37 protein-coding genes (1 of these 37 running past the window's edge) are annotated in these 42,061 nt (G+C 68.9%); 19 read left to right on the plus strand and 18 right to left on the minus strand.

The window, feature by feature from the left end:
• Nucleotides 1-445, minus strand: the 5' portion of a protein-coding gene (locus AB1L88_RS12625) for an FKBP-type peptidyl-prolyl cis-trans isomerase (RefSeq protein ID WP_367097020.1). It extends 227 nt beyond the left edge of the window; 445 of the gene's 672 nt are visible here — the first part of the coding sequence; its start codon is at nt 443-445; its stop codon lies beyond the left edge, outside the window.
• A gap of 328 nt (nt 446-773) precedes the next feature.
• Here AB1L88_RS12625 and AB1L88_RS12630 point away from each other — a divergent pair, with 328 nt between their 5' ends.
• A complete protein-coding gene (locus AB1L88_RS12630) occupies nt 774-1,721 on the plus strand; it encodes a GGDEF domain-containing protein (protein ID WP_367097021.1) in 948 nt (315 codons plus the stop codon).
• An 8-nt stretch (nt 1,722-1,729) separates the two neighbouring features.
• Here the strand turns inward: AB1L88_RS12630 and AB1L88_RS12635 are convergent, their stop codons facing one another.
• The gene (locus AB1L88_RS12635; RefSeq protein ID WP_367097022.1) at nt 1,730-3,469 is read right to left on the minus strand and encodes a hypothetical protein; all 1,740 of its coding nucleotides are present in this window, start codon (nt 3,467-3,469) and stop codon (nt 1,730-1,732) included.
• A gap of 356 nt (nt 3,470-3,825) precedes the next feature.
• On the opposite strand from AB1L88_RS12635, the gene cyaB reads away from it, so the two are divergent.
• Nucleotides 3,826-4,395, plus strand: coding sequence for a class IV adenylate cyclase (gene cyaB / locus AB1L88_RS12640; RefSeq protein ID WP_367097023.1), 570 nt, complete (start codon nt 3,826-3,828; stop codon nt 4,393-4,395).
• Here the strand turns inward: cyaB and AB1L88_RS12645 are convergent, their stop codons facing one another.
• Nucleotides 4,396-4,974 (minus strand): sulfur transferase domain-containing protein, encoded by a 579-nt coding sequence (locus tag AB1L88_RS12645; RefSeq protein ID WP_367097024.1) that lies wholly within the window; start codon nt 4,972-4,974, stop codon nt 4,396-4,398.
• A gap of 42 nt (nt 4,975-5,016) precedes the next feature.
• Nucleotides 5,017-5,610, minus strand: a complete 594-nt coding sequence (locus tag AB1L88_RS12650; protein WP_367097025.1) for a pyridoxamine 5'-phosphate oxidase family protein — start codon at nt 5,608-5,610, stop codon at nt 5,017-5,019.
• Nucleotides 5,611-5,822: 212 nt separating this feature from the next.
• Here AB1L88_RS12650 and AB1L88_RS12655 point away from each other — a divergent pair, with 212 nt between their 5' ends.
• The 6 genes from AB1L88_RS12655 to AB1L88_RS12680 all read left to right on the plus strand — a co-directional run bounded on the left by AB1L88_RS12655 (nt 5,823) and on the right by AB1L88_RS12680 (nt 11,591).
• The gene (locus tag AB1L88_RS12655) at nt 5,823-7,925 is read left to right on the plus strand and encodes a molybdopterin oxidoreductase family protein (RefSeq protein WP_367097026.1); all 2,103 of its coding nucleotides are present in this window, start codon (nt 5,823-5,825) and stop codon (nt 7,923-7,925) included.
• A 75-nt stretch (nt 7,926-8,000) separates the two neighbouring features.
• Complete coding sequence (locus AB1L88_RS12660) at nt 8,001-8,585, plus strand: hypothetical protein (protein ID WP_367097027.1); 585 nt, start codon at nt 8,001-8,003, stop codon at nt 8,583-8,585.
• A 56-nt stretch (nt 8,586-8,641) separates the two neighbouring features.
• Nucleotides 8,642-8,917, plus strand: a complete 276-nt coding sequence (locus tag AB1L88_RS12665) for a hypothetical protein (RefSeq protein ID WP_367097028.1) — start codon at nt 8,642-8,644, stop codon at nt 8,915-8,917.
• A 94-nt stretch (nt 8,918-9,011) separates the two neighbouring features.
• Nucleotides 9,012-9,275, plus strand: coding sequence for a glutaredoxin family protein (locus tag AB1L88_RS12670; protein ID WP_367097029.1), 264 nt, complete (start codon nt 9,012-9,014; stop codon nt 9,273-9,275).
• 4 nt (nt 9,276-9,279) lie between these two features.
• The gene (locus tag AB1L88_RS12675) at nt 9,280-10,005 is read left to right on the plus strand and encodes a TIGR04282 family arsenosugar biosynthesis glycosyltransferase (protein ID WP_367097030.1); all 726 of its coding nucleotides are present in this window, start codon (nt 9,280-9,282) and stop codon (nt 10,003-10,005) included.
• A gap of 53 nt (nt 10,006-10,058) precedes the next feature.
• On the plus strand, nt 10,059-11,591 hold the full coding sequence (locus AB1L88_RS12680; protein WP_367097031.1) for a hypothetical protein: 1,533 nt from the start codon (nt 10,059-10,061) through the stop codon (nt 11,589-11,591).
• A 49-nt stretch (nt 11,592-11,640) separates the two neighbouring features.
• On the opposite strand, the gene AB1L88_RS12685 is transcribed toward AB1L88_RS12680, so the two are convergent.
• Together AB1L88_RS12685 and AB1L88_RS12690 are read right to left on the minus strand one after the other, a co-directional pair.
• Nucleotides 11,641-12,132 (minus strand): DinB family protein, encoded by a 492-nt coding sequence (locus AB1L88_RS12685; RefSeq protein ID WP_367097032.1) that lies wholly within the window; start codon nt 12,130-12,132, stop codon nt 11,641-11,643.
• A 55-nt stretch (nt 12,133-12,187) separates the two neighbouring features.
• Nucleotides 12,188-13,420 (minus strand): hypothetical protein, encoded by a 1,233-nt coding sequence (locus tag AB1L88_RS12690; RefSeq protein WP_367097033.1) that lies wholly within the window; start codon nt 13,418-13,420, stop codon nt 12,188-12,190.
• A gap of 156 nt (nt 13,421-13,576) precedes the next feature.
• On the opposite strand from AB1L88_RS12690, the gene AB1L88_RS12695 reads away from it, so the two are divergent.
• From AB1L88_RS12695 to AB1L88_RS12720, 6 genes are all read left to right on the plus strand, one after another.
• Nucleotides 13,577-14,131 (plus strand): cob(I)yrinic acid a,c-diamide adenosyltransferase, encoded by a 555-nt coding sequence (locus AB1L88_RS12695; RefSeq protein ID WP_367097034.1) that lies wholly within the window; start codon nt 13,577-13,579, stop codon nt 14,129-14,131.
• Nucleotides 14,128-14,904 (plus strand): SDR family oxidoreductase, encoded by a 777-nt coding sequence (locus AB1L88_RS12700; RefSeq protein WP_367097035.1) that lies wholly within the window; start codon nt 14,128-14,130, stop codon nt 14,902-14,904. The genes AB1L88_RS12695 and AB1L88_RS12700 overlap by 4 nt, the downstream gene beginning before the upstream one ends.
• 162 nt (nt 14,905-15,066) lie before the next feature.
• Complete coding sequence (locus tag AB1L88_RS12705) at nt 15,067-16,329, plus strand: PAS domain-containing protein (protein ID WP_367097036.1); 1,263 nt, start codon at nt 15,067-15,069, stop codon at nt 16,327-16,329.
• A gap of 6 nt (nt 16,330-16,335) precedes the next feature.
• On the plus strand, nt 16,336-16,656 hold the full coding sequence (locus AB1L88_RS12710) for a circadian clock KaiB family protein (protein ID WP_367097037.1): 321 nt from the start codon (nt 16,336-16,338) through the stop codon (nt 16,654-16,656).
• 7 nt (nt 16,657-16,663) lie between these two features.
• The gene (gene kaiC / locus AB1L88_RS12715) at nt 16,664-18,187 is read left to right on the plus strand and encodes a circadian clock protein KaiC (protein WP_367097038.1); all 1,524 of its coding nucleotides are present in this window, start codon (nt 16,664-16,666) and stop codon (nt 18,185-18,187) included.
• A 36-nt stretch (nt 18,188-18,223) separates the two neighbouring features.
• Nucleotides 18,224-20,254 (plus strand): ATP-binding protein, encoded by a 2,031-nt coding sequence (locus tag AB1L88_RS12720; RefSeq protein ID WP_367097039.1) that lies wholly within the window; start codon nt 18,224-18,226, stop codon nt 20,252-20,254.
• A 194-nt stretch (nt 20,255-20,448) separates the two neighbouring features.
• On the opposite strand, the gene AB1L88_RS12725 is transcribed toward AB1L88_RS12720, so the two are convergent.
• The 4 genes from AB1L88_RS12725 to AB1L88_RS12740 form a co-directional block, all read right to left on the minus strand.
• Nucleotides 20,449-22,449: an ATP-binding protein gene (locus AB1L88_RS12725; RefSeq protein WP_367097040.1), complete on the minus strand. Its 2,001-nt coding sequence runs from the start codon at nt 22,447-22,449 to the stop codon at nt 20,449-20,451.
• 570 nt (nt 22,450-23,019) lie between these two features.
• Nucleotides 23,020-23,493, minus strand: coding sequence for a CbiX/SirB N-terminal domain-containing protein (locus AB1L88_RS12730; protein ID WP_367097041.1), 474 nt, complete (start codon nt 23,491-23,493; stop codon nt 23,020-23,022).
• 375 nt (nt 23,494-23,868) lie between these two features.
• Nucleotides 23,869-24,966, minus strand: a complete 1,098-nt coding sequence (locus AB1L88_RS12735) for a hypothetical protein (protein WP_367097042.1) — start codon at nt 24,964-24,966, stop codon at nt 23,869-23,871.
• A 160-nt stretch (nt 24,967-25,126) separates the two neighbouring features.
• Nucleotides 25,127-26,089: a cation diffusion facilitator family transporter gene (locus AB1L88_RS12740; protein ID WP_367097043.1), complete on the minus strand. Its 963-nt coding sequence runs from the start codon at nt 26,087-26,089 to the stop codon at nt 25,127-25,129.
• Between the two features lie 201 nt (nt 26,090-26,290).
• On the opposite strand from AB1L88_RS12740, the gene AB1L88_RS12745 reads away from it, so the two are divergent.
• Both AB1L88_RS12745 and AB1L88_RS12750 read left to right on the plus strand, forming a co-directional pair.
• Nucleotides 26,291-27,679, plus strand: a complete 1,389-nt coding sequence (locus AB1L88_RS12745) for an MFS transporter (protein ID WP_367097044.1) — start codon at nt 26,291-26,293, stop codon at nt 27,677-27,679.
• Between the two features lie 215 nt (nt 27,680-27,894).
• The gene (locus AB1L88_RS12750; RefSeq protein WP_367097045.1) at nt 27,895-28,305 is read left to right on the plus strand and encodes a nuclear transport factor 2 family protein; all 411 of its coding nucleotides are present in this window, start codon (nt 27,895-27,897) and stop codon (nt 28,303-28,305) included.
• Nucleotides 28,306-28,354: 49 nt separating this feature from the next.
• Here AB1L88_RS12750 and AB1L88_RS12755 read toward each other — a convergent pair whose 3' ends face one another.
• Complete coding sequence (locus AB1L88_RS12755) at nt 28,355-29,017, minus strand: BON domain-containing protein (RefSeq protein WP_367097046.1); 663 nt, start codon at nt 29,015-29,017, stop codon at nt 28,355-28,357.
• A 974-nt stretch (nt 29,018-29,991) separates the two neighbouring features.
• On the opposite strand from AB1L88_RS12755, the gene AB1L88_RS12760 reads away from it, so the two are divergent.
• On the plus strand, nt 29,992-32,592 hold the full coding sequence (locus AB1L88_RS12760) for a bifunctional YncE family protein/alkaline phosphatase family protein (protein WP_367097047.1): 2,601 nt from the start codon (nt 29,992-29,994) through the stop codon (nt 32,590-32,592).
• 83 nt (nt 32,593-32,675) lie between these two features.
• Here the strand turns inward: AB1L88_RS12760 and AB1L88_RS12765 are convergent, their stop codons facing one another.
• On the minus strand, nt 32,676-33,125 hold the full coding sequence (locus AB1L88_RS12765) for a hypothetical protein (RefSeq protein WP_367097048.1): 450 nt from the start codon (nt 33,123-33,125) through the stop codon (nt 32,676-32,678).
• A gap of 475 nt (nt 33,126-33,600) precedes the next feature.
• Between AB1L88_RS12765 and AB1L88_RS12770 the strand changes: the two genes are divergently transcribed.
• Nucleotides 33,601-34,629 carry an NAD-dependent epimerase/dehydratase family protein gene (locus AB1L88_RS12770; protein ID WP_367097049.1) on the plus strand — a complete coding sequence of 343 codons (1,029 nt, stop codon included), beginning with the start codon at nt 33,601-33,603 and terminating at the stop codon, nt 34,627-34,629.
• 290 nt (nt 34,630-34,919) lie between these two features.
• Here AB1L88_RS12770 and AB1L88_RS12775 read toward each other — a convergent pair whose 3' ends face one another.
• The 3 genes from AB1L88_RS12775 to AB1L88_RS12785 all read right to left on the minus strand — a co-directional run bounded on the left by AB1L88_RS12775 (nt 34,920) and on the right by AB1L88_RS12785 (nt 35,925).
• Nucleotides 34,920-35,291 (minus strand): type II toxin-antitoxin system VapC family toxin, encoded by a 372-nt coding sequence (locus AB1L88_RS12775; protein ID WP_367097050.1) that lies wholly within the window; start codon nt 35,289-35,291, stop codon nt 34,920-34,922.
• Nucleotides 35,281-35,556 carry a hypothetical protein gene (locus tag AB1L88_RS12780; protein WP_367097051.1) on the minus strand — a complete coding sequence of 92 codons (276 nt, stop codon included), beginning with the start codon at nt 35,554-35,556 and terminating at the stop codon, nt 35,281-35,283. Before AB1L88_RS12780 ends, AB1L88_RS12775 begins: the two co-directional genes overlap by 11 nt.
• A 66-nt stretch (nt 35,557-35,622) precedes the next feature.
• The gene (locus AB1L88_RS12785) at nt 35,623-35,925 is read right to left on the minus strand and encodes a DUF4926 domain-containing protein (RefSeq protein ID WP_367097052.1); all 303 of its coding nucleotides are present in this window, start codon (nt 35,923-35,925) and stop codon (nt 35,623-35,625) included.
• Nucleotides 35,926-36,306: 381 nt separating this feature from the next.
• On the opposite strand from AB1L88_RS12785, the gene AB1L88_RS12790 reads away from it, so the two are divergent.
• Nucleotides 36,307-36,579, plus strand: coding sequence for a DUF1653 domain-containing protein (locus AB1L88_RS12790; protein WP_367097053.1), 273 nt, complete (start codon nt 36,307-36,309; stop codon nt 36,577-36,579).
• Here the strand turns inward: AB1L88_RS12790 and dcd are convergent.
• The 3 genes from dcd to rplU all read right to left on the minus strand — a co-directional run bounded on the left by dcd (nt 36,558) and on the right by rplU (nt 41,784).
• Entirely contained in the window at nt 36,558-37,556 is a 999-nt protein-coding gene (gene dcd, locus AB1L88_RS12795) for a dCTP deaminase (protein ID WP_367097054.1), read from the minus strand. The two genes, AB1L88_RS12790 and dcd, sit on opposite strands and share 22 nt — an antisense overlap.
• A gap of 277 nt (nt 37,557-37,833) precedes the next feature.
• Nucleotides 37,834-40,989 (minus strand): vitamin B12-dependent ribonucleotide reductase, encoded by a 3,156-nt coding sequence (locus AB1L88_RS12800; protein WP_367097055.1) that lies wholly within the window; start codon nt 40,987-40,989, stop codon nt 37,834-37,836.
• A 477-nt stretch (nt 40,990-41,466) separates the two neighbouring features.
• Entirely contained in the window at nt 41,467-41,784 is a 318-nt protein-coding gene (rplU, locus tag AB1L88_RS12805; protein ID WP_367097056.1) for a 50S ribosomal protein L21, read from the minus strand.
• Between the last annotated feature and the right edge of the window lie 277 nt (nt 41,785-42,061).

Consider the following 42,061-nt stretch of genomic DNA (forward strand, 5'->3'; position numbering starts at 1 on the left):
CGTAGGCGAGATTCGCCGGGACGGCCAGGCGGCGGACTTCGCCGAGTTTCATGCCGGCGACCCCTTCGTTGAACCCCTGGACCGCCCGCGAGTCGCCGATGGTGTGGGTCCAGGGGGTCTCGCGGTCCCGGCTGCTGTCGATCGGCTCGCCCCCTTCGATGGTCGCGACGTAGTGGAGCACGACCCGATCCCCCGGCCTGGCCTGCGGCCCCTCGCCGGCCCGGATCGTCTCGTAGGCCAGGCCCGAGGCGGTGACGACCTCCTCCCCCTCCGCGGTCGGCTCGTTGAGGGAGGGGGACGGGCCGGCGGCCGGGCCCGGGTCGAGGGCCGAGGCGTCTCCGATCGCCCCCGGTTGTGCGACGGTGGGCACGGGATCGCCGGACCCGCCGCACCCGACCAGGGCGAGGCTCAGGCCGAAGGCCGCAGGACGGACAAAATGTCGCATCGGTCGTTGACTCCTGCACGAGCCGAGTCGGCCCGGCTCGCCTCGATCGGGTTCCTGATCAGGCAAGGCGACCCGGCCGCTCGGCGGCGATCGGATCGATTTCGGGGTGATTCTAATGCGCCTGGACGTGTCGTTCGAGGGGTGACCCGCCCCGGCCGGTTTGCCGATGTCGTGTCTCCCCATCGGCGTCGGGCCCGGAGGCCCGGCCCCCGCATTCACGCAATCGGGATCTTTGTCGGCCGGAGATGCGAATCGTGTTCTAGACTTTTCTCAAATCGAAGTGAGACGCGTTTGCAAGGGTTGGGCAACTTCGAGGAGTGGTCGTGCCATGCCGGTTGAGGAGATCAGCGGGGCGATTTCCGCCAATGAGGTCGTCCGGCCGTTCGGCTCGAAGTTCTTCGAACGGCTGCTGGATCGGCTCTACGACGGCGTCTACTTCGTGGATCGGAACCGGACCATCCTCTACTGGAACCAGGCTGCCGAACGGCTCAGCGGATACACGAGCAGCGAGGTGGTCGGGCACCCCTGCCAGGACAATATTCTTTGCCATACCGACTGCCAGGGGACCTTCCTCTGCAAAACGGGGTGCCCCCTGCTTCGGGCCATTCACGAGGACGAACCGACCTCGGCCCGCGTGTTCCTGAAGCATCGCAAGGGGCACCGGGTGGCCGTCGATGTGTCGGTGATGCCGATTTACGACGACGACGGCGAGAACGTGGGGGCCGTCGAGATCTTTCGGGATGCCAGCCCGGTCGTCGCGCTCGAATCGGCCTATCGGCAGATGCGGGAGCTGGCCGAGAAGGACCCATTGACCGGCGCGATCAACCGACGCCAGGCGATGGAGATGCTCGATCAGCAGATCGCGCTCCGGCGCGAGTCGGGCATCCCGTTCGCGCTGATCATGACCGACATCGACCACTTCAAGCGGGTGAACGACGGCTTCGGCCACGCCGGGGGCGACGCGGCCCTGAAGGCCTTCGAGGCCTGCCTGGAGGCCAAGAGCCGGGCGAGCGACATCGTCGCCCGGATCGGGGGCGAGGAGTTCCTGATCATCCTGCCGGACCTCGACCTCGAACACGCGCATCGCATTGCCGAGCGCCTGCGCAAGCGTGTGTCCAGGATCACGTTTGCGGGGCAAGACGCGCTGCAACTGACGGCCAGCTTCGGGGTGGTCGAGGCCGAACCCGGGGAATCGCTCGACCACCTGCTGGCCCGGGTAGACGCGGCCCTCTACCGGGCGAAACGCCTGGGGCGCGACCGGGTTGAGCGGGGATGACCGGCCGGTCACGACCCGTCGAGCCCCGTCGGCGGCTCGGGCGCCCGGCGCGATGCGCCGGGCCAGAGGGTGACGCCGGCCTTGGCCAGGCTGATCAGGGCCGCGACCGCGAACGAGAGCAGGCCGAGCGCGATCTGGTCGAGGCCCGGGACCAGGCGACGCAAGGTCCGGTACGACCACGCCCCGTAGACGCACACCCAGCCCCCGATCAACAAGGCCGCCGCGACGAGGAACGCCCGGCCGCCGCCCCCCCTGGCATACGCGACGGCCAGGGCGGCCAGGGTCGGCAGGTAGGCGGCATCGGCCATCGGCCCGAGTCGGAGGAACACTTCGGCGAACGCCCCGATCATCCAGCAGACGCCGAGGATCAGGAACCCCCCGACCGCCAGCTCGCGCAGGACGTCGCCCAGCGGCCCCTCCCGCAGGCCGAAGCCGAGCATCACGACGAGCGCCAGGTGGGCGACGACGATCCAGGGGATCGTCTCGCCCGTCGATTCGGGCAGGATCGCCGTGAGGCTCGCGATCAGGAAGGCGCAGGACAGCAGGCCCCGCCCCTCGTTCCGCCGCCGGATCGCCGCAACCGCCTGGACGATCGCCGCCAGGAGCAACGGCCACGGGTTCGCGAACGAGAGGCCGCCCGGGTCGAGGGTCGTCGGCCGGACCACCGCCAGGGCGGCCAGGGCCAGGCAAAAGCCGTCGATCCCGCCGGGCACCCGACGATGGATCGCCCAGAGATAAAGCGGCAGGGCGAGCACGAGCGTCAGGAAGGCCGGGGTTGCGCCGAAGGCGGCTCGAAACTGGGAGAGGAAGGCGTGATAGACCGGGTCGGGCCGGTCGTGGCCGATCATCGCCAGGCCGAGCAGGCCGATCGGCGCGAGCAGGGCCAGGGTCGTGACCACCCGCCCGGCCGTCTGATCCCGCGCCGATCGCCCCAGCTCCAGCAGCAGGAAGGCCCCGGGCAGGAGCAAGGGCACGAGAAAATACGGGCCGAAGATCGTCTGGTCCTTCATCACGAAATGGAAGGAGACGCAGAGCGAGTACGACCGCGCGCAGGCCGCCCCGCCGAGCAATCCGAACAGGACCCACGGGAACAAGGGCCAGCGCCAGGGGCTGCCGTTCTTCTCGGCATACGACGGCCCGCGGCGGATCGCCGGCAGCAGGGTCAGGCTCAGGAGGCCCGCCGTCGGCGCGAAGCCGAACAGGGCCCACATCAAGGCCGGGTCGTCGGGCCGATCGACGAGGGGCGCCAGGCCGATCGGGTAGAGGAAGAAGAGGGCCAGGATCGCCTGATAGGGCACCCGGAACCCGGTGCGAAGGTCCAGGCCGAGGCCTCGCAAGACCCCCTCGCTCACGAGCAGCGCGAACCCGAGGCCGACGAGGTAGAGACCGCGCCCCATGGCCGGGTCGCCCGCCAGGGTCTCGTCGAACGCGACCGAGATGGCCAGGAACATCAGGACGACCAGCAGGAGGACCGTCCGGACGTCGTCCCAGACCTTCCCCCGGCGGACCAGCACCACCGCCGTCGCGGCGAGCAGGAGGGTGTACGCCGCCAGGCCGAGCATCAGGGCCCCCGTCTCCACCGCCGGCCCCCTCGCGTCGAACGAGGCCCGCAGGCCGAGGAAGACCAGGCCGGCGCTGATGACATAGAACGGATTGCTCGTGTAGACCCACCGCATCAGGCCGGTGGGGTCGAGCCCTCGGCGCACCGGCAGGGGTGCCCCGGTCGGGGGGATCGCGTCGTGATTCATCAGAAGACCTCGATCGGTTCGAAAATCGACGGGACGACGGCCCGATCGGTGTGTTCGATCGCCCGCGATCGGCCCCGACAGAAGATCAAGGACCGATCGCGAGACAGATGTCAGAGGTGTATCGTCATCCTAGGCGCCGGTCTGACAAATGTCGAGCCCCTGAGCCGCTACGATTTTTCGGCATGTGGGATCCGGGAACGAGCCGGCGAGGTTGGAGGGAACCGATCTCACGGTCTGCCCTGGAAGGGGGGAGTTGGTTGACCGCATGACTTGGGGGCGGATAGGCTGCCGCTGTTGGGGCGAGATCCGCGATTCCGGAGAGAAAGGCCCCGATCCCCGAGTCGGAGTGCGTTGGGATGAGCCCGTTCGAAGTGGAGATGAAGTTCCGGGACGCCAATCACGAGGACCTGTTGCGCCGGCTCGGCGACCTCGGCGCGGTGGCTCGCGAGGAAGTGGAGCAGGAGGACATTTACATGTCTCATCCGGCCCGCGACTTCCGGGAGACGGACGAGGCGATGCGTCTTCGCCGCGACGGGGGCGAGAACCGCGTGACGTACAAGGGCCCGAAGCTGGCCGGCCCCACCAAGACCCGCGAGGAGGTGGAACTGACCTTCGAGCCCGGTCCCGACGCCTTGCTGAAGATGGAGCGCCTGTTCGTCAACCTCGGCTTCCGGCCGGTGGCGACGGTCCGCAAGCGCCGGCTCGCCTATGACCTCCAGTTCGAAGGCCGATGGGTCCAGGTCGGCCTCGACTCGGTCGACGGGCTGGGGGTGTATGCCGAGGTCGAGGCGATTGCCAACGGTCCGGCCGACTTGCCCGAGGCGCAGCGGGTCGTGCTCGAACTGGCCCAGCGGCTCGGCCTCGGGTCCGATCAGGTCGAGACGCGATCGTATCTGCGGATGGTCCTGGAACGGCGCGGGGCGTGATTACGGGGTTCCCGGCTCGTCTGCCCCGAGAAACTGCTCGACCCGAGCCGGCCCCCCCGTGGTGATCTGGGTGAAGGCATCGACCTGATCGCGGGAGAGGCCCCGGTCCTTGACCAGGTGCGCCGCCCAGAGCCGAGAGGCCCGGATGGCGTGTGAGCAATGGATCAGCGCCTTCCCCTCGTGCGAGGCCAGCGCCTCCCGCAACTGCTCGACCGCCTCGAGCCGGGGGGCGTAGGGGGGCCGGCCGATCGGGATGGTGACATAATCAAGCCCGAGCGACTTGATCAGGGCCGGTTCGTCGAAGGGGACCGAGTCCATCTCCTCGGGCGGCCGCAGGTTGATGACGACCGTCACGCCGTCCTCGGCCAGCCGGGAGAGGGTCTCCGGGTCGGGCTGGGCGGCCAGGTAAATCGGGCCGGAACGGTAGAGTCCGCCGATGGCCTCGCCCCCTTCGACCGGCTCGGGCGTCTCGATCGGGGCCGAGGCCAGCGACGTCTCGGGCTTCGGTTTCGGGTCGTCCTCCTGCCCGGGAACGATCGCAAGGGCCAGGGACGCGAGGACGAGGGACGTGAGCGTCATGACGATGGGTCTCCTGCGAGTCGAACCGCCCGGGGCGAGGGGTCAGGGATTGACGGCCAGCGAGGCCCACTCGATCGGCTCGTCGGCCCCTCCCAGGCGCTGATACTGCACGCGGCTGTGCGGTTCGGCGCGCAGGTCGAGGTGATCGACCCGCTCCGGATCGAGCAGCAGGAGGGCGAACGACGGGGGGGGCTCGTGGGGGTCGGGCGTGCCGACCTTGAATCGGCGGAGGTCGGCCCGGGGGGCGCCCGGCTCGGGCCAGAGCAGGCTGATGCGGGTGGCCGGCGGCAAGGCCGTCCAGACCTCGGACCGCTCGGCGACCAGGGGCGGGTCGGCCTCGTCCGGTCCGATGAGGCGGAGGTGGCCGGCCAGGCGGAATTGCTCGCGGGTCTCGGTGAACATCCAGCACGCCTCGGCCCGGGAGTCCCGGTCGATCTGGGCCACCTTCGCGCTGCGCAGGTCGGTCGTGAAGCGGAGGATCGGGCCGTCGCCGAGGAACCCTCGGAAGACGACCGTGCGGACGCTCGGCCAGCCGTCGGCCGCGACGGTCGCCAGCTGGAGCCATCGCGAGGGGGGGGCCCCGTGATGGACCGTCAAGGCGCGTTCGATCGCGATTCGCCAGGGAATTTCAGTCATGCCCACATTGTGAGCCGTCGACGATCGGCAAGCAACCCATCGGGGCCGAAAGAACCGGGCGCCGATCGCCTGGATTCGGCCGCAATCGGAGAAACAGCCTGGCGACCGGGATCGACCGCGCCTCGCCAAAGGCACGAGGTTCATCCTAGAATCGGAAAGGAGTCTCGACCGCCACGCAAAAGGGCCGATTGCCCGCCGGAGCCCGACCCGCCGTGTCCAATCCTGTCGAAACCGTCGTCAAGAACGTCTGCCCGCTCGACTGCCCCGACACGTGCAGCATGGTCGTGACCGTGCGCGACGGGGTCGCCGTGGACCTGCGCGGCGACCGCGACCACCCCTTCACGCGCGGGTTCCTCTGCCAGAAGATGGCCAGGTACCTCGACCGCGTGGGCAGCCCCGATCGCCTGATGCACCCGATGCGTCGCGTCGGCCCGAAGGGGCCCGGCCGGGGGCGATTCGAGCGCATCACCTGGGACGAGGCGCTCGACCTGATCGCCGATCGTTTCCGGACGATCGCCGCGTCGGCCCAGGGTCCCCAGGCAATCCTGCCGTACAGCTATTACGGGACGATGGGGAAGTTGCAGGCCGAGAGCCTCGACCGCCGCTTCTTCCACCTGCTCGGCGCCTCGAAGCTCGACCGGACCATCTGCGCCTCGGCCGGGGGGGTCGGTTACGAGTACACGATGGGGCTCGGCCGATTGGGGGCCGACCCGATGGCCGTCCCCGAGTGCCGATTGATCCTCAACTGGGGGTCGAACACGGCGAACACGAACAGTCATCTTTGGAGCCTGATGATCGAGGCCCGCAAGCGCACGAATGCGACGATCGTCACCATCGACCCCTACGCCAGCTCCACCGCCCGCCGGTCCGACTGGCACATCCAGCCCCGTCCCGGCACCGATGCCGCCCTGGCGCTGGGTTTGATGCACGTGATCTGGCGTGAACACCTGCACGATCAGGATTACCTGGATCGGGGCACGATTGGAGCGGAACAGCTTCGCGACCGCGTGTTGAGGGAGTATCCGCCCGATCGGGTTGCGGCGATCACCGGCGTCCCGGTTGATCAGATCGAAGCCCTGGCGCGGCGTTATGCGACCGAGCACCCGAGCCTGATCCGCGTCAACTACGGCCTCCAGCGCCACGGCGGCGGCGGGATGGCCGTGCGGACGATCACCTGCCTGCCGGCGATCGTCGGCGCCTGGCGGCACCGGGGGGGCGGGGCCTTGCTCTCGACGAGCGGGACCTACGGGCTGAACTCGCTCGCGCTGACCCGCCCAGATCTTTCGCCGCCCGGCACGCGATCGGTCAACATGAATCGACTGGCCGAGGCATTGGCGGGGGAACTCCCCGGCCCTCCGGTGAAGGCGCTTTATGTGTACAACTGCAATCCGGCGGCGGTGGCGCCCGATCAGAAGAAGGTGATTGACGGCCTGCTCCGCGACGATCTATTCACGGTCGTCCACGAGCTGTTCCCGACCGACACGGTCGATTACGCCGATGTCGTGCTCCCGGCCACCTCGCAGCTCGAGCACGAGGACATTCACACGTCGTACGGCCATCACTTCGTGATGCACAACCCCCGGGCGATCGCGCCTCGCGGGGAGTGCCGATCGAACGCCGACGTCTTCCGGGGCCTGGCCGACCGGCTCGGGTTCGATCCCGCCCTGTTTCCCGACGACGATACCTTGATGAGACAGGCGCTGGATGGCGGCCCGGCGCTGGAAGGGATCGCACTGGAACGCTTGAAAACCCTGGGATCGGTTCGCTTGAACATCCCCGAGGACTATCGGCCGTTCGCCGACGGCCGCTTCCCGACCCCTTCGGGCAAGTGCGAGCTGTATTCCGAGCGGATGAAGGCCGACGGCTTCGACCCCCTGCCCTCGTACATCCCCCCGCTCGAGGATCCGCAGACGAGGCCCGAGCTGGCGGCACGCTACCCGATCCAGCTGGTCAGCCCCCCTCGCCCGCAGTTCCTGAACTCGACCTTCGCCAACTCCGGCTCGCACCTGCGAGCGGCCGGCGACCCGACGATCGAACTGTCGGCTGAAGACGCCGCCGCGCGCGGCCTCTCCTCGGGAGACTGGGCCGAAGTCTACAACGCCCGCGGCCGATTCCTCGCCCGTGTCGCCCTGACCGACGCCGTCCGCCCCGGCACGGCCGCGAGCCTCGGGATCTACTGGTCGAAGCATTCCCCGGGCGATTCGGGGGTCAACGCCACCACCTCCTCGGCCCTGTCCGACATGGGGGGCGGGGCGACCTTTTTCGATAACCTGGTCGAGGTCCGCAAGCTCGAGATCGTCCCTCATTCAATTTGACCGACTTTCACACGCTTCGAACAAGGAACGGTGAATCCAAATCCCATTACTTGATTGACTTTCTCGGGCGACTCCATGGCAACGAAACTCGGCCCCGAGATTGACGAAGTGCGTTCCCGTTTCCAGAGCAATCTGGATCGGGTTCGAAGTCTTGTCCAGGTGTACGAACAACTTGGGACAGGGGTGCCGGGTCGCCGGTCTGTTCGGGATACAGATGTGTTGCGTTCCGCTGTCGTCCTGCTCCATGCGACTCTGGAAGATCTCCTGCGCAGCCTTGCAGAACGTCTCTTGCCAATGGCAAGCGAGGATCGGTTGTCGCCCTTGAAGATCCCCTTCAGTCTCGGCGATGATGACAAGAGGGAAAAAATCTCTTTGGCCCAGCTTGCGAAATTCCGGGGGGCGACGGTCGATGACCTGATCACGCAGATGATCGGCCACTGGCTAGAACGATCGAATTATAATAATCTGGGCGACATCAAAAGCCTCCTGGCAGCCCTCGAAATCCCACTCGAATTGATCAAGCCCTACGACACTCGCCTGACAGGAGCGATGAAACGTCGCCACCTCATCGTTCATCGAGCAGATCGCAATGAAATGACCGGATCCGGCCATCATCCGACCGTTACCATCTCCAAGCCGCTGGTCGACACCTGGACCTAGGCGGTCGAAGGATTTGGCGACGACCTGTTCAGCGCGATTGAGACAAGGAAAACCTCATGAAACTTCACGATCATCTCATCGAAATTCTGAAAGAATTCAAGAAGACCCCATCAGATCATGTCATGGTTTCTCCCTCTGGAGGAGGTCGAGTCCTCGTTGTCGTCGTCTCTTCGATGTTCAAGGATCTCCCGGATGAAGAACGACAAGACCGTGTTTGGAGAAGGTTGATCGATCACCTGGACGACGAGGAACAGGCCAGGGTCGAGTTCGTGTTCACCCGCACCCCGGAAGAGGCGAGAGACATCCGAGACGCAGTCCACAATGAACGTTAATTCATCGCGGCCCTCTCGCTGGTTCCGAACCCTCAAGGAACACATCCAGTCGAGTCTCGGTCGTACCCTCCATCCTCGGGCCGATCACCTGCGCGTGACGATCTACTCCCGGGCCGAGTGCTCGTGCTGCGAGGCGGCGAAGGCGGTGATCGAGCCGAGGCGCAGGCGGCACGGGTTCCGCGTCGAGGAGGTCGACATCGACACCGACCCGGCGCTGGTCGAGGCGCACGGGGCGTCGGTGCCGGTCGTGGCGGTCGACGGGAAGGTGAGGTTCCGGGGGAAGGTGGAGCCGGTCCTCTTGGATCGGCTGCTCCGGGCCGAGGCAGAACGCAAGTCCCATCAAGAACGAACGAGGTGAGATCGTGTCGTGGCCGATGCCCGAAGGGGCGGTATTGGGGATCTTCGGCAAGCAACCGGAGCCGGGCAAGGTCAAGACGCGGCTGGCGGCCGAGTTCGGCGACGACTTCGCCGCCGAGGCGCACGAGGCGATGCTGCTCGACACGCTCGAAGCCTGGGGGACGGATCGCTACCTCGCCCCCGGCGGGCGCCGGGTCTTCGTCTTTTCGCCCGAAGGGGCCGGCCCCTGGTTCGATCGGGTCGTCCCGCGGGGCCTGGCCATGCAGGCGCAGGCGGCCGGCGACCTGGGCGCCCGCCTGCAGGCGTTTTTCGAGGGCGAGTTCGCCGAGGGGGCCTCGCGCGTCGTGGTGATCGGTTCGGACAGCCCGACGCTCGACCCGTCGATCGTCATCAGCGCGTTCTTGTGCCTCGATCAGAAGGATGTGGTGATTGGCCCGTCGACCGATGGGGGGTATTACCTGATCGGCAGCCGGGTGCCGGTGCCGTCGCTGTTCCAGGGCATCGACTGGAGCACGGCGGGGGTCCTCGGGCAGACGCTCGACCGGCTCAGGGGGTCGGGCCGCTCGCTGGCGGTCTTGCCCCCGTGGTACGATGTCGACACGCCCGACGACTGGCGATCGCTCGGCGCCCACGTCCGGGCGATGAGGCTCTCGGGCATGGACCCGGCCCTGCGCCGGGTCGAGGCGTTATTGCCCCGGGTCCTGCCGGCCCCCGGCGCGCCCCCGCGATGACGATCGCGCCGACGCCACCGTCCCACAACGAAATCAGGCCGAGCCAGGTTGTCATGCGCCCCTTGATTCGATTCGTGCTGGCGTGCTGTTTCGTGATCGCCCTGATGCGGGCGGCGCTGTTCCTGGGCTATGCCTGGTTCACCATCGGCAACCCGCTCGACGTGTACCACCTCGAAGCCCAGATGGTCCACCTCGCCTGGCGCGTGCAGCACGACCGGGTCATGTATCCCGACTGGAAGGCCGATCCGCACGTCATGAACGTGTTCGGACCACTTTATTTCCTGATTGTTGGGGGAGTCGGCCGGGTGCTGGGCGCCGGGCTGGAGGGCCTGTACGCGATCGGCCGGCTGACCAGTCTCGGCTCGGCCCTGCTGGCGAGCCTGATCGTCGGCGCGGCCTCGGGGGCCCGGGACGGGAAGGGGGCGGGCCTCTTCGCCGGATTGCTGACGCTGGGGGCGGCCCCGCTGTTCGGGTTCGGCGTGATGGTCCGGGCGGACCTGATGGCCGACACGATCGGCCTCGCGGGCTTCCTGCTGGCCGCCGGCCGAGCGTCGCGATGGAGGTACACGCTGGGGGCGACCTTGCTGGTCGCGGCCATCTTCACGAAGCAGACGATGGGATTGTACCTGATCGCCGCAGTCCTGGCGGCGATGGTGACGCATCGGGTGCGCTGGGGAATCACGCTGGGGGCGGTGTCGGGGGCCGTCACGCTGGCGATCATCGCGGCGGTCTCGCTGACGGTCGAGCCCCTGTTCGCCCGCGAGTTGTTCGGCGCGGCCGAGACGCCGATCCTGCTGGCGGACTGGCGACGGACCCTCGCCCGGCTCGGCCAGTTCGGGCCGGAACTGCCGATCCTCGCCCTCGTCGGCATGGTGCTTTGGACCGTCCGACGCCAGGACCGGGCGCCTTCGCTGGCTGTACTGGCCGGTGTGGTGCTGGTCGGGGCGGTGGTGCTGGCGATGAAAAGCGGCTCGGACTTGAATTATTTCCTCGGTCTTCGTCTCGTCGCGGCGCTGGCGGGCGGAGCGGTCTGGGGGTCGGTCGCGGTGTTGCTCCGGGCCTCGGGGCCGATTCGTCCCCGGATCGCCCTGCCGGTGGTTGTTGGGCTCATCGGCCTGGGGGCATGTTTGCTCCCGAGCCTCGACTACTCCCATGCCCAGTTCCGATCGTCCCGGTCGATCCACGGCTACTTCTCGACCGCCGGCCGGCCGGTGGTGGCGCAGTACCGCCGGATTTTCGAACTGGCCGCGGATCCGGGCATGCGCATCCTGACCGATAGCGGCATGGTGGCCGCCCACCAGGGAGACCGGGCCGCGTTCGTCGACCCGTGGCTCTTTCGCATTCTGGTCGAGACGGGCAAGATCGAGCCGACCGCCATCCGGCAGCGGATCGAGTCGGGCGATTATGACCTCATCATCACGACCAAGGACCTGTTCGATCGGGCCGACCCGTACGACTCCTACGGCTTCGGGCTGCCCCCCGAACTGGCCGAGGCGGCCCGCCGTCGTTACGCCTTCGGCGGGGTCGCGGCGGGCCTGTTCCTCTATGCTCCCAGGGCCCCGGCCGATCGGTCGGATCGGGAGTGACGATCGCCCAGGCCGGCCGATCGTCACCCCCGCCGCCTGCCCGAATCGCTCAGATGGCCACGGGCTTGCCGAGCTTCCGGCGGACGGCGACGAACTGGCCGGCGTGCATCAAGGGGTGTCCGCCGACCATGTTCATCAGGGCGCCGACGGTCGGGGCGAAGGGGGGGAATTTCTCGGGGTCGACGCGGTCGAGGTCCTCATCCGAGAGGCTGTCGAGCAGGGCGAGCGTCGCCTGGCGCTGGGCCCCCCAGAGCTCCTGATATTTGGCGACGGAATAGAACTTCGCCGGGTCGTCCTCGGTGAACTTGTCGCGGCCGTGTCCTTCGGGGAAGTCGGCCGGCAGGGCCGGGCTGGTGCCGGGCCTGATCAGCTCGACGAAGTGCCGCTCGGCCCCGATCAGGTGGCCGATCTGCCAGGCCATGTGGTTCATGCCCTCGACCGGCCGGACCAGCAGGTCGGCGTCGCTGAGATCCTTGAGGTAGCTGTCGACGATCATCGCGCTCATGTCGATGGTATTGCGGATCGCGTCCTTGGCGTTCATCGAGGCGGGTGCTCCGGGTGGGTTGGAGGGACTCGGGGTCGAGGCGCATCGCCCCTTACTGCTCGGCGTCGGGATCGAGGACGAAGTCGGCGATGAAGAGCTGGCTGGTGTTGTCGGCGGTGCGGCCCTTCGAGGTCCACATCAGCTTCGAGCCATCGGGGCTGAACACGGGGAGGCCGTCGAAGCCGGGGGCGAAGGTGAGGCGCCGCTCGTCGCCGGTCTCGAGATCCATCAGGTAGATCTCATAATTGAAGTGGCCGTGCTTGCTGGTCGAGTAGGCGATGAACCGGCCGTCCGGGTGGAAGTACGGCCCCCAGTTCACGTGCTCGTTGTCGGTGAGCTGGCGTTCGTTCTGCCCGTCGACGGTGTTGATGAACAGTTGCAGCAGGTCGTTCTCCTGGCGGTCGCTGCGGTAGATCAGGTACTTGCCGCAGGGGGAGAAGAAGGGGCCGCCGTCGTAGCCGGGTGCGTCGGTGATCTGCCGGACGTTCGAGCCGTCGGCGTCCATCACGTAGATGTCGGCGTCGCCGTCGCGGAAGCTGGTGAAGACGATCTGCGAGCCGTCGGGCGAATAGCTCCCTTCGGCGTCGTAGCCGGGGGCGTCGGTCAGGCGGACGAGCGTCTCGCGCTCCATGGGCTTGCCGAAGACGGGGCGTCCGTCCTCGCTCGTCCCGATGTTCCGGAAGAACCGGCCCCGGTCGTCGAGGTCGAGCCGGAAGATATCCATATGCGGATCGAAGTCCCAGGCATAGCGCTCGGAACGGCTGTAGGCGGGGGCCTTCGGGTGGTCGGCCTCGGGGGCGTCCTCTTGCAGCGCCGGGTCGAGGTGCGAGGAGGCGAACAGGATCGACTTCCCGTCGGGGTGGAAGTAGGCGCAGGTGCATTTCCCCTCGCCGGTGCTGACCATGACGGGCCGGGCGCCGGGGGTCAGTTCGGCCATGTAAATCTGATAGCCGTCCCAGCCCTCGGGAGGGGGCTGGAGGGTCGTCGGCTCGGGGTACTCGGCGGCCTGGAAGATGACCGTCTTGCCGTCGGGGCTGAAGTACCCTTCGCCGGCCTTGGCGAAGCCGTAGGTCACCTGCCGGATGTCCTTCAGGTGGCGCGACTCGTTGGCGGCGACCTCCTCGGCGGTCATCTCCTCGGCCCCGGGAGGGCCGCCGGGGCCGCCATACGACCGGCCGGGGGAGGAGGACGGGCTCGGCCGCTGCTCTTGCTGCGCCTGCGGCGGCGGATCGAGGGCGAAGATCGGGGCCGCGAGGGCCGCGGCCAGGGCGATCGGGAGCGTCATCGATGGGGGCCTCCGGGGTGATTCGGTGCCGGAGGGTCCCTTTTCGACCCCCCGCCTCGCGACTAGTATAGGGGCTGTGACCAGGCTTCGCCAATCCGCCCGCCGCTTCGCCGTCTCGCCGCGTTCTCGGGCCGCCGTCTCGGAGCAAGTGAATTCGTGCCCAAGATTTACACGAAAACCGGGGATGATGGCACCACCGGCCTGCTCGGCCCCGGCCGGGTCGGCAAGGACGACCTCCGGATCGAGGCGTACGGCACCGTCGACGAGCTGAACGCCGTGCTCGGCGTCGCCCGGTCGACCACGGCCATCAGCCTCGACCTCGACCGCAAGCTGTCGCAGCTCCAGGAAGAGCTGTTCACCGTGGGGGCGGCCCTGGCCGACCCCGACCCCGACGGCCCCTTCCACGACAGCGTCCCGCACGACTTCATCCTCCGCATCGAGCACGAGATCGACCACGTCGAGTCGGGCCTGCCCCCCTTGCAGCACTTCATCCTGCCCGGGGGGTCGCCGACCGCCGCGCAACTGCACCTGGCCCGGACCATCTGCCGGAGGGCCGAGCGCGTGGTCGTTTCCCTGGGCCATGCCGACGGGCAGCATGTGCCGCCGAGCCTGGTCGTCTATCTCAACCGCCTGAGCGACTACCTGTTCGTCCTCGCCCGATCGGCCAATGCCGAGGCCGGCGTGGCCGACGTCCCCTGGAGGGGCCTGTGAAGCTCGCCGGAGCGTCCATCCTGATCACCGGGGGCCGCCGCGTCGGCTCGGCGCTCGCCCGGTCGCTCGCCGACCGGGGCGCGAAGCTGGCCATGACCTATCGGACCAGCCGCGAGGCGATCGAGCAGACCCTCGACGACTGCCGATCCCGAGGTGCCGCCGACACCCTGGCCGTCGAGGCCGATCTGGCCGACCCGGCGCAGGCCGAGCGGGCCGTGAATCGGGTCGTCGGGCGGTTCGGCCGGATCGACGCCCTGATCAACATGGCGAGCATCTACGAGCGGACGCCCTTTGCCGAGCTGACGCCCGAGCATTACGACCGGATGATCGCGGCGAACCTGAGCGCGCCGTACCACTCGGCCGTCGCCGCCGGCCGGGCCATGCTCGCCCAGGGGCCGATCGCCGACGCCTCGGGCCTGAAGGGGAAGATCATCTGCTTCGGCGACTGGGGGACCGATCGCCCCCGTGGGGGAGATTTGCCCTACATCGCCGCCAAGGGTGGGCTGACGACCATGACCCTGGCGATGGCCAAGGAACTGGCCCCCCACGTCGCGGTGAACCTGATCCAGCCGGGCACGATCGTCCCCTGGCCAAACATGACCGACGAGCAACGGCGGGAGATCGTCGGGGCGACCCCGCTGGCCCGGCTCGGGTCGGCCGACGACGCCAACCGTCTTGTGCTCTATTTGCTTGAAGGAACCGACTTTGCGACGGGCGGCTGCTACCGGATCGATGGGGGGCGGTATCTCGGGACCGACGACCAACCATCCTGAGAACCCGCTTTTCTCGTGAAAATCCGTCGAATCGATTTGCCCGTACCAAGGGACCAGGGTCTATAATGTGATGCCATGCAAAACTGGGGAATCTTCGACAGGACGGGAGATTCCGGGGCGCATCGCGGGCAGGGATGATGTCCTCGGGGAGCATCAGTCACGGTGATCGCCGGAGAGTTTCGGACGATCTTGAACGTCCACGGGGACGCTGAAACCCGAGAGGCCGTCGCCCGGCTGCTCGCGACCGAAGGGTTGCGGAGCCGAGACGTCTGCTCGACGGCCGAGGCTCGCGCCGCGCTGGCGCGTCCCGAGGGGCGGGAGACCCGGCTCATCCTGCTCGATGCGTCGCTCGACGAGGCCGGGGCGTTCGGCCTCGACGTGCTCGGGTCGCCGTCCCCCCCCGCCCCGGCGCTGGTCCTGACCCGGGCCGAAGCCGATCCGTTCCCCGAGGTGCTCCGCCCCCTGGCGGTCGAGGTGCTGGACCGCCCGCCCGATCGCTCGCGATGGCTCACCACGATCCGGGCCTGGGCGCGGGTCGGCGGCCGGTTGCAGGCACTCGGCGTCGAGGCCGATCGCTGGAGGACGATCTTCGAGGCGATCGACGAGGGCATGGCGCTGCTCGACCCCGACGGCCGGGTCCGATGGGCCAACGCCGCGATGGCCGCCCTGCTGCGGGTCAAGCCGGCCGCCTTCCTCGGCCAGCGGCTGACGGATCAGGCGGCCCTCCTGATTCCCGCCGGCATGCAGTGGCCCCACGACCGGACCCTCCGCAGCGGCTCCCGGAGCCGGGACGAATGGGAACTCGGGCACCGCTGGTTCCGGTCGACCGCCGCCCCGGTCCGGGACGGGACCGGGGCGCTCGGCGGCGTCGTCACCACCCTCGAAGACGTGACCCCCGAGGTCCGGCTCCGCCAGCGGATCGTCCAGGTCGAGTCCGAGGCCGAGCTCCGCTCCGAGCACATCAACCGGCTCGAACGGGACGCGAGGCTCTATCAGGCCCTGGCCGGGCTGGCCGATCGCCCCGAAGACCGGGGCACCCCGCGTCCGCTCCCGCTGAGCCGCGAGATGCCCGAGGTCTTCTGCGACGCCCTGGAGGATTTCGGCCACGTGCTCGACCTAAGGCTGCTGCACCGGGGCTATCAGACGGCCCGGCAGCCCGACGGCTCGGCCCTGCTGAGCGCCCTGGCCGAGCGGCTCGCCACCGCCGGCGCCGGGCCGCGCGACGTGGTCGAATTGCACGCGATGGCCCTCCGCCAGCGCTCTTCCGGCACGAAAGCTGCAAAGGCCAATGCCTACGTCGAGGAAGCTCAACTTGCGGTGCTTGAGTTGATGGGCCGTCTTGCCGAACATTATCGCACGAATCTCGCCGCGGCGACCCGCAACGGAGCGGTCGCGTCGGATCGGTCCCCGGATGGCTCGGAGTGACCGTGTATGGACCGTTATGTCCTGAAACTGTACATCACCGGCCTGACCTCCCGGTCGCAGCGGGCCGTCGCGACGCTGCAACGGCTCTGCGACGCGGAACTCTCCGGCCAGTATGAGCTGCTCGTCGTCGACGTGCTCGAACAGCCCGAGCTGGCCGAGCAAGACAAGGTCCTGGCAACCCCGACGGTCATCAAGGAACACCCCGAGCCGCAGCGCCGAATCATCGGCGACCTGTCGGACGCGGCTCGCGTGCTGGCGGCGCTCGATCTCCTCGCGAGCCCGACGCACGCCCCCGTCACAGAGGCCCGCGTGAAGGAGGCCGATTGAACCTTCCATGTCGATCACGAAGCTCCCCACGGAAATCCACGGATTCGACCTCATCGCCTGCGGCGGCCTCCCCGAAGGGCGGGTGACGCTGGTCGCCGGCTCGTCGGGCAGCGCCAAGACGGTCTTCGGCGCCCAGTTCCTGGCCGCCGGGGTGATGGTCCGCGAGGAGCCGGGGGTCCTCGTCACCTTCGAGGAGACCCCCGAGGACCTGCGACGCAACTTCCGCGGCCTCGGCTGGGACATCCCCGCCTGGGAGGCCCAGGGGAAATGGGCCTTCGTCGACGTCTCCCCCGACCCCGGGGAGCAGCCCGTCTTCGCGGGCGGCTACGACCTCGGCGCCCTGATGGCCCGGGTCCAGTACGCGGTCAAGAAGGTCGGCGCCCGTCGGCTCGTGCTCGACGCCCTCGGGGCCTACTTCGGCCAGTTCCCCGACCAGCACACGGTCCGCTCGGAGCTGTTCCGGATGACCCGGGCCCTGCGGTCGCTCGGCGTGACCTCGCTGATCACGGCCGAGCGGGGCGACGAGTACGGCTCGGTCTCGCGTCATGGGGTCGAGGAATTCGTTTCTGATAACGTCATCATTCTTCGCAACGTCCTCGACGAGGAAGTCCGCCGCCGCACGCTCGAGATCCTCAAATTCCGGGGGACCGACCACCTGAAGGGGGAATGGCCCTTCACGATCGTCCCGGGCCGGGGGATCGTCGCCATCCCCCTGGCGGCGCTGGAGCTGAAGCAGAAGTCGTCGGACGTCCGGATCTCGTCGGGCAACCCCGACATCGACCGCATGTGCGGCGGCGGCTTCTTCCGCGACTCGATCATCCTCGTCAGCGGGGCGACCGGCACGGGCAAGACCCTGCTCTCGACCGAGTTCATCGCCGGCGGGGCCCGGGCCGGCGATCGCAGCCTGCTGTTCGCCTTCGAGGAGAGCCGCGAGCAGCTCTTCCGCAACGCCGCCGGCTGGGGGGCCGACTTCGCCACCCTCGAGGCCCAGGGGCTGCTCAAGGTGATGTGCACCTACCCCGAGTCGACGACCCTGGAAGACACCCTGATCCTGATCAAGGAGACGGTCGAGGAATTCAAGCCCGACCGGATCGCCGTCGACAGCCTCTCGGCCCTCGAACGGGTCGCGCCGGTCAAGAGCTTCCGCGAGTTCGTCATCGGCCTGACCTCGGCCATCAAGGACAAGGAAGTCCCCGCCCTGTTCACGGCCACGACCGACAGCCTGCTCGGCGGCTCGTCGATCACCGAGGCCCACATCTCCACCATCACCGACTCGATCATCCTGCTCCGCTACGTCGAGCTCTTCGGCGAGATCCGGCGCGGCATGACCGTGCTCAAGATGCGCGGGTCGTGGCATGAGAAGGTGATCAGGGAATTCACGATCGACGGCTCGGGCCTGCACCTCGGCCACCCGTTCCGGAACGTCTCGGGGATCCTCTCCGGAGTGCTCTCGCATGCCGGGGCGGCGGCCGCCTCGAGCCGGATCGACGACCTGTTCCAGGACGATCCCCCGCGGCCACCGGCTCATTAATCCCGATGTCCCGCCCCCCCAAGCGAGGTTTCGAGGATGGAAGGATCGAATGACCGGAACGAGCCGACGGCCCTGCCGCTGGACGGGCCCGGCCCCCCCCGGGCCGAGGCCATCTCCTTCCGGCAGATGGTCGAGCACGGCGCCGACGGCCTGGCGATCCTCGACACGTCGGGGGTCATCGTCTACGCCAATCCGGCGGCCTCGGCCCTGCTGAACCGCCCGATCGACCAGTTGATCGGCCGCCCGCTCGGCCTGCCGGTCGTGGCCTTCCAGTCGGCCGAGATCGACGTGCCGACCGCCGGAGACTCGGCCCGGATCGTCGAGCTCCGGTCCACCGAAGCGGTCTGGGAAGGCCGTCGCGCCCTGCTCGTCGGCCTGAGGGACGTGACCGCCTACCGCCGCCTCGTCGACGGCCAGCGATTCCTGGTCCGGGCCGGGGCCGAGCTGGCCCATTCGCTCGACCTGCCCACCACCTTGGGCCGCATCGCCCAGCTCGTCATCGAGGACCTGGCCGACGGCTGCCTGATCGACCTGATCCAGCCCGACGGCGCCATCCACCGCCGCGTCGCCCGCCACGCCGCCGCGTCGAGCGACGCCCTGATGGCCCCGCTCCGGGGCGGCCGCTGCGTCGACCGGAACGGGCCGATCGGCCTCCCCCGGGCCCTCCGCGCCGGCCGCCCGAAGATCTACAACCGGACCACCGAATCGGCCCTCGACTCCCTGGCGACCGACCCCGACCGCCGCCGGGCCCTCCGGTCGCTCGGCATCGGCTCGATCATGATCCTCCCCCTGATCGCCCGGGACCGGATCCTCGGGGCCCTGACCCTCCTGACCACCCGGCCCGGCCGATACTTCTCGGCGGCCGACCTGCCGAGCGCCGGGGAGCTGGCCACCCTGGCGGCCCTGGCCATCGACAACGCCCGGCTCTACGACGACGCCCGGGAGGCCGTCCGCCGCCGGGACGAATTCCTCGCCATGCTCTCGCACGAGCTGCGCAACCCGCTGTCCTCGATCATCCACGCCACCACGGTCCTCCGACTCGCGCCGGACCTCCCGTCCCATCAGGCCGACCCGATCGAGGTGGTGGGCCGCCAGTCGCAGCAGATGAGCCGACTGCTCGACGACCTGCTCGACATCTCCCGGGTCACCCGGGGGATCATCCACCTGGAGCGTGCCCCGGTCGACCTCTTCGACGTGCTCGACCAGGCGCTCGAATCGGCCCGGCCGGCGATCGAGTCGGCCGGCCATCGCCTGCACCTGAACCTGCCGGGCGGCTCCCCCCCGGTGATCGGCGACCACGCCCGGCTGGTCCAGGTGCTGGTGAACCTGCTGACGAACGCCGCCCGCTACACCCCCCCCGGCGGCGACATCTCGGTCGAGGTCGTCCCGGGGTCGCAGACGGTGGAGCTCCTGGTCCGGGACAACGGCGTCGGGATCGATCCCGAGTTCCTCCCCCGGATCTTCGACCTGTTCGCCCAGGGACGCCGCGGGCTCGACCGCTCGCAGGGGGGGCTCGGGATCGGCCTGACCCTGGTCCGCGAGATCGTCGAGCTGCACGACGGCTCCATCTCGGCCTTCAGCGAGGGGCTGGGCCGGGGCAGCACCTTCCGGGTCCGCTTCCCGGTCGCCGACGTCCAGACGATCGCCCGGGGGTTGTCGAGCCCCCAGGCCTCGCCCGACGGCCAGCCGCACCAACGCCCCCTGCGCATCCTCCTGGTCGAGGACCACGACGACAACCGCGAGATGCTCCACACCCTGCTGACGCTCAGCGGCCACCACGTCGAGACCGCCGCCGACGGCCTCGAGGCCCTCGAGGCCCTCCGACGGCAGCCCGACCTGGCCCTGATCGACATCGGCCTGCCCGGCCTCGACGGCCTGACGATCGCCCGGATGGCCCGGTCCGACCCCGGGCTCCGCGACCTGCACCTGATCGCCGTCACCGGCTACGCCCGCCCCGAGGACCGCGCCGAGTGCCTCGACGCCGGATTCGACGACCACTTCCCGAAACCCGTCCGGATCAACGACCTGAAACGCCTGCTCGATCGCATCCCCCGACACCCCGGCTGAGGCCGATCGCGGCTCGATGCACAGGGCCGGGGGACCGATCCCCCCCGATGGATCGGGGACCGCCCGGGCGATCGATTCCCGATCGGGCGGAGACGCCCCCCGAGCGGCGGACCCGATCCTTGCAGGGCGGGAACCGGGCCCCGCCGGGCGCCCCGGGGAGCCTCGCGGACTCACCCCGCGAGGGCCATCGCAACTCAGCCGATCAACTCGGCGATCGTCTGCAGGTCGACCGGCTTCGTGAGGTGATGGTCCATCCCGGCCGCCTTGGACCGCAGCCGGTCCTCCTCCTGGCCATAACCCGAGAGGGCGATGATCCGGGTGGCCCCGAAGCCCTCCCGGCGCAAGGCCCGGGCCACCGAATAGCCGTCCTGGCTGGGCAGGCCGATGTCCAGCAGGATGACATCGGGCCGGAAGGCCCGGGCGGCCTCGATCCCCTCGGAGCCGTCGTGGGCCTCCTTCACGTCCCACCCCAGCAGCCTCAGGTGTCGCGCCAGGATCCGGGCCAGGTCGCGGTTGTCCTCCACGATCAGGAGCCGCCCGGCGGGGCGGTCGTCCGATCGGGCCTCCGGGGCCGTCGTCGCGTCGAGATCCCCCTCGGCGGCGGGCATGCCCACCACGAACTCGCTGCCCCGGCCCGGGCCGGCGCTGGAAGCCGAGACGCGGCCCCCGTGCAGCTCGACCAGCTTCCGGACGATCGTCAGGCCGACGCCCAGGCCCCCCTCCGAGCGGTCGAGCGTCCGCTGGGCCTGCACGAACAGGTCGAAGATGTGCGGCAGGACCTCCGGCGGGATGCCCATGCCCGAGTCCCGGACCCGGAAGACGACCTCGTCGCCGACCCGGTCGGCGTCGAGCCTGATCTGCCCGCCCGACGGCGTGTACTTGGCGGCGTTCGTCAGCAGGTTCACCAGGACCTGCTCCAGCCGGACCGGGTCGGCCTCCAGCAGCAAGGGGCGGTCCGGGTCCGGGCGTTCGAGCCGATGCTTGCGGTCCTCGATCAGCGGCCCGACCGCCGCGACGGCCTGGTCGATCACCGGGCGGGCGTCGATCCGCCGCTTGCGGATCCGGACCAGCCCCCGGGTGATCCGGGACACGTCCAGCAGGTCGTCGAGCAGGTGCGACAGCAGCCCGACCTGCCGGTCGATGATCTCCATGGCCCAGGCCGAGTCGCCCTCCTCGCCCCCCGGCTGGTCGACCGTGTCGACGGCCAGGCGGATGGCGGCCAGCGGGTTGCGCAGCTCGTGGGCCAGCATCGCCAGGAACTCGTCCTTGCGCCGGTCCGACTCCCGAAGCGCCTGCTCGGTCCGCTTCTGGTCGTCGATGTCGGTGCAGGTCCCGAACCAGCGGACCACCCGGCCCTCGTCGTCCCTCAGCGGCAGGGCGCGGCCCAGGTGCCAGCGGTAGGCTCCGGTCCGAGGGTCTCGGAAGCGGTATTCGATCTCGTAAGGGGTGCCTTGCCGGACGGCCTCGTACCAGGCCGCCCGGCAAGGCTCGAGGTCGTCGGGGTGGAGGATCGGCTCCCAACTGGCGTCACCCCCCTGCCCCGGCTGCAAGCCGGTGAACTCGTACCACCGCCGGTTGTAGTAATCGGTGTAGCCGTCGGTTCGAGCCGTCCAGGCGATCTGGGGCATCGCGTCGGCCATCTGGCGGAAGCTGGCCTCGCTGGCGAGCAGTTCCCGGGTCCGCTCCTCGACCCGCCGCTCCATCCCGTCGTGCGCCTTCCGCAAGGCCTCCTCGGCCCGTTTCCGATCGGCGACCTCCCCCACCAGCCGCCGGTTGACGAGCCGCAGGTGGTCGGGGCTCGGCAGGGCGAGGGCCCGGGGCAGCAGCCGCCAGAGCAAGGCGGCCGTGCCGACCGACACGGCCGCCGTGGCCGCCTTGAACAGCCCGTCGAGCCGGTACAAGGGCTGCCACAGCGCCAGGACGCCGAAGAGGTGGGTGGTGCCGCAGAGGACGATGAACAGGGCGAACAGCAGGAAGATCCAGTTGAAGGCCAGGTCCCGGCGGCGCCGGACGAAGACCACCAGCGCGACCGGGATCGAGAAGTAGGCCAGGGCGATGAGCAGGTCGGAGGCGAAGTGGGTCCAGATCACGTCGGCTTCGAAGTTCATGCACTGGCGGCGCGGGGTGAAGACCTCGAAGAGGCCCGCCATCGGGCCGCCCCCACCCCCCTCGCGCATGTGGACGTGATCGGCCATCTTATGCCTCCGATCTGACGAGGATCGCTCGCAAATACCCATCTCCGGCAAATGCCGTGCCCCCCCCGGGCCGGGGAGCCGGCCTCATCGTCCCCGCCTCGGCCCGCCTCGGACCCTCGGCCGCGGTCGGTCCGCCCTGGGACGACCGCCGCCCTGATGGCCGGCGGCCCCCTTGATGCCGAATCGCCGGGATCGGCAATCCCCCGAGGGGCCCTCTGCGCGGTCCGATCCCTTGATCCCCTCGGGAGATCGGCCCGCGTGGCGGGCCCGGCGACGGCAACTCGATCGGGCGATTCGGCATGAGGAGAGATCAAGGGAGGTGCGGCAACGCGGGAGACGAGGGCGCCGGTCGAGCGGGATCGCTCCCGTCAGCGAGCCCATCGTTGCGGGCGAAGGGCCGGGGCTCCCGCGGCCCCCCTCCCCTCAGACCAGCCTAGTATAGCATTCATCCGAAAATGCGACAGTGTTGAGTGCCTCACGTGATGCGGTGATCCCGGGCCCCGAGCCGCCCTCGATGGGCAGCCCGATCCCGCCGGTCCCGCGCCCGGCGAGGGGACGCGGCGGGCCGGATCAGCGCCCCGCGTCGCCGCCGGCGTCCATCGGGGCATACCGGGCCGATGCGACGGCCGAGGGGGTCTCGATCGGCGGCAAGTCTCCCCGGTCGAGCCGGGCGACCCGGTCGGCCACCAGGCGGTCGAGCAAGGGATCGGGGCCGAGCGGGGGCCCGAGCAGGAATGCGACCCCCGGATGCCGGCTCGCCAGGTCTTCCCGGGCCGCGGTCAGGTCGCGCAGCAGGTGGACCCCCATCGACAGGAAGTAGGGGACCATCAGGACCCGGGTCGCCCCCCGGGACACGCAGCGGTCGCCGGCCTCGGGGATCGTCGGGGTGGTCAGTTCCAGGAAGGCCGCCTCGACGATCGGGTAGGCCCCTTGCCCGGCCATCCGGTCGGCCAGGCGTCGCAGGTCGGCGTTGGCCGGCTCGTGTCGGCTGCCGTGTGCGATGAGCAGGACGGCTGTCACGGCGTCAGTCTGCGGTCGGTGCATCGGGACCACCCTGGGACAATCGACGACGGGCGTACCGCCGGGCTGGGATCGGCTCGCGGTCGAGCCACTCCCGATTGTTTGCCCCCCCGACGACACCGGCAAGGGTCCTCCCCGGCCCGGCCCGGCTCGGTCATGGATCGAGTGCGAGCCGACCGCCCCCGTCCCCGCGTCGCGGAAGCGACTCGCCGGGAGGCGTTGTCCGATGCAAAAGGGGTAGGACCGTGCCGCCCCCGGCTGTCCGAGGAGGCCCTCAACAGCAACGCCGCTCCCGGCGTTCGTTCCGAGCCGGAACGAGGCGGGAGCGGCGGTGCGGCGTCACCCGAGTCACTTGCCAGGCCGGGCGATTTGCCGGCGTCACGGCGGGCCCCAATCCACTCAGCGGGGGAAGCCCCCGGAGGACGGCAGGCTCCCCGAACCGGGGTTCAGGTCGGGCAGGACTCCCGGCACCCCCGGGGGAGGGGGAGCGGCCGCCGGCAAGCCGAGCGGCGAGCCCCCGCCCGGCACCGGCGGCGGCGGGGGCGCGGAGGACGGCTTGGCCAGCGCCCCGGGATGTCGGTCGGCGGCCGTCTCGGGCCGGGCGGTCACGACCACCAGGCGCTCGACCACCGCCGATCGGCCCCACTTCTCGGCCACCGATCGCGCCCCGAGGCTGATCAGGAGGCTCTCGCCCGGCTTGACCGGCCAGGCCCCCTCGACGTGCGACCGGATGATCTCGGGCACCTGGAACGAGGCCTGGAGCTTCATGGCCCCGGTCTTCGAGACGGCCGGGTCGTTCCCCTCGCCGAAGCGTCGGAAGAGGCCGGCGATCGGACCCTGGTCGCCGCCGCCCTCGGGGCCGGCGATCGCATCCTCGAACGACCCGGTATGCACCCCTTGCAGGCTCGTCTCGTCGAGGTTCACCCCCACGACCAGCCCTTCGGGCGACGGGGTGGCCGAGAGGGCCATGTCGAGGCCGTTGTGCATCTGCTCCAGGATCGGCTGGTAGGCCAGCCCGCCCTCGCGGCCGGTCGGCTTCTCCCCCTGGCGTTCGAGGTCGACGATGAGCTGGACGGTCGACCCGGTCATCGTCCGCGCCGACTGGCCGGCCGCGGCCACCGCCGAGGGGGCCTGGAGCACCGAGGATCGGGTCGACTTCTCCACGTATTTGACCAGGTCGCGCACCGCCGGCTCGCCGACGGCCCAGACCATCAGGCCCGCCTGCCAGTCGAGCCTCCGGGTGCGGCCCTTGAGCACCCCCCGCCAGTCGAGCCCCTCGACCTGCAGGTCGCGGACCTCGAAGACGTAGCGCGGGCCGTTGCCGTTTCCGTTGCTGCTGCCGTCGCTCGACCGCCCCGACGGATCGGCCGGGGCTTCCTGCGGCAATGCCGAGGGGTCTGGGACGGGGGCCGGAGGCGGCACGGGAGGCGGCAACTGCGGGGGGCCTTCGAGCGGCGCCAGGAGCAATACCAACGTCGAGACAATCGCGCCGAGCATCTGGGAGTCCCTCCCTCCGAGCTGGCAATGTCGAATCCATCCGATCCCGATCCGGGCCGCGACACCGGCCCTCCGGGGCGGCGGATCATAGCCCTGGGCACCCGAACGGTCAACCGCGCTCCTCATCAAACCCTGCCGGTGCTCTGATGGACCGGCCGGCTCACGACCGCTCGGGCCGGGGGCGAGGGGCGGTGTCCGCCTGCCGGGGCTCCTCGGAATACGGCTCCAGGTGGACGAGCACGTCGCGCAGGGTCGGGAAGGCCTCAAGCAGGCGGTCCTTGACCCGATGGCCGATCCGGTGCCCCTCGGCGATCGTCAGGAGCGGGTCGACTTCCAGGTGGATGTCGGCGAAGTACTCCAGCCCCGACTTCCGCACCCAGAGGGTCTCGACCCCCTTGACCTCGGGGTCGGCCAGCGCCTCGGCCTCGATCTGGGCGACGAACTCCCCCTCGGCCTGGGCATCCATCAGCTCGTGGGCACTCTCCCAGATCAGCACCAATGCCGACCGCACGATGATCGCCATGACGACCAGGGCGGCCACCTCGTCGGCGAATCGGTAACCGGGGCCTCCCCAGCGGACCACCGACAGGCCGATCAGGACCGCCAGGGCGCTGAAGGCGTCGGCCCGGTGGTCCCAGGCGTTGGCGACGAGGGCCTTCGACCCCGTCCGCCGGCCGATCCCGATCTTGTAGCGGAACAGGAGTTCCTTGATGACCACGTTGACGGCGGCGATGGCGAGGGTCCAGCCGGGCGGGATCCCGTGCCGCTCCGGGAGGCGTCGGAGCGCCTCGGTCCCGACCAGCAGGGCCGAGCCGAGCACCAGGAGCGAGACGCTCAGGCCGGCGATCGCCTCGGCCCGGGTGTGGCCGTACGGGTGCTCGCGGTCGGGCGGCCGCTGGGCCAGCCGCAGGGCGACCAGGACGGCGAGCGAGGTGACCACGTCTCCCAGCGAATTGACCGCGTCGGAGATCAACGCGAACGAGTGGCCGACCAGGCCCCCGAGCAGCTTCGCCGCCCCCAACCCGGCATTGACCACCAGGCCCAGGACCGCCGCGCCGACGACCTCCCGGTACAGGGCCGCCCTCGACTCCTCCCTCGGCACCCTCCTCGACCCGTGTGTCACCGGCCCCGACCTCCCGCCCCTCGTTCGCCGCCGCGGCTCGCGCCGACAGGCACCCGCCCCTCGGTTATACCCGCCCGATCCGATCGGCGTCGGCGCCGATCTGCCTCGGGCTCGACGCCGACCGTGAATTCGGGATGAAGCCGGGCGCCTCGGCCCCGACTCGAATTGAGCCGCCAGCGGCATCCTGATAGACTCCTCCCGATGAGCACGACACTGACCGAACCCGCCAGTCCACCACCCGCCTCCCCTCTCCTCGCCAACCTTCGCCACCGAGCCTCGCGGACGACCCCCGTGATCCGCCCGAGGTTCTACTACGGCTGGATCGTCCTGGGCGTCGCCGCGATGGCGATGTTCATGTCCGGCCCGGGGCAGTCGTACTCGATGGCGGCGTTCATCGACCCGATGCTCGCCGACCTGGGCCTGGCCCGCAGCCAGTACTCGCTGGCCTACCTGGTGGCCACGCTCATCAGCGGCTCGCTCCTGCCGATCGTCGGGCGGCTGCTCGACGGCCGGGGGGCCCGGCTCGTCCTGCCGATCGTCGCGGTCATGCTCGGCCTCTCCTGCGTCGGGATGTCTTGGGTGGCCGGGCCGATCGCCCTGTACCTGGGCCTGACCTGCGTGCGGTCGCTCGGCCAGGGGGCCCTGACCCTGATGGGGACCTGGATGGTCAGCCAGTGGTTCGAGCGGCGCCGGGGGCTGGCGATGGGCCTGCTCGGCCTCGGCTCGACCCTCTCGTTCATGGCCTTCCCGACGACGAACCTGGCCATGATCGGGCACTTCGGCTGGCGAGGGGCCTGGGTCGGCCTCGGCCTGGCCGTGCTGACCCTGCTGGCCGTCCCCGCCTTGATCTTCGTGCGGAACCGGCCCGAGGATCTCGGCCTCGAACCCGACCGCCTGCCCGCGAAACCGAAGCCGAAGCCGGCGACGGTGGCAGGGGAGGAGACGACCCCGCACGCCGACCCGAGCCCGTCGTACGCCTCGTGGACCTCGGCCCAGGCCCTGCGGACGGCCTCGTTCTGGAAGGTGATCGCCGCGATGAGCACCAGCGCGATGGTCTCGACCGGCCTGGTCTTCCATCAGGTCTCGATCCTCGGCGACCACGGGCTTTCGGGGGCGGTGGCGCTGTCGCTCCTGACCGTCCAGGCCGGGTTTGCCTGCGTGATGAGCCTGGTGGGGGGTGCCCTGGCCGACCGGATCCCGCCCCGTCGCCTGCTGGCGGCGAGCATGGCGTTCATGGTCCTGGCCATCGCCCTGTTGCTCGTGCCCGTCTCCCCGGCGACGGCCCTGCTCTACTCGGCCTTGCTGGGCTTGCACACGGGGATCCAGCGGTGCAGCGGGTCGGTGACGCTCGCGGGCTACTTCGGCCGGGGGCACTTCGGCTCGATCAAGGGGATCGCCATGGCGATCGTCATCGGGGCCTCGGCCCTGGGGCCCTTGCCGCTGGCGATCGCCCGGGACAGCCTCGGCCACTATGACCTGGCCCTGATGGCCCTGATGGCCTTCCCCGTCGCCGCCGGGATCGCCGTCTGGTCGGCCCGGCCGCCGGTGCTTCCCGAGGCCGCCCGGACTCCCCAGGCTCCCCCCGCCTGATCGGCCGGGGAGGGTCGGGACCGCGCCGACGCGTTGCAATCCGACGGAGGCAGGGGCCCCCGCGTCTTGACCGGCCCGGCCCGCTGGCCCAGAATCCAAGGGGCCTGGGTCGGTCCGCGCCTCGACACGGCGGGGCAATCCTCGTCCTCCTCCCGGCTCCCGGAAGCGGCAACATCATGGGCCTGTCCGACGGAAGCACGTTCCTCGATCAGTTGATGAGCATCTTTCGGTCGGGGGCCGCCGGGCCGATTACGGCCGAGCAGGAGGAGCTGGTCGGGAAGGTCCGGGCCCTCTACGCGTGCATCATCCGGGGGGACTTCGGGGCGATGGGCGAGCTGATGACCGAGGACGTCTGCCTCGACATCGACGCCCCGTCGATCCCGGCCTTCCACGGCGTCACCCGGGGGAAGGCCGAGGTGCTCGCGGCCGTCGAGCGGAACTTCGGCCAGGTGGGGGAGCAGGCGCCCGAGATCCGGGAGGTCGTCGTCCGGGGGGACACCGTGGTCGTGCTCAGCCGGGAATCGGGCCGGATGAAGACCGCCGACCAGCCCTACTTGCTGAGCTGGCTCCAGTTCTTCACCTTCCGCGAGGGCCGGCTCTGCCTGGTCCGGGAGCGGATCTCCTGAACCAGGCCGGCCGGCCTCCGGGATTGACCTGACCTCGGGCCGAAGCGGGTCAAGGGGTCGGCAGCGGGGGGCGGATGGACGGGGTCGGCTCGGCCTCGGCGTCCGGCTCGGGCCGGGGGAGCGGCCCGGGACGCGGGAGCGGCTCCAGGATCGGCTCGGAGCCGACCTCCTGCCGGGGGGCCGGATCGGGGGCCGGATCGGTCCGGGGCAGCGGGTCCAGGATCGGCTCGGATTGCGGGGACCGGATCGCGCGATCGGTCAGGGGCTCGGGGATGACCGTCGGGGTCGTCCCGCCCGGCGCGACCAGCTCGTTGAAGACCTGGGAGACGCCGACCGTCGCGATCGCCAGCGAGGCGGCCCGCTCCGACGCCTCGACGCTGGGCACGCTCCCACGCAGGATGACCACGCCGCCGGGCCGGGCGTCGATGACGAACCGGCTGCCGGTCAGCTCCTTCTCCCAGAGCAGGCGGCTGTAGACGCGGGAGGTGACCTCCATCGACTCGACCGCCCCCCGGGTCCGGGCGAAGGCGGTCCGCAGGCTCCGCTCGACGGCCCGGCCGGCCGTGTCGAGCGCCCCGCCGACGACCTGGCCGACCTGCTCGGCCGGCCCCTCGGGCCGGAGGATCTGGGCCTCGGCGGTGGCCGACGTCCCGACCAGGGTCAGCGCCACCAGGCAGACGCGGCGGGGGTTGAGGTGGAGTAGGCGGCTCATGGTTGCGATCCTCCCTGTGTGTTCCGTCACGTTCAATCGCCTGCCCCTCGGGTCGATCCCGGGCAGGCCCGTCTTGCAAGTATGGCATCCCCTCGGCTGGCGTCGAGCCGAATTCCCGGCAAGGCACGACGAGAGGCGGTGCGCCGCCCCGTGCGCCCGCGGTGCGCCCGGGCCGATCGACGCTTCCGATTTCCAGACAAACCGTTACGTCGACGGCCCCCCTTCGTTTCGTTGCGATGCCCGGAGACGAGTGCCGCTGTCGCCGGGGCAGGGCGCCGGGAGGCGAAGCAAACGCGCCACGCGGAGCGGAATTGAGGGAAGTGCGCCGTGCGGTGCGCCTCGGGTGCGCCGTGCGGTGCGCCTCGGGTGCGCCGTGCGGTGCGCCCCGGGTGCGCCCGAGGGAATTGCCGAGAAGGCTTTTCGGGATTGAGGTTACGTCGACGGCCATCGATTCGTTTCGGGAAATCAGGTGATGCGGGTGGGGAAGCGCCGGGGAGGTTTCGACCGCGCCGAGGGGTTCGTCCGGGGCCAAGGGAGTTTGCATCGTGGTCGGGTCGCCAAGCCTGGGCGAGTCGTTCGGAGGCGGAGGATCGGCGGGTGAGGCAGGACCGGCCGCGTAGTCTCCCCTGATACCATCGAGATTTGGGGGAGGTTCAGTCACACAATCCGTCGGGCGATCGGCGCGGGGGTCGCGGAAGCGGCCGGGAGTGGCGAAACCGAGGATCGAGGGATTCTCCCTGGCAAGGCGGGGGGAACGCCGGCGACGACACCATTGCCGCGGACCCGATTGACGGGCTCGGGGTGGCGATCGACCCCTGCCATCCTCCCGCCGAGCGGGCCAAAGGGGGGGAGTCTGCGAAGGCCCGGAGAAGATTGCGGGAGGGGGGGGCGGGAGCCTTGTCCGGGGCGGGGGGCGGGGCTAAGGTGGGCGCCCGATTGACAACGACGCGGCTCAACCCCGAGAGGATCATCCGATGAGATGGGGATGGCACATGGTGTCGAGGCCCGGGCGGCTTGCTCGCGAGGCGATCGCGGTGGCGGGGTTGACGGTCGTCACGCTCCAGGCCGGGGCGGTCGGCCAGGAGGAGGTTGGACCCGACCGGGAGGCGATGACGGCGATCTGGCCGGGGATCAGCCCGGACGGGAGCGTGGTGCTGCCGAACGGCTGGTCGCTGAAGCCGTCCGGGGCGCAGGTGCCGCTGGCCGGCGACTTCCCGGTCCTGATGGCCAGGCACCCGAGCGAGCCGGTCCTGGCGGTGCTGTTCGCCGGGTATCGCGAGCACGAGGTGGTGACGATCGACGCCGGGTCGAATCGGGTGATCGGCCGGGTGGCGCTGCCGAGGTCGTTCTCGGGCCTCGTCTGGTCGCCGGGGGGGGATCGGCTGTTCGTCGGCGGCGGGTTCGACGACCTGATCTACCGCTTCGAGCATGACGGCGGGCTGCTCTCGGGGAAGGTCGAGATCCGATACCCCGGGCCGCTGGTCGCGGCCGACCCGCCCCCCGGGAACGAGCAGGACGTCCGCCGGACCGGCCAGCGGGTGCCGGGCGGCCTGGCCCTGTCGGGCGACGGCAAGACGCTCTGGGTCGCGAACGTCTGGGGCGACACGGTGGCGAAGTTCGACGCCGAGACCGGCGCGCTGCTCGGCGAGTTCTTCACCGGGGTCGGGACGTACCCCTACGGCCTGGCGATCGACGAGACGCGCGGGCGGGTCTACGCGAGCCTCTGGGGGGCGTCGGCCGTGATGGCCTTCGACCTGGAGTCGGGGGACCGCGTGGCGCGGTGGGAGACGGAGGAGCACCCGAACGAACTCTTGCTGGCCAGGGAGGGGAAGATCCTGTATGTCGCCAACGCGAACCGGAACACGGTGAGCGTGATCGACGCCGACGAGGGCCGCACGCTGGAGACGATCGGCACGGCGATCGCCCCGGACGCCCCGGCCGGCTCGACGCCGAACGCGCTGGCGCTGTCGCCCGATGAGTCGGTCCTGTTCGTCTCGAACGCGAACACCAATCACGTGGCGGTCGTCAACGTCGAGCAGCCGGGGCGCAGCCGGTCGATGGGGTTCCTGCCGGTCGGCTGGTATCCGACCTGCGTGCGGCTGTCGGAGGACGGCAAGACGATTTACGTGAGCAACGGCAAGGGGGCGATGTCGCGATCGAACCGGCAGGGGCCGCAGCCGACGGCCGGCCCGAGGCCGCCGACGGTCGAGTACATCGGCGGATTGTTCGAGGGGACGCTGTCGGTCATCCCCATGCCCACGCCCGACCGCATGGCCGAGTTGACCCGGACGGTCTACGAGTGCAGCCCGATCGACCGCGAGCGCCCGGCCGCCGTCACCGCCGAACGCCCCGAGGGGAACCCGATCCCGGCGCAGGTGGGGGAGCCGTCGCCGATCAAATATTGCATCTATATTGTGAAGGAAAATCGCACGTATGACCAGGTGTTCGGCGACATCCCCGAGGGGAAGGGTGCCCCCGAGCTGTGCCTCTTCCCCGAGGAGGTGACGCCGAACCACCACGCCCTGGCGCGGGAGTTCGTCCTGCTGGACAACTTCTATGTGGAGAGCGAGGTGTCGGCCGACGGGCACGAGTGGACGATGGCGGCCTATGCGACGGACTTCGTCGAGCGGACCTGGCCGCTGGGTTACCGGGGGGATCGCCGCGTCCCCTACCCGTCCGAGGGGAACTTCGCCATCGCCCGGCCGGCCGGCGGCTACCTCTGGGATCGCGCCCGGGAGGCGGGGGTGAGCTACCGATCGTACGGCGAGTTCATCCGCAACGGCCCGACCCCCGACGCCCCGGGCGTCGCCACCGTCGAGACCCTGGAGGGGCACTTCGACCCCTTCTTCCGCAGCTACGACCTGAGCTACCCCGACGTCAAACGGGCCGAACGCTTCCTGGAGGAGCTGGCGCGGTTCGAGAAGGAGGGTGAGATGCCGCAGTTGATGATCGTCCGCCTGCCGAACGACCACACCGCCGGCACGAGGGTTGGCGGCATGACCCCTCGGGCGATGGTCGCCGACAACGACCTGGCGCTCGGGATGCTGGTCGAGGGGGTGAGCAAGAGCAAATTCTGGCCCGAGACGGCCATCTTCGTGGTGGAGGACGACGCCCAGAACGGCCCGGACCACGTCGATGCGCACCGGACCGTCGCCCTGTGCATCAGCCCGTACACCCGAGGCACGGGGAAGGACTCGACGATGTATTCCACCTCGTCGATGCTCCGCACCATGGAGCTGATCCTCGGCCTGGAGCCGATGAGCCAGTTCGACGCCGCCGCCCGCCCCATGTACGCCAGCTTCCGCCCCGAGGCGGACCCGCGGCCCTATGACCACCTGCCCGCCCGGATCGACCTCGAGGAGGTGAATCTCCCCACCGCCTGGGGCGCCGAGCTCTCCGAACGGCTTGACCTGACCAGGGAAGACGCGGCCGACGACCTCCTGTTCAACGAGATCATCTGGCGATCGGTCAAGGGGGCGGACTCGCCCATGCCCGCGCCGGTGCGCTCGGCGTTCGTGCTCCAGGTCGAGGGCGACGACGAGGACGAGGAGGACGAGGACGGGGACGACGAGTGATCCTCGGCCCGAAGGGACGCCCTGGTGGGGTGGCTGGTTTCGCAGATGATCCCGGTCACCCCGCTGATGGGTCGGGGGCGTGCTCAGGTGCCGACGAACTCGATGTAGAGTCGGCCGTTGGGGCGATCGACCCAGATGCGGCTGAGCCCAGGGGAGTCGTCGAAGTAGACCTCGGGCAGGGCCTCGATGCGGTCGTGGTCCCACCAGGAGGGGAAGGCGTAGCGGGCGCTCATCGGCCGGTCGCCGGGCGGGGGGGCCGCGAGCCCCCTGGCGGCGATGAGGCGATTGAGGTAGGCGTTGTCGATCGGTTCCAGGACCCAGGCGAAGGACGGGTCCATGCCCCGCGACTCGCCGTAGTAGTGCACGATCCTGACAGTTGCCGGCGGCGCGGCGCCGAACAGCCCCTCCAGCGGCCCGATCGCCTCGCCCCGCGACGGGCCGCACCCCGCGCAGGCCAGGACGGCGAGCATCGCCCACCGCCCTGCTCGGCTGATGAGTCGTCCCGACTCGCCCGCGGTTCGCCGCCTGGGCATGACGATCCCTCCTGACGCGGTTGTCGCGACTTCGAACGGCCGCCGGGCGATGGCATCACCCCGATGCCTACGTCTCGAAATTGGTCATGGTTCGGCGACAGGGTGGCGTGAGGGTGGGCGGGACCTCAGGAAAGACACCCGGTCGGGTGGCACCGGCGACCTCGCCAGTGTGGCCCCAATCAGAGGCGGAGCCAAGGGGGGATACCCCGGTTTGCGCGGCGTTCGGCTCGGGGACGGGCGGGCCCCGGAGACGCCGGACGGGGGACGAGGGCGTTCGCGTCGGCAAGGCGGGCTGAACACCGGGTGAGGACACCAGCGCCACCCGGGCGATCATGTGTTGAATAATCTGTGGCCACCAGTGTCACCCGCCGAGCCATCCCGCCGGCACGCGGCGTCGGACGGGGATCTTGACATCGTCTCGGCGAGGCTCATCTTGGGTCTGGGGCGCGGCGACCTGAACACAGGAGAGAGAGGCATGCGGGGCGAGCGACTGGCGGTGGTGACGGGGGCGTCCGGCTACATCGCGAAACACATCGTGGCGCAGCTGCTCGACGAGGGCTGGCACGTCCGCGGCACGGTGAGGCAGCCCGATCGGGGCGAGGAGGTGCGTGCGGCCGTGGCGCCGGCCCTGCGCGACCCGCGAGACCTTCCGGGGCGTCTCAGCTTCGCGACGCTCGACCTCGAGCGCGACGAGGGCTGGGACGAGGCGATCGCCGGCGCCGACGCGCTGGTGCACACGGCCTCGCCCTTCCCGATGGTGCAGCCGAAGGACCCGGATGCGGTGATCCGCCCGGCGGTCTCGGGCATGCGGCGGGCGCTCGAGGCGGCGGCCCGCGCGCGGGTGCGCCGCGTGGTGGCGACCTCCTCGGTCGCCGCGATCATGGAGGCGCCCCTGCCGCCGGGCCGGGCCGTGCGGGACGAGCGCGACTGGACCGACCCCGACGCGCCGGGCGCGACCCCCTACGTCCGGTCGAAGACGCTCGCCGAGCGCGCGGCCTGGGAGGTGGCCGATGCTCGCGGCCTGGCGCTGACGACCATCAACCCCGGCTTCGTGATCGGGCCGGGCCTGGACCGGCGGATCGGCACCTCGCTGTCGGTGGTGCAGCGGCTCTTGCAGGGCCGCGACCCGATGCTGCCGAACTTCGGCTTCTCCTGCGTCGACGTGCGCGACGTCGCGGCGATGCACGTGGCCGCCCTCGACCGGCCGGAGGCGGCGGGCGAGCGGATCATCGGCGCCGAGCGGTTCCTCTGGTTCCCCGAGATGGGCGCGATCCTGAAGGCGGAATACCCCGACCGACGGATCACGACGCGCACGGCCCCGAAGCTCGTGGTGCGGCTGCTCGCCCTCTTCGACCCGGCGGTCCGATCCATCCTCCCCGACCTCGGCCGGCGCCGGGAGGCGCGGAGCGACAAGGCCGCTCGCCTGCTGGGAGTGGAGTTCCGCGACGCCCGGCAGTCGTTGAAGGACGCGGCAGCCTTCCTCGTGCGCGAGGGACTCGCCTGAGCCTCCCCCCCCGTGGCGAATCGCGTCGCCTCGGATTCATCCCGCGAATGGCACCGGTCGGGTGGGACTGATTCCCTCACCGAGAGGCACTCGATCGCTGGCGGGACCAAGGGGGGACGCCCCGGTTTGCATGGCATTTGGCTCGGGGACGGGCGGGGCCTGGAGGCGTGGAGAGGGAAACAAGGGCGTTCGCGGCGGCAAAGTGGACCGGATACTGGTGAGGACACCAGCGTCACCCAGGCCATCACATGTTGACGATTATGGGGCCACCAGCACCATCCGCCCGTGGCTCAATAGGGTTGAACGATCGTCAGCCCCGGGATGACGCGATAATGCTTCACATTGAAGGAGGCCAGAGGCTCGCCGAGGCCGATGGCGGTCGAGGCGATCAGGGCATCGAGCAGGCCGAGGCCGTGGCTCAGGCGGAATGAGGCGAAATCTCGGTAGGCACGCCGGCAATCGGCCGGCGTCGGCCAGTGCATCGGGAAGCGTTGCAATTCGCGGTCGATCCGCTGCTGTTCCGCGAGGTTCCGGCACCCCTGGATCAACTCCATCGCGACCAGGCCGGGCACGCCGATGGGCGAGTCATACGTCGTCAGCCACGCCACGGCCGGGGGATGGCCCCGCAGGAAGTCGATCAGCACATCGGTATCAAGGAGCATCCGAGCGGCCCCGGAGATCGCGTTGCGAAGCCTGCTCCCGGAGCCGACGGGCGAACGCCTGGCTGTCGGCGATGTCGTCGCGATCGGCCCAGATGCCGATGAGGTCCGAACCCGCCAGGTCGGCCCCCGTCGCGATCGGACGGGGCTCGGACTCGGCCTCGGCCACTTTCAGCGATTCGATGAACAGGAGCACGTCGGCCCAACGCTCGGGAGGGACGTCGTGCAGGGCGTCGATGATGAGCTGTTCATTCACGTGGGAGGGCATGGCGGGCCTCCGATTCGGGCGGTTGCGATCGCTCGTGCCATTCCGGACCGGCGAAGGCTGTCGAAATCACGGTCGGGGGGCCTGGAAATCCATCCGGCCCGCGCCCCATGCCCCTCGTTCGGTTCCGTTCGATTCTAGGGTGCGGACCATGGGAATGTCATCCGCCCCGAGCGATCTGATCTCCGAGGCGTTCACGGTGACCACGGCGATCGACTCACCGAGGGCGTTGAAGACTTCGAGGATTGCACCCTCCTCGCCTCCAGAGGAAAGGGGGCCGTAGTCCACGAGGGTGGCGACGTCGCCCCGCTTCAGGCCGAGGTCGTCACGGTCGCGGCAGAGGGCCACGCGATCGTAGAGGGCGGGCTTCATGGCGGGAGGCTCTTGCGAACCGTATGGGTCACAGAATTTCGGGTGGCACTGGTGACCTCACCAGTGTGACCCCAATCGCAGGCGGAACCAAGGGGGACACCCCGATTTGCCTGGGATTTGGACGGAGACGGGCGGGGGCTGGAGACGCCGGACAGGGAACGAAGGCGATCGCGTCGGCAAGGCGGGCTGAACACTGGTGAGGACACCAGCGCCGCCCAGCGTCCGGCGCAGTGTGCTAGAATAGACAAATTGGGCAAAAAGAGTACTCGTTCCCCTGCTGCTCGATGAAAACACTTCGCAAAAAATGCTAGCGAAGTCTTAAGGGGATCCACGATACTCAAAAGTGTCGTATTACTTGCCACGGCGACGAAAGGGGGCCTTATGGATAATCCAAAGGTCGAGCCTGGAATTTACCAGCATTTCAAAGGCAAACTGTACGAGGTGATCGGCGTTGCGCGCAAGGTCGACACAAGCGAAACATTCGTCATTTATCGTCCACTGTACGGTGATAGAGAGTTAGTCGCTCGCCTAATTGATGAATTTACCGGACTTGTTCGGCGTGGAGCAGATGACGAGCCCCGTTTCCGCCAAATCGACCAACGAGCAAACATGTGTAAGCACATAGAAGTCGATCAAGTTTCCAAATCCTTGTGAAGGAAAAATTCTCCTGGCGGATCTGCAAAGAACATATAATAGATTCCAGGAATGAGAAACAAAGCAGTCACAGCCCATGAAATTGCATGAATGTACGAGTAAGGCGGTCTTACGAGTAATGCGAGAGACGTGCTGAATAGCGCGAACGGCAGCCATTTGAAAAATGCGTGGCGGCGACTCGCCCAAGCTTTGAGATGCTTTTCCCGATCAGCAAACCGCTCCATTACTTCCCGGGCACTAGTTAGTTCTGAATGCGACTGAGCATCTAGAAAAACAGTAAAACGATCGAGAATCCGAACATCTTTCTTTCCTAAAACTCGTACAAACTCTTTATGTATGTGGCCTGCAAGATTCACCTTTCCGCATGCTTCGCGGAGCTTATTCAGCCTCGCATCCATCCATACCCGAGAAGGCTCTCCCTCTTCATTCATGTATTTGCTGGACAATTCATCCGAGCCATAAGCTTTTTCACTTGAAGACGTTGTCTTAAAAATGATGAGTTGGCAAATGTCGACGTAAGGAGTTATTTCGATTGGAACTTTGCCATGGTTGACAAGTTGCAAGGGCATTCTTCCCCGCCATCCTGGGTTAATAAAGTCGCCTGTGCAATGGATAGACAAACCCAATCGTGCAAATGTGCTTCTGCCCTCTAGCTTGCCCGCGTACCCATTGGGTATTGTAAACGTCTCGTATGTTCGTCCAAGCACTAATTCACCTGGTTTGAGAGTTACACGCTCACCCAAGCGAAACCAGCGTCGCTCGAACAGCCTCTGCATCTCAAGTTCGCTCAACGAGACGCTCAAAAAGCTGATTTTGTTCCGGTGTGAACGAAGCGGGAACCAGAAACAACGGTCGAGCCTAAGATCAATCGATGCAGGTTGAATCTGCTCATCTGGCTTAAAGGGCCGGCGATTGTCATCGGTTTCAAATTCTAGCTGTGAAAGGATTTGGCGAATATCACCGTCGGAGAGGAGCATCAAAGAAACCCTTGCGACTGAGTCTTGTTCGAAACTCTACCGATTCCCATTTATGCAAATACCCCAAGTCCACATAGCAGATTCTCGAGGCTCAACCATTCGACCCGTGGGGCTCGCGTATGGCGAAGTCTCATGAGGACGCGTGCGGGGCACGCTTGGGCGGGCCCCACGGGTCGTAGTGCGGGGGGGTGAGGGGAGGGATGGAGGCCCCCCTCATCCGGCCTGCGGCAACCCTCTCCCCCGGGGCGGGGGAGAGGGAAGAAAAGTGGGGAAAGGCTCAGGAGCAGCCCATCGAGTTGCCGCAGTTGAAGCAGCGGTAGCAGGTGCCGCAGCGGACGGTGAGGGCGCCGCAGTTGTCGCAGGAGGGGGCGTCGGACTGGAAGCGGGCGAATTCCTGCTGCTGGACGCCGAGGCCGACCTCGTGGGAGGGGACGAGGGAGTCGGTGCGGGTCGAGGAGGAGGAGGGGTGGGAGGAGGCGGCCTCGGCGTCGTCGAGGTCGGCCATGGTGGCGGTGCGGTGGCCGTTGGTCTTGATGACGGGGGTGCTCGGCGCGGTGGGGGCGTCGAGGTCGGCGGAGGCGGACGACGAGGGGCCGGTCAACGCGGCGGCGGGGGCGGGCGAGACGGAGATGGGGCTCGTCGGCTCGGTGCCGTCGCGGCGGGGGGTGTTGGCCTCGCGGTAGCCGGGGATGAACTGGATGCCGAGCCACCGGAAGATGTAGTCGGTGACGCTCTTGGCGATCGGGATGTCCGGGTTCTTGGTGAACCCGGCCGGCTCGAACCGGCTGTGGGCGAACTTGTTGACGAAGACCTCGAGCGGCACCCCGTATTGCAGGCCCATCGACACGAGCGTGCCGACGACGTCCATCAGGCCGCCGACGGTCGACCCTTCCTTGGCCATGGTGATGAACAGCTCGCCGGGGCGGCCGTCGTCGTAGAAGCCGACGTTGATGTAGCCCTCGTGACCCTGGATGTCGAACTTGTGGGTCATGCTGCGCCGGGTGTCGGGCAGGCGCTCGCGGCGGGGGGGGCCGATCTCGGCGGGCCGGCCGCCGACGAACGCGGGGGCCGGCGCGGCGGCGGGCTTGACGCCGGCACGCTCACGCTGGTGGCGTTCGATGTCGGCTTCGAGGGCGGCCTTGGCGGCGTTGACCTCGTTCCAGGCCTTTTCCAGGTCGGACTTGGCCCTGGCCAGCTCGGCGGCGATCTTCTGGTCTTCGCTGGAGGTGCTGACCGGCTGCGACTCCTTCGAGCCGTCTCGGTAGATGGCCAGCGCCTTGAGGCCGAGCCGCCAGCCTTCGAGGTAGGCGTCGCGGATGTCGGCGACGGTGGCCTCGCGGGGCATGTTGACGGTCTTCGAGATCGCGCCGGAGAGGAACGGCTGCGCGGCGGCCATCATGCGGACGTGCCCCTCCCAGGCGATCGTCCGCGAGCCGTTGCGGGGCGGGAAGGCGCAGTCGAAGACGGCCAGGTGGTCGTCGTCGAGGCCGGGGGCCCCTTCGATCGTGTCGTGCTCGTCGATGTAGTCGAGGACGCCGCGGATGACCGGCTCGTCGTAGCCGAGGGTCTTGAGCGCCATCGGCACGGTGCGGTTGACGATCTTGAGCATGCCGCCGCCGGCGAGGCTCTTGTACTTGACCAGCGCAATATCCGGCTCGATGCCGGTGGTGTCGCAGTCCATCATGAAGGCGATGGTGCCGGTCGGGGCGAGCACGGTGACCTGGCTGTTGCGGTAGCCGTTGGCCCGGCCGAGTTCGAGGCACTCGTCCCAGACCTTGCGGGCCTCGGCCAGCAGGGCGTCGGGGCAGGACGGGTCGATCGACTCGACGGCGTCGCGGTGCATCTCCATGACGCGGAGCATCGGCTCGCGGTTGATCCGGAAGCCGTCGAAGGGGCCGAGGCGGCCAGCGTGCTGGGCGGAGGTGCGGTAGGCCTCGCCGTGCATGATGGCGGTGATCGCCCCGGCCAGGGCGCGGCCTTCGGGGGAGTCGTACGGCCGGCCGGTCGACATGATGAGCGCGCCGAGGTTGGCGTAGCCGAGGCCGAGCGGGCGGAAGGCGTGGCTGTTGGCGGCGATCAGGTCGGTCGGGTAGCTGACGTGGTCGACCAGGATTTCCTGGGCGGTGATGAAGATGCGGCAGGCGGCCCGGAACCCTTCGGCGTCGAAGGTGCCGTCCTCGCGGCGGAACTTCATCAGGTTGATCGACGAGAGGTTGCAGGCGCTATCGTCGAGGAACATGTACTCGGAGCACGGGTTCGACGAGTTGATCGGCGCCGTGTTGGGGCAGGTGTGCCACTTCTGGATCGTGTCCTCGTACTGCATGCCGGGGTCGCCGCAGGTCCAGGTCCCTTCGGCGATCTTGTCGAGGAGGTCCTTGGCGCGGTAGGTGTCCATCGGCCGGCCGGTGGTGACGGCTCGGGTGGTCCACTCCTCGTCGTTGACGGCGGAGCGGAGGAAGGCGTCGGTGGCCCGGACGGAGAGATTCGCGTTCTGGAAGAGGACGGAGGAGTACGCCTCGCCGTTGAAGTTGGCGTCGTAGCCCTGGCGGATCAGGGCGTGGGCCTTCTGCTCCTCGTTGGTCTTGGCGGTGATGAATTCGAGGATGTCGGGGTGCCAGCACTTGAGGGTCTGCATCTTGGCGGCGCGTCGGGTCTTGCCGCCCGACTTGACGACGCTGGCGACCGCGTCATACACCCTCATGAAGCTGACGGGGCCGGAGGGCTTGCCGCCGCCGGAGAGCTTCTCGCGGCTGGAGCGGAGGGTCGACAGGTCGGTGCCGGTCCCCGAGCCGTACTTGAAGAGCATGGCCTCGGCGTGGGCCAGCTTCATGATGCCTTCCATGTCGTCGGAGACGGACTGGATGAAGCAGGCCGAGCCTTGCGGGTACTTGTAGGCGTCGTCGACGGCGACGACGGAGCGGGTCTCCTCGTCCCAGCGGTAGTTGTTGGCGTCCCCGGAGACGCCGCGCTGGTGGTAGAGGCCGACGTTGAACCAGACGGGGGAGTTGAACGCGCCGTACTGGTTGACGCAGAGGGCGGACAGCTCGTCGTAGAAGGCGTCGGCGTCGGCGTCGGAGGCGAAGTAGCCGTCGGCCTTGCCCCAGTCGGTGATGGTCCGGGTGACGCGGTGGACGAGTTGGCGGACGCTGTGCTCGCGCTCGGGGGTGTTGACCTCGCCGTAGAAGTACTTGCTGACGACGACGTTGGTGGCGAGCTGGCTCCAGGGTCGCGGGACCTCGCAGCCGGTCTGCTCGAAGATGACGCGGCCGCGCTCGTCCTTGATCGCCGCGGTGCGCTCCTCCCACTCGACCTGATCGAACGGGCTGACCCCCTCGGTGCTGAAGACGCGGGGGACGACCATCCCCCGCCCCGACGTCCCGGCCCCCTGGCCCCGATCCTTCCCGAGCTCTTCCCGATGATCAACGGTCGCCATCGCCGGCCTCCGCCTGAGGACTGAATCAACCTGAAGTCTGTGATTACCCGGATCTGGTCTGGCGGGTCAAGGCAAATCTGTCCAAAACAACAGTAGTGTCCGTTTGAAACCTGGCTTGACCTGCCGGGGATTCCCCCCTCTGTACGCGACACGAGGGGGATCCCGTCCATCATCGGGCCGGGGCGACGCCTTGAGCCGAGCGAGACGCGCGACTCGGATGGAGGTGACTCGGGGTCGCACATCGAGCGCCGCCGAAGGTCAATTTTGGCGCGCGAATTCTAGGCGACCAGGGGAAGTGAGGAAAGTGGGTAAGTTTCCGAATCATCCTGGCGCGATTGGGCGCTCTGGGCGTCTGCCCGCCTGATCTCAGAGAGTATCGGCCGGTCCCTCGGCCCGCTTGACGCGCGCGAAAAAGCCGTTTCCGGCGGGAAAGACCGCGAGAAACGGCTTGATCTGACACGAAGGGCACAACGTCACTCAGGCGGTCTTGATGCTGACGATCTGGACCGTGGTGAAGGACTGCCGGTGACCGCGCTTGCGGCGGTAGCCTTTGCGGCGGCGGAACTTGCGGATGACGATCTTCTTGTCGCGGAACTGGCGGACCACCTTGGCGACCACCTGGGCCCCGTCGACGACCGGGGCGCCGATCGTCGGCTCGCCGTCGGTGCCGGCGATGAGCAGGACCTTCTCGAAAAGAATCTCGTCGCCGTCGTCTCCGTCGCGGCGATCGACGGTCACGAGGTCGCCCTCGCTGACGCGGAACTGGTGGCTACCGTCCTCGAAAATGGCGTACATGGCGCTCGATTCGACTCTCTTGGGCCGGACAATCGGCCATCGCGAGTTTTTTTCCGGCACGAGGCTCGCGCGGAAAAACCCTGTACCAGCGATGGCGGTCCTGGCCGCTTGGGGGACGAACTCGCCGGTGGCCGGGACCGGGCGACTGGCCCGGTGCTTCAAAGGGTCCGGTGTTCCTGGCGAAGCGGACGATCATACCGCGCGGTGCGACCGGCGCGAAGAGGGTCGATGGCCAGGGCAGGGCTGTTTCAAGTTGACAGTTGCGAAGTCCGACGAT

It is taken from the genome of Tautonia sp. JC769 (assembly GCF_040717455.1).
GTDB lineage: Bacteria > Planctomycetota > Planctomycetia > Isosphaerales > Isosphaeraceae > Tautonia.

Coding starts and splice junctions, on each gene's coding strand:
- AB1L88_RS12725 (WP_367097040.1), bottom strand. CDS start 22,449: ATGGCCGATCACGTCCACATGCGCGAGGGGGGTGGGGGCGGCCCGATG.
- AB1L88_RS12650 (WP_367097025.1), bottom strand. CDS start 5,610: ATGACTGAAATTCCCTGGCGAATCGCGATCGAACGCGCCTTGACGGTC.
- dcd (WP_367097054.1), bottom strand. CDS start 37,556: ATGCTCCTCTCCGACGGTGATATTCGCCAAATCCTTTCACAGCTAGAA.
- AB1L88_RS12785 (WP_367097052.1), bottom strand. CDS start 35,925: ATGAAGCCCGCCCTCTACGATCGCGTGGCCCTCTGCCGCGACCGTGAC.
- kaiC (WP_367097038.1), top strand. CDS start 16,664: ATGTCGATCACGAAGCTCCCCACGGAAATCCACGGATTCGACCTCATC.
- AB1L88_RS12630 (WP_367097021.1), top strand. CDS start 774: ATGCCGGTTGAGGAGATCAGCGGGGCGATTTCCGCCAATGAGGTCGTC.
- AB1L88_RS12790 (WP_367097053.1), top strand. CDS start 36,307: ATGGATAATCCAAAGGTCGAGCCTGGAATTTACCAGCATTTCAAAGGC.
- AB1L88_RS12665 (WP_367097028.1), top strand. CDS start 8,642: ATGAAACTTCACGATCATCTCATCGAAATTCTGAAAGAATTCAAGAAG.
- AB1L88_RS12750 (WP_367097045.1), top strand. CDS start 27,895: ATGAGCATCTTTCGGTCGGGGGCCGCCGGGCCGATTACGGCCGAGCAG.
- AB1L88_RS12645 (WP_367097024.1), bottom strand. CDS start 4,974: ATGACGCTCACGTCCCTCGTCCTCGCGTCCCTGGCCCTTGCGATCGTT.
- AB1L88_RS12690 (WP_367097033.1), bottom strand. CDS start 13,420: ATGACGCTCCCGATCGCCCTGGCCGCGGCCCTCGCGGCCCCGATCTTC.
- AB1L88_RS12765 (WP_367097048.1), bottom strand. CDS start 33,125: ATGCCCAGGCGGCGAACCGCGGGCGAGTCGGGACGACTCATCAGCCGA.
- AB1L88_RS12660 (WP_367097027.1), top strand. CDS start 8,001: ATGGCAACGAAACTCGGCCCCGAGATTGACGAAGTGCGTTCCCGTTTC.
- cyaB (WP_367097023.1), top strand. CDS start 3,826: ATGAGCCCGTTCGAAGTGGAGATGAAGTTCCGGGACGCCAATCACGAG.
- AB1L88_RS12730 (WP_367097041.1), bottom strand. CDS start 23,493: ATGCACCGACCGCAGACTGACGCCGTGACAGCCGTCCTGCTCATCGCA.
- AB1L88_RS12800 (WP_367097055.1), bottom strand. CDS start 40,989: ATGGCGACCGTTGATCATCGGGAAGAGCTCGGGAAGGATCGGGGCCAG.
- AB1L88_RS12685 (WP_367097032.1), bottom strand. CDS start 12,132: ATGAACGCCAAGGACGCGATCCGCAATACCATCGACATGAGCGCGATG.
- AB1L88_RS12775 (WP_367097050.1), bottom strand. CDS start 35,291: ATGCTCCTTGATACCGATGTGCTGATCGACTTCCTGCGGGGCCATCCC.
- AB1L88_RS12710 (WP_367097037.1), top strand. CDS start 16,336: ATGGACCGTTATGTCCTGAAACTGTACATCACCGGCCTGACCTCCCGG.
- AB1L88_RS12770 (WP_367097049.1), top strand. CDS start 33,601: ATGCGGGGCGAGCGACTGGCGGTGGTGACGGGGGCGTCCGGCTACATC.
- AB1L88_RS12735 (WP_367097042.1), bottom strand. CDS start 24,966: ATGCTCGGCGCGATTGTCTCGACGTTGGTATTGCTCCTGGCGCCGCTC.
- AB1L88_RS12635 (WP_367097022.1), bottom strand. CDS start 3,469: ATGAATCACGACGCGATCCCCCCGACCGGGGCACCCCTGCCGGTGCGC.
- rplU (WP_367097056.1), bottom strand. CDS start 41,784: ATGTACGCCATTTTCGAGGACGGTAGCCACCAGTTCCGCGTCAGCGAG.
- AB1L88_RS12745 (WP_367097044.1), top strand. CDS start 26,291: ATGAGCACGACACTGACCGAACCCGCCAGTCCACCACCCGCCTCCCCT.
- AB1L88_RS12720 (WP_367097039.1), top strand. CDS start 18,224: ATGGAAGGATCGAATGACCGGAACGAGCCGACGGCCCTGCCGCTGGAC.
- AB1L88_RS12780 (WP_367097051.1), bottom strand. CDS start 35,556: ATGCCCTCCCACGTGAATGAACAGCTCATCATCGACGCCCTGCACGAC.
- AB1L88_RS12760 (WP_367097047.1), top strand. CDS start 29,992: ATGAGATGGGGATGGCACATGGTGTCGAGGCCCGGGCGGCTTGCTCGC.
- AB1L88_RS12755 (WP_367097046.1), bottom strand. CDS start 29,017: ATGAGCCGCCTACTCCACCTCAACCCCCGCCGCGTCTGCCTGGTGGCG.
- AB1L88_RS12680 (WP_367097031.1), top strand. CDS start 10,059: ATGCGCCCCTTGATTCGATTCGTGCTGGCGTGCTGTTTCGTGATCGCC.